51 protein-coding genes and 1 tRNA gene (2 of these 52 cut by a window edge) are annotated in these 57,671 nt (G+C 36.4%); 17 read left to right on the top strand and 35 right to left on the bottom strand.

Translation table 11 applies throughout. From position 1 onward, the window contains the following. Positions 1-2,184, top strand: the 3' portion of a protein-coding gene (locus ACN5L8_RS09645; protein WP_419172908.1) for a LamG-like jellyroll fold domain-containing protein. It extends 15,846 nt beyond the left edge of the window; 2,184 of the gene's 18,030 nt are visible here — the last part of the coding sequence; its start codon lies off the left edge, out of view; its stop codon occupies positions 2,182-2,184. Positions 2,185-2,296: 112 nt separating this feature from the next. On the opposite strand, the gene ACN5L8_RS09640 is transcribed toward ACN5L8_RS09645, so the two are convergent. The 8 genes from ACN5L8_RS09640 to ACN5L8_RS09605 form a co-directional block, all read right to left on the bottom strand. Beyond that, a tRNA-Leu gene (locus ACN5L8_RS09640) sits at positions 2,297-2,380 on the bottom strand. 81 nt (positions 2,381-2,461) lie between these two features. After that, positions 2,462-4,768, bottom strand: coding sequence for a hypothetical protein (locus ACN5L8_RS09635; protein ID WP_419172907.1), 2,307 nt, complete (start codon positions 4,766-4,768; stop codon positions 2,462-2,464). Further along, positions 4,765-5,583 (bottom strand): hypothetical protein, encoded by an 819-nt coding sequence (locus tag ACN5L8_RS09630; RefSeq protein ID WP_419172906.1) that lies wholly within the window; start codon positions 5,581-5,583, stop codon positions 4,765-4,767. The genes ACN5L8_RS09635 and ACN5L8_RS09630 overlap by 4 nt, the downstream gene beginning before the upstream one ends. Before the next feature lie 102 nt (positions 5,584-5,685). Continuing rightward, positions 5,686-6,558, bottom strand: a complete 873-nt coding sequence (locus tag ACN5L8_RS09625; protein WP_419172905.1) for an ABC transporter permease — start codon at positions 6,556-6,558, stop codon at positions 5,686-5,688. A gap of 8 nt (positions 6,559-6,566) precedes the next feature. Further along, entirely contained in the window at positions 6,567-7,508 is a 942-nt protein-coding gene (locus ACN5L8_RS09620; RefSeq protein WP_114705667.1) for an ABC transporter permease, read from the bottom strand. Positions 7,509-7,639: 131 nt separating this feature from the next. Continuing rightward, positions 7,640-9,403: an ABC transporter substrate-binding protein gene (locus ACN5L8_RS09615; protein WP_120405432.1), complete on the bottom strand. Its 1,764-nt coding sequence runs from the start codon at positions 9,401-9,403 to the stop codon at positions 7,640-7,642. A 108-nt stretch (positions 9,404-9,511) separates the two neighbouring features. Continuing rightward, complete coding sequence (locus ACN5L8_RS09610; protein WP_133296868.1) at positions 9,512-10,207, bottom strand: hypothetical protein; 696 nt, start codon at positions 10,205-10,207, stop codon at positions 9,512-9,514. Then, positions 10,126-11,988, bottom strand: a complete 1,863-nt coding sequence (locus ACN5L8_RS09605; RefSeq protein WP_114705670.1) for a tetratricopeptide repeat protein — start codon at positions 11,986-11,988, stop codon at positions 10,126-10,128. The genes ACN5L8_RS09610 and ACN5L8_RS09605 overlap by 82 nt, the downstream gene beginning before the upstream one ends. A 469-nt stretch (positions 11,989-12,457) precedes the next feature. On the opposite strand from ACN5L8_RS09605, the gene ACN5L8_RS09600 reads away from it, so the two are divergent. From ACN5L8_RS09600 to ACN5L8_RS09575, 6 genes are read left to right on the top strand one after another with little or no spacing between them, the layout of a single operon-like run. After that, positions 12,458-12,847: a polyhydroxyalkanoate synthesis regulator DNA-binding domain-containing protein gene (locus tag ACN5L8_RS09600; RefSeq protein ID WP_114705671.1), complete on the top strand. Its 390-nt coding sequence runs from the start codon at positions 12,458-12,460 to the stop codon at positions 12,845-12,847. Positions 12,848-12,892: 45 nt separating this feature from the next. Beyond that, on the top strand, positions 12,893-13,543 hold the full coding sequence (locus ACN5L8_RS09595; protein WP_120405434.1) for an outer membrane protein: 651 nt from the start codon (positions 12,893-12,895) through the stop codon (positions 13,541-13,543). Next, on the top strand, positions 13,543-14,355 hold the full coding sequence (locus ACN5L8_RS09590; protein WP_114705673.1) for an ArsA-related P-loop ATPase: 813 nt from the start codon (positions 13,543-13,545) through the stop codon (positions 14,353-14,355). The genes ACN5L8_RS09595 and ACN5L8_RS09590 overlap by 1 nt, the downstream gene beginning before the upstream one ends. Before the next feature lie 5 nt (positions 14,356-14,360). Continuing rightward, positions 14,361-15,344: an ArsA family ATPase gene (locus ACN5L8_RS09585; RefSeq protein ID WP_162929692.1), complete on the top strand. Its 984-nt coding sequence runs from the start codon at positions 14,361-14,363 to the stop codon at positions 15,342-15,344. Positions 15,345-15,358: 14 nt separating this feature from the next. Beyond that, on the top strand, positions 15,359-16,741 hold the full coding sequence (locus ACN5L8_RS09580; RefSeq protein WP_114705675.1) for a pyridoxal-phosphate dependent enzyme: 1,383 nt from the start codon (positions 15,359-15,361) through the stop codon (positions 16,739-16,741). Positions 16,742-16,751: 10 nt separating this feature from the next. Continuing rightward, entirely contained in the window at positions 16,752-17,918 is a 1,167-nt protein-coding gene (locus ACN5L8_RS09575; protein ID WP_419172904.1) for a trans-sulfuration enzyme family protein, read from the top strand. On the opposite strand, the gene ACN5L8_RS09570 is transcribed toward ACN5L8_RS09575, so the two are convergent. Both ACN5L8_RS09570 and ACN5L8_RS09565 read right to left on the bottom strand, forming a co-directional pair. Next, positions 17,915-18,592 (bottom strand): hypothetical protein, encoded by a 678-nt coding sequence (locus tag ACN5L8_RS09570; protein ID WP_120405439.1) that lies wholly within the window; start codon positions 18,590-18,592, stop codon positions 17,915-17,917. The two genes, ACN5L8_RS09575 and ACN5L8_RS09570, sit on opposite strands and share 4 nt — an antisense overlap. Further along, positions 18,573-19,643: a hypothetical protein gene (locus ACN5L8_RS09565; protein ID WP_120405440.1), complete on the bottom strand. Its 1,071-nt coding sequence runs from the start codon at positions 19,641-19,643 to the stop codon at positions 18,573-18,575. The genes ACN5L8_RS09570 and ACN5L8_RS09565 overlap by 20 nt, the downstream gene beginning before the upstream one ends. 187 nt (positions 19,644-19,830) lie before the next feature. On the opposite strand from ACN5L8_RS09565, the gene ACN5L8_RS09560 reads away from it, so the two are divergent. After that, positions 19,831-20,637, top strand: a complete 807-nt coding sequence (locus ACN5L8_RS09560; protein WP_114705679.1) for an HD-GYP domain-containing protein — start codon at positions 19,831-19,833, stop codon at positions 20,635-20,637. A 3-nt stretch (positions 20,638-20,640) separates the two neighbouring features. Here the strand turns inward: ACN5L8_RS09560 and ACN5L8_RS09555 are convergent, their stop codons facing one another. The 4 genes from ACN5L8_RS09555 to ACN5L8_RS09540 form a co-directional block, all read right to left on the bottom strand. Beyond that, positions 20,641-22,146: a hypothetical protein gene (locus tag ACN5L8_RS09555; RefSeq protein WP_419172903.1), complete on the bottom strand. Its 1,506-nt coding sequence runs from the start codon at positions 22,144-22,146 to the stop codon at positions 20,641-20,643. A gap of 99 nt (positions 22,147-22,245) precedes the next feature. Continuing rightward, positions 22,246-23,133 carry a hypothetical protein gene (locus ACN5L8_RS09550; protein ID WP_419168093.1) on the bottom strand — a complete coding sequence of 296 codons (888 nt, stop codon included), beginning with the start codon at positions 23,131-23,133 and terminating at the stop codon, positions 22,246-22,248. Beyond that, positions 23,130-23,957 carry a DUF455 family protein gene (locus ACN5L8_RS09545; protein ID WP_334677968.1) on the bottom strand — a complete coding sequence of 276 codons (828 nt, stop codon included), beginning with the start codon at positions 23,955-23,957 and terminating at the stop codon, positions 23,130-23,132. Before ACN5L8_RS09545 ends, ACN5L8_RS09550 begins: the two co-directional genes overlap by 4 nt. Before the next feature lie 3 nt (positions 23,958-23,960). Beyond that, positions 23,961-26,618, bottom strand: coding sequence for a helicase-related protein (locus tag ACN5L8_RS09540; protein ID WP_419172902.1), 2,658 nt, complete (start codon positions 26,616-26,618; stop codon positions 23,961-23,963). Between the two features lie 113 nt (positions 26,619-26,731). On the opposite strand from ACN5L8_RS09540, the gene ACN5L8_RS09535 reads away from it, so the two are divergent. From ACN5L8_RS09535 to ACN5L8_RS09525, 3 genes are read left to right on the top strand one after another with little or no spacing between them, the layout of a single operon-like run. Beyond that, a complete protein-coding gene (locus ACN5L8_RS09535) occupies positions 26,732-27,715 on the top strand; it encodes an NAD(P)H-dependent flavin oxidoreductase (RefSeq protein ID WP_419172901.1) in 984 nt (327 codons plus the stop codon). Positions 27,716-27,717: 2 nt separating this feature from the next. Then, positions 27,718-28,965, top strand: a complete 1,248-nt coding sequence (locus ACN5L8_RS09530) for an MFS transporter (protein ID WP_419172900.1) — start codon at positions 27,718-27,720, stop codon at positions 28,963-28,965. A 22-nt stretch (positions 28,966-28,987) separates the two neighbouring features. Then, complete coding sequence (locus tag ACN5L8_RS09525) at positions 28,988-30,049, top strand: saccharopine dehydrogenase (protein WP_419172899.1); 1,062 nt, start codon at positions 28,988-28,990, stop codon at positions 30,047-30,049. A 234-nt stretch (positions 30,050-30,283) separates the two neighbouring features. Here ACN5L8_RS09525 and ACN5L8_RS09520 read toward each other — a convergent pair whose 3' ends face one another. From ACN5L8_RS09520 to ACN5L8_RS09505, 4 genes are read right to left on the bottom strand one after another with little or no spacing between them, the layout of a single operon-like run. Continuing rightward, positions 30,284-32,317, bottom strand: a complete 2,034-nt coding sequence (locus ACN5L8_RS09520; RefSeq protein WP_114705687.1) for a M3 family metallopeptidase — start codon at positions 32,315-32,317, stop codon at positions 30,284-30,286. Positions 32,318-32,348: 31 nt separating this feature from the next. Continuing rightward, positions 32,349-33,566 carry a hypothetical protein gene (locus ACN5L8_RS09515; protein WP_419172898.1) on the bottom strand — a complete coding sequence of 406 codons (1,218 nt, stop codon included), beginning with the start codon at positions 33,564-33,566 and terminating at the stop codon, positions 32,349-32,351. Next, a complete protein-coding gene (locus tag ACN5L8_RS09510; protein WP_419172897.1) occupies positions 33,566-34,144 on the bottom strand; it encodes a hypothetical protein in 579 nt (192 codons plus the stop codon). The genes ACN5L8_RS09515 and ACN5L8_RS09510 overlap by 1 nt, the downstream gene beginning before the upstream one ends. Continuing rightward, a complete protein-coding gene (locus tag ACN5L8_RS09505) occupies positions 34,107-34,670 on the bottom strand; it encodes a metal-dependent transcriptional regulator (RefSeq protein WP_114705690.1) in 564 nt (187 codons plus the stop codon). The genes ACN5L8_RS09510 and ACN5L8_RS09505 overlap by 38 nt, the downstream gene beginning before the upstream one ends. A 236-nt stretch (positions 34,671-34,906) precedes the next feature. On the opposite strand from ACN5L8_RS09505, the gene ACN5L8_RS09500 reads away from it, so the two are divergent. Together ACN5L8_RS09500 and ACN5L8_RS09495 are read left to right on the top strand one after the other, a co-directional pair. Continuing rightward, a complete protein-coding gene (locus ACN5L8_RS09500) occupies positions 34,907-36,670 on the top strand; it encodes a hypothetical protein (RefSeq protein ID WP_419168088.1) in 1,764 nt (587 codons plus the stop codon). 26 nt (positions 36,671-36,696) lie between these two features. Next, positions 36,697-37,089, top strand: a complete 393-nt coding sequence (locus ACN5L8_RS09495; protein WP_419168087.1) for a thiol-disulfide oxidoreductase DCC family protein — start codon at positions 36,697-36,699, stop codon at positions 37,087-37,089. Position 37,090: 1 nt separating this feature from the next. Here the strand turns inward: ACN5L8_RS09495 and ACN5L8_RS09490 are convergent, their stop codons facing one another. The 3 genes from ACN5L8_RS09490 to ahcY all read right to left on the bottom strand — a co-directional run bounded on the left by ACN5L8_RS09490 (position 37,091) and on the right by ahcY (position 39,575). After that, the gene (locus ACN5L8_RS09490) at positions 37,091-37,771 is read right to left on the bottom strand and encodes a hypothetical protein (RefSeq protein ID WP_162929693.1); all 681 of its coding nucleotides are present in this window, start codon (positions 37,769-37,771) and stop codon (positions 37,091-37,093) included. A 4-nt stretch (positions 37,772-37,775) separates the two neighbouring features. After that, complete coding sequence (rpiB, locus tag ACN5L8_RS09485; RefSeq protein ID WP_419168086.1) at positions 37,776-38,216, bottom strand: ribose 5-phosphate isomerase B; 441 nt, start codon at positions 38,214-38,216, stop codon at positions 37,776-37,778. Positions 38,217-38,279: 63 nt separating this feature from the next. Then, positions 38,280-39,575, bottom strand: coding sequence for an adenosylhomocysteinase (gene ahcY / locus ACN5L8_RS09480; RefSeq protein WP_114705695.1), 1,296 nt, complete (start codon positions 39,573-39,575; stop codon positions 38,280-38,282). Between the two features lie 198 nt (positions 39,576-39,773). Here ahcY and ACN5L8_RS09475 point away from each other — a divergent pair, with 198 nt between their 5' ends. Further along, positions 39,774-41,009, top strand: a complete 1,236-nt coding sequence (locus ACN5L8_RS09475) for a THUMP domain-containing class I SAM-dependent RNA methyltransferase (RefSeq protein WP_419172896.1) — start codon at positions 39,774-39,776, stop codon at positions 41,007-41,009. A 2-nt stretch (positions 41,010-41,011) separates the two neighbouring features. Here ACN5L8_RS09475 and ACN5L8_RS09470 read toward each other — a convergent pair whose 3' ends face one another. The 3 genes from ACN5L8_RS09470 to ACN5L8_RS09460 form a co-directional block, all read right to left on the bottom strand. Next, on the bottom strand, positions 41,012-41,827 hold the full coding sequence (locus ACN5L8_RS09470) for a hypothetical protein (RefSeq protein ID WP_114705697.1): 816 nt from the start codon (positions 41,825-41,827) through the stop codon (positions 41,012-41,014). Between the two features lie 31 nt (positions 41,828-41,858). Continuing rightward, positions 41,859-43,583 (bottom strand): acyl-CoA dehydrogenase, encoded by a 1,725-nt coding sequence (locus tag ACN5L8_RS09465; RefSeq protein ID WP_419172895.1) that lies wholly within the window; start codon positions 43,581-43,583, stop codon positions 41,859-41,861. A 163-nt stretch (positions 43,584-43,746) separates the two neighbouring features. Next, entirely contained in the window at positions 43,747-44,481 is a 735-nt protein-coding gene (locus ACN5L8_RS09460; protein ID WP_419168083.1) for a hypothetical protein, read from the bottom strand. 197 nt (positions 44,482-44,678) lie between these two features. On the opposite strand from ACN5L8_RS09460, the gene gpmI reads away from it, so the two are divergent. From gpmI to ACN5L8_RS09445, 3 genes are read left to right on the top strand one after another with little or no spacing between them, the layout of a single operon-like run. Continuing rightward, positions 44,679-46,202 (top strand): 2,3-bisphosphoglycerate-independent phosphoglycerate mutase, encoded by a 1,524-nt coding sequence (gene gpmI, locus ACN5L8_RS09455; protein ID WP_419168082.1) that lies wholly within the window; start codon positions 44,679-44,681, stop codon positions 46,200-46,202. 8 nt (positions 46,203-46,210) lie between these two features. Beyond that, entirely contained in the window at positions 46,211-47,218 is a 1,008-nt protein-coding gene (gene pfkA / locus ACN5L8_RS09450; RefSeq protein ID WP_419168081.1) for a 6-phosphofructokinase, read from the top strand. A gap of 4 nt (positions 47,219-47,222) precedes the next feature. Next, positions 47,223-48,794, top strand: a complete 1,572-nt coding sequence (locus ACN5L8_RS09445) for an ArnT family glycosyltransferase (RefSeq protein ID WP_419172894.1) — start codon at positions 47,223-47,225, stop codon at positions 48,792-48,794. Here the strand turns inward: ACN5L8_RS09445 and ACN5L8_RS09440 are convergent. The 11 genes from ACN5L8_RS09440 to ACN5L8_RS09390 form a co-directional block, all read right to left on the bottom strand. Next, a complete protein-coding gene (locus tag ACN5L8_RS09440; protein WP_419168079.1) occupies positions 48,776-49,528 on the bottom strand; it encodes an alpha/beta fold hydrolase in 753 nt (250 codons plus the stop codon). The two genes, ACN5L8_RS09445 and ACN5L8_RS09440, sit on opposite strands and share 19 nt — an antisense overlap. Further along, on the bottom strand, positions 49,525-50,493 hold the full coding sequence (locus ACN5L8_RS09435; protein WP_162929694.1) for a DUF2817 domain-containing protein: 969 nt from the start codon (positions 50,491-50,493) through the stop codon (positions 49,525-49,527). Before ACN5L8_RS09435 ends, ACN5L8_RS09440 begins: the two co-directional genes overlap by 4 nt. Positions 50,494-50,497: 4 nt before the next feature. After that, positions 50,498-51,175 carry a hypothetical protein gene (locus ACN5L8_RS09430; protein ID WP_419168078.1) on the bottom strand — a complete coding sequence of 226 codons (678 nt, stop codon included), beginning with the start codon at positions 51,173-51,175 and terminating at the stop codon, positions 50,498-50,500. A 70-nt stretch (positions 51,176-51,245) separates the two neighbouring features. After that, a complete protein-coding gene (locus ACN5L8_RS09425; protein WP_419168077.1) occupies positions 51,246-52,532 on the bottom strand; it encodes a Y-family DNA polymerase in 1,287 nt (428 codons plus the stop codon). Beyond that, positions 52,533-52,922, bottom strand: a complete 390-nt coding sequence (locus ACN5L8_RS09420; RefSeq protein ID WP_162929695.1) for a LexA family protein — start codon at positions 52,920-52,922, stop codon at positions 52,533-52,535. It lies immediately after the preceding gene. Between the two features lie 78 nt (positions 52,923-53,000). Continuing rightward, positions 53,001-53,516: a hypothetical protein gene (locus ACN5L8_RS09415; protein WP_120405459.1), complete on the bottom strand. Its 516-nt coding sequence runs from the start codon at positions 53,514-53,516 to the stop codon at positions 53,001-53,003. Between the two features lie 51 nt (positions 53,517-53,567). Next, complete coding sequence (locus tag ACN5L8_RS09410) at positions 53,568-54,050, bottom strand: hypothetical protein (protein ID WP_419168076.1); 483 nt, start codon at positions 54,048-54,050, stop codon at positions 53,568-53,570. Positions 54,051-54,095: 45 nt separating this feature from the next. Further along, on the bottom strand, positions 54,096-55,358 hold the full coding sequence (locus ACN5L8_RS09405) for a Glu/Leu/Phe/Val family dehydrogenase (RefSeq protein ID WP_419168075.1): 1,263 nt from the start codon (positions 55,356-55,358) through the stop codon (positions 54,096-54,098). A 110-nt stretch (positions 55,359-55,468) separates the two neighbouring features. Next, positions 55,469-56,203: a hypothetical protein gene (locus ACN5L8_RS09400; RefSeq protein WP_419168074.1), complete on the bottom strand. Its 735-nt coding sequence runs from the start codon at positions 56,201-56,203 to the stop codon at positions 55,469-55,471. A 207-nt stretch (positions 56,204-56,410) separates the two neighbouring features. Next, positions 56,411-57,292, bottom strand: coding sequence for a ParB/RepB/Spo0J family partition protein (locus tag ACN5L8_RS09395; RefSeq protein ID WP_114705711.1), 882 nt, complete (start codon positions 57,290-57,292; stop codon positions 56,411-56,413). 101 nt (positions 57,293-57,393) lie between these two features. Continuing rightward, a protein-coding gene (locus tag ACN5L8_RS09390) for a ParA family protein (RefSeq protein WP_158536760.1) crosses the window boundary here: on the bottom strand, positions 57,394-57,671 show its end. It continues 499 nt past the right edge of the window; only the last 278 of its 777 coding nucleotides appear in the window; its start codon lies beyond the right edge, outside the window — the gene reads right to left on this strand; it ends in the stop codon at positions 57,394-57,396.

Here is a 57,671-nt window from a genome sequence, read left to right as displayed (position 1 = left end):
TGCCAAGACTATACTCATGTTTGGGTAGGAACAAGCCTCGATAGTGAACCGCTTGATGGAACTCCAGGCTGGGTAGCATGTACCGATGTAGCAGGTGGGCTAACTTCACCAACTCTTACTTCGGATTCACTAAATACTGTTAAGATATGGTTTAAAACGGGATCTGTTGTTAGTTCATATACATCAAGTTTTGATATTACACATGTAACTGGTGATCTCACTCCTCCAGCAATTCCGGCAATTACACTTGAAACAACATCGCCAACAAATCTCTCTTATGCTCGATTTACGATTGGCTCATGTAATGATATCGCTGGTGTTCTAATAAATCTAACGGGTATTACTCCAAGTGCAATTAATCCAAATTGGAAGAATTGCTCTACGATAAACTCTGCACTTCACTCACCAATTCTTGAAAGTGGAGCAAATACAATAAGTGTATATTTTAAAGATGAAGCAGGAAATGTAACAACAGGCTCTGATTTTGCACTGACATACAATCCAGTAATGATTGCAAAGCCTGGTCTATATTTGAACTATAACAACGAAAACCTAAGTAATAATATTATTCTTGAAGAAATAAATGATGATGTATTTAGTCCTTCGGTTGTTCTATCTTTAGAAAGTAGTTATATCGAAGGAGAAACGATAGAGTTCAACGGTACAAGATACCTTGAGGATGTATCAAATACTTTTAATATCACGTCAAACTTTACAATCTCAAATTGGATAAACATCGCAAAACCGACATCTTTCAGTGTCATTAATGATAAATGGAATAGTACAATTGCAGAACAGTCATATCGTAAATTAATTGATAGTAATGGCCGTCTATGCCTAGAGTATCAAACAGTCAATAGTACCCAAGTTTGGAATAATGATTCATACAAGAAGATCTGTTCAACTGGTAAGATAGAATTTGGTAATTGGAACCATGTCGCTATCACGAGATCAGGTACGAATGTAAATTTCTACATTAACTCAGTAAACGTTGGAAATGAGACAATTGATAATGGCGATCTTGTGAACTCACCTATTCCACTTCGAATTGGTGCAAGTCAGCGTGAAACAAATGGCGTTGGTATTGTTGGAGGTATAGATGAGACAGCAATGTGGAATCAAGAGTTATCTGCTTTAGATATAGAGACTCTTTATGGACGTGGAATGTCTCAAATGCCAATTTTATATACTTCGCAACCTCAAGCAACACCACTCGAAGATATTTTCTGGGGATTTGAGTCTGCAAATTACTCAGCTCCAAACCTAAGTGCAGCAATTGGCTCTAAGGACTTAATCAATGTTCCATCTTCAACGCCAAGCTCAGCAACATATAATCCGTCTGCACAGATAGGAGAAGCATTCGACTATGCTAATGAAAACTATTTCGAAACTGTTGATCATGAAATTAATCTAGGTACTGACTTTACAATTTCAACTTGGATCAACCTCGTTGATGACTCAGACGATGAAGGAACAATTCTCAACAAGTGGAATGAAGCCGATGTAGATGAACAGGAATTTAGATTATATACAGATAATCAATATATTAAGTTCTCATATCATGCGACGACAACAGCTACTGACACCTTCCCAATGCTCGGCTTTGACACAATAACATCAAATGGGCAGATACCACTTACAACGTGGACAAATATTGTCATAACAAGACGTGGAGATGTTATCCGTATGTATATTAATGGTGAGCTAGAAAGTTACAAGGTTATTGGGCCAGAGGCAATGAAGAATATTACAACTGTACCACTAAGAATTGGTGGTGTTGAAGATGGTGGTATTAACTTCTTTACTGGTACAATCGATAACACGAGTATCTGGAAAAAGCCTTTAACTAAAGAAATGATAAAGTATGTTTATCAACAAGGACAAGCGAATCTTGAGAATCCAACCACAACTCAAGTAAGCCTTGCTAACCCTAGTAATACCATTGTTGACCCAATTGCATATATGACAATATCAGACTGTAATGGAAATACTAAATACCTAATCCAAGATTCATCTCTAGGTGCTCCAGCAGCTGGCGCATTAACAAATGATTGTACTAGTGAGCTTAGAGGAATCTTCTCTACAGATGTGCCAGCAACAAGTGACACTCTCCATATCTACTTAGGAGATGGTACTTCAACTGTTGAAGGTCCATATCCAGTTAATGTCATCTATGCCCCATAATCCAGAAGCGTTGCGCCCGAAATGAACGCAGGTTGAACCGTAGGTTCAAGTCCGATCAGCATTATGGTAGAAAAAAGGCAAAAAAAAAGCCTCCGGTACGGAAGCAAAAAGATGGTGCCCAGAAGAGGACTTGAACCTCCACGCCAAAGGCACTAGATCCTAAGTCTAGCGTGTCTACCAATTTCACCATCTGGGCACATATTCGGTTTTAAAAAACTTTCATTGGTAAGGCGTGAGAATATTTATAAAGGGTTTGTAATAATTTGGCAAGAAAAAATTATGCTGCTGATTTATTTTTCTTATCGAGCTTCATCTCTAACTCTTTGATTTTATTTGAAAGGATTTTATTTTCTTGAGAGAGCTTATGATTATCGCGTTTATAATTAGCAACTTCAGTATCTGCTTTAGATTTAAGCTGTTTTTGTTTATCTAGCATCTTCTCAAGATGACTAAGCTTCTTATCGTTAGTTCCTTTACTAGCAGCTGCTTTCTTAGCTTTTTCAAGGTTTTGAATTTGAGATTGGGCAAATTTAAGTCTTTGCTTATATTTTTTAACTTCATTCTGGGCCTCTTTTAGCTTCTCAGCAGGGTTTTCACCCTTGGCCCCAGCTTCATCTTCATTATATTTCTTTAATTCTTTTTCTAAGCTTTCAACTTTAACTAGCTCTTCTTTGTACTTAAGCTGAAGATTGGCCAACTGCTTCTTTTCACTCGCAGCAAGCTGATGTGCCTCATCAACCTTTCGACTCATAACTTCTATCGAGTCATTTTTAATCTCTAATTCTTTTGTCAGTTGATCCACTTTTGATTCTAAGTCTTGAATCCAACGATCTTCTCCATTGAGATCTTTTGCACTCTTAACTTCCATCTTTCCTGTATCTGCTTTTTGTTCATCTGCTTTTACAACAAAGACATCATCCTTCTCATCAAGGTCTTCTTCACCTTTAATAACAAGGACGTCCTCTTTAGAACTTTCCGCCACTTCATCGTGAGACTTAACAACAGTAAGATCTTCAGTTGACTCTTCCTTAGGTGTGTTATCTTTAACTACTTGGATATCAGATTTCTCTTCAGGTTTACTACCTGAAATTACTTGGACCTCTTCTTTGTGATGTTGCGTAGTTCCCGATATTACTTTTTTCTCTTCTTCTTTATTTCCATTCTCTAAAGCTTCAGCTTTTGTTTTATCCAGTTCATCCTTCATCTGATTGAACAGACTACTCATTCGGGCCACTTTAGACTTCATTTGAACTGTTTCAGAACTTCTTACAAATTCTTCAATATTTTGCCCTTTAACTCTAATAAGCTCTTCAGCGATATTTCCCTCAGCATTATCTTTTACTGTTGTGAAATCTTCATCGAGAACATCATATTTACCATTAACATACTCTTTTACGTTTTCAACATATTCGTCATATGAGTTAACAGCTGACTTATCTAAAACTTCGTCCGCAATTTCATTCTTAAGTTTTTCGCCGTCAAGAGGCCAGCTTTCAGGCTTTACCAGGTCTTTAAAAGTATTTCGATCAATACTATTAAAGAACTTTTCATTGAATTTTTTTGCATCATCAAAAGACTCTTTTACTGTAGAAGTAATGGCCTCTTTGAGATCGACATTAGTGTCACTAAGAACACTTTTCTTTATGAATTCTATTTCATCATCTTTTAAAATTTTTAAGATTGCTTTATCAGGGAATGCATCGAGATCATCGAGAAAATTCTCTTCACTAGCTTCTCGATTCTTCATGAATTCTACAATATCTTTTAAAGTCTTTACTGTAACTTTCTTAACGATAGGATCATGATAATTCTTATGATCAATAATGCTTTCTTCATCTGAAATATCAACTGTTGCAACTGAATCACGTTTTATTTCAATAGACTTAGTGAATACAAAACATGCTTGATAACTTTTTTGTTTTTCAACAGTAAAGCAAATTTGAAGCTGTCCCTTCTTATCATTTCTTTTTAAGCCAAAGAATGAACATTTGTCCGACATAAATGAACTAATTTTTTCAATTAAATTGTCATCAATATAAACTGAAAAGGCATTAATATAAAAAAGCGCTTCATTGTCACTTAATAGTAGATCAATCTCAACAGGACAAGCCTGCTTGACTAAGACCAATTCACTTAAAGTAGATTGAAGCATATTTGTATAATTTTCGACTTCAAAAGACTTTTCATGTAACTTTAAATTTATAAGGTCTGAATAATATCCAATACTAAAACGAGACGTGATTTTATATTGCTTTGCCGATTGAAAGCTTTTTAGCACTCTTTGTTTTGGAGTATGCATAACACCAAAGAATTGCTCAATTTCTAAAATGACATTTTCTTTTGCATTAATTATTGCCTCAGGACTTATAGAAGCTCGCTTTGTGTTTACATCATTACTTACAAATAAGACTTTTGCCTGTGCATCGACAGTTGTGCTGAAATCGTTTGTTATAACGTTAAGCTTATCTGCTAATTCATCAACAGTTCCAACTTTGATCAAATTTATATCTTCAGAAACTACTTCTTTAAGTTTATTGAAAACATCATCAGTTAAGAATGTGTGAATATCGATTTGAAAGCTCATCGCGAACTCTCCTGAGTCATAATTTCATCAATATAACGATATTCCTTAACAGTTTGCAGAATGGACTTGAATATACTTTCTAGATCACTTGCATTAAATTCTAAATCCAATTTAAATACTTTGTGATGTACTTGAGACCAAATTGAACTAATATCATCTGATAGGCCGTAATCTAACTCAAAGAACCTTGATGATAGTCCTTTTAAATATTCTTGATGAACTATATTTTTATCAGAACGACTGTATTCATCAACGATATGATCGTAACGAGAAACGTAAGAATAGTAGGTTAAGATAATTGTATTATAAACTTCTTTTAAAAAGTTGAAGTCACAATAGCCACTTACTAGGGCCATATAAATAACAATACTGGCCGAAACTTGTGCTTTCTTTAATGTCATTGCATTAGTTCTAATAAACTCATCTTCGATATCTTTTTCATCGATTACCAGATCATTAAAAACTTCATAGCAGATAAATAAGAAATCTAAAGTAGAGCTCTTTTGCTCACCTTTTAAAACGCGATAGAAGTCCACAAGAATGAGGTTTCGATAACGCATTTTTACATCTTCAAGGTTTGCGGATTTTAATTCATTGAAATGATCAATAACCTGAGAGACTCTTTCTTCATCAATTAAGACTTCTTGGATAAATTGGTCATTAGTTGATGATAATTTTTCAATTAATTCAAGATTAGCAAACTCTCCAGCGTGACCAATACAAAGCCTACGGCCACTAGGTCGACACCAGAATAACTCGCCTCTTAACAAAGGTGAGTCTTTTATATGAATTGAGGTTTGTTTGATTTCTCTCATTACATCCAAGTCACTAAAATAAAAGGCCCAAAGATGGGCCTCTTAACAATAATTATCGGATATATTCGCGAAAATCTTAGGTAATTTTAACCGAGTAAATAACTACGCTTTACCCTTTAGTTTTGGATCTAGAGAGTCTCTTAAAGCATCCCCTAGAAGGTTCAGAGCAAGTACCAGAACGAACATTGCAACTGTTGCAGCAGTTAATTGCCACCAAACTCCACGAGCTAGTTCAAGCTTAGAGTCATCGATCATTGTTCCCCAAGAAGGTTGACCTTGAACACCAAGACCTAAATAAGAAAGGATGACTTCTGACTTAATAGCTTGTTGAAATCTCAGAGAGAATTGAATGATTACGATGTGAAAGATATTTGGAAGGATATGCTTAAACATTCTTCTTATATTTCCAGCACCAAGGGCGGCAGCTGCTTGAATATATTCTCTTTGCTTGTGTCTCATAACTTCACCACGAACAAGTCGACAAAGTCCAACCCAAGAAGTGATACCTAGAGCTAAGAAAAGTGAAGAAGTTCCTTTCCCAAGTACCATCGTCACAGCAAAAAGAAGCATGATATATGGAATTGATGCCATTGATGTGTAAAACCAAACGATAAATTCATCGACTTTTCCACCAAAGTATCCGGCCGTAAGACCTAGTGTTACACCAATTATAGTTGAGATAGTAGCAGTAGAGAAACCAATACCAATGGCCATCTCTGCACCTTTTAAAGTTTTATAAACAACACTTCGACCAAAAATATCTGTACCAAATAGAGCGTCCAATGAAGGAGCTGAATATGAAGCACCGATTTCTTTTGACCATTCACCTGCAATAACTCCAAAGAAAGTTAATGCGGCAAGAAGTACGTATCCACCAATAACGATCATACTAAAAACTGCAGCTTTATCTCTTTTAAGCTCAGTCCAAGCATGTCCCCATAATGATTTTGATTCACTTGAATGATTTACTGACATGACAACTCCTACTTTAACCTTACTCTTGGATCAACAACTGTATAAAGAATATCTGTAATAACTGTGAAGATGATATAACCCATAGCAGATAAAATCGTCATCGCCTTAATAACTGGGAAGTCATTATCAAAAACAGCTTTTACAGTTAGACCACCAAGCCCTGGAATTGAGAAGAAACTCTCAAGAAGCAGGGTTCCTAAAATAAGGAAAGGAATTTGAATAATTACATATGTGATAATTGGAATTAGAGAGTTCTTTAAAACGTGCTTTAAAAGAACAGCTTTCTCGCTTAGACCTTTGGCACGTGCTGTACGTACATAGTCCTGGTAAATATCATCAAGAATTACTGTTCTAAAGTAACGAAGATCAGGACCTAAGTTAAGAACAACCATAATGATAACTGGTAAAATAATATATGGTACAAAGTACGGGAATCCGTGCTCATAACCTGAGATTTCAAACCACCCCATTTCATACGCAAAAAACTTTTGGAAGAAAAGAATATACGCAAGAGATGGAATACTCATTAATGATACACTGATAATAACAAGTGCGCGGTCAATGGCCTTCCCTCTAAAAAATGAAACAACAATAGCAAGAAGAATTGATAGTGTTGTTGAGATTAAGAAAGCAGGAAGAGTTAATGTTAATGAAGGAATCGCACCTTCCTTAATCATTTCAATAATCTGCTGCTTTGTTGCCCATGAACGACCAAAGTCGAAAGTAAAAGCAGACTTAACGATATCTAAGTACTGTTCTACTAATGGACGATCAAGTCCAAGTTCATGTCTTACTTCAGCAATTTGTTTTGCTGATGCGTGCTTACCTAATAAAAGTTGTGCAGGATCGTATCCAGATAAGTTAAAGATAGCGAAGATAATTAAACACACACCTAGAATAATAGGGATCGTGTAAAGTAGTCTTCTTATAATGTATGACCAAGTATTCACAAAAACAGCTCCTTAGCTCTAACAGCATTCATATTTAAACGATTAGCTTTTCGCTTATTTAAAAGAGAAAGACCCTTTCCCAATTAAATAAGCGCTGGAGATAACTCCAGCGCCATATGTACTATAAAAAATTATAGCTTATCTTGCATTTTCTTCTTTTGATCTAGATCCACGTCTAGGTATTGAGCCTGACCTGCTTCAAAGTCAGTTGTCATGTAGTTTCTTAGCCAACTGTGCTTGATTAGGTAAGACTGACGGTGAACACCGTAAATCCATGGAACTTCTTCTGCTGCCATTTTATTAAGCTCTTCATAGATAGCAGTTCTCTCTGGAGAATCTTGCATAATTGAAGCTTTTGCAAATAGCTTATTGAACTCTGGATTATCATATCCTGAACCATTTGCTCCTGGAGACTTATTTGGTCCATATAGAAGTTGTAGGAAGTTTTCAGCATCTGGATAATCTGCACCCCATGCAATTCCATAAAGCATAACCTGACGCTTAGTGATCTTCTTTTGAAGCTCTGGCCATGAGTTTTGTACAACTTTGATATTTACACCAATTTCTGCCATTTGCTTTTTAAATAGCTCACCAATCTGACGTGAAGTCGATGAAGATGGACAGTCATATGTAATTTCAGGAAGACCTTTACCATCTGGGTAACCTGCTTTTGCTAGAAGCTCTTTTGCCTTTGCAAGGTCACGGTTTCTATAAGGACTTACGTAGTCTGGCATATAACCAGCAATTCCCGGAGGAACAACTGACTGCGCAGGAAGAGCAGTACCATTATAGAAAAGCTTGTTAAATTCTTTTACATCATATGCAAGAGCAAGTGCTCTTCTTAGGTCACGATTTTGAAGTAACTTCAGATCGTGATTGAATGCTGTATAAGTAACATCTAGAGATGGTGAAATTGAAAGCTCAACACCCTTCTCTTCAAATTGCTTATCTAGACCTTTACCTGGAGTAACGGCCGCTTCAAAGTTATCCTTTGGGATACCAATATAATCAACTCTACCCTTAAGGAAGTTTAGCCAACGTGGCTGATCTTCTTTAACAACATTGATTTCAATACGATCAACGAAAGGAACTGGTTTACCAGCATACTTTAGCATGTGCTTAAATTCGTCACTTGCTTCAGATGGGAAAAGCTTCTTTCTAAACTTTGGATTTCTTGTGTAGCTAAACTTCTTAGCTGTTTGCTTGAATTCACCAAGCATGAAAGGTCCTGTACCAACTGGGTGGTTAAGGAATTCTTTCCCGTAGTGATCAACAACTTCTTTTGCAACTGCAAATGTAAATGGCATTGCAAGTGAGTATAGGAATTGTGGGAATTGCTTCGTAAGTTTAAATTGAAGAGTATACTTATCTAAAGCTCTTAGACCTTCTACTTCTTCAGAATAATCAACCTTATCTTTTTCAGCATTCTTATCACGCCAAGCATCTAGCCCTTTGATCTTACCAGATAGTAGCCACCATCCAAGACCCTGTAGCTTTGGATCAGCAAGTCTTTTGATTGAGTAAACAAAGTCTTCAGCAACTAGCTCACGACCTTTACCACCTTCAAAAGCTTTATCATCGTGGAATAAAACACCTTTTTTAATTTTGAAAGTATAAGTTAGTCCGTCTTCAGAAACTTCTGGTAAAGATTCTGCTAAGTTTGGAACTAGAGTGTATGGTCTTTTTAAGTAGTGATACTCTAATAGACCTTCATAAACACGACCAACTTCATTAGATGAATATTTGTCATTTGAATAAATCGGATCCATCCCTTTAATTTCAGATGTTACCGCTAAATTTAAGACCTTTTCGTTTAGGTCAACTTTTTTCGTACATGAGATTGTTACTGCAAGTAAACTCATGAGTAAAAATGAAACAAGATTCCTTGATTTCATAAACCTTCCTTTGTTCGTAAAATTATTGCACAGAATAATAACAGACTAATTTATACAAGAGATAAGATAAATTTACTAGGAATTATTAGGACTTGCACTACCGCACTGCTAGATACTACCGCACGAATCGACAATTAGATCCAATGCTAAAACGCGCTGCTTCTTTTGAGAATTCTTGAGCTTCCTTAGGCCATGAAGCTGAATAACCTTATACTCATTTGCCACAAGTCGACTGAACTCTGCCTTGAATTCAAAAGGCCCACTCATTTGCTTAGAGTAAACGAGTTTACCATCACTGAAGTGAGTTACTTTTCCGGGAAGACACTTATCGTCACAATAATTACTGTCGACATTTCTAATATCACTAAATAAAAGACGATTTTGCATCAGGAAGTTATCAAGAATATTTTTTGTGCGTAAATGATTTGCCGCAACAAGGTTTTTAGAAATTTTCTTATAAAGAGTTCCCTCAACTTTTTTTCCTGTCGCTAATGGAAGAATCAAAGTCTCTTGTCCTTTAAACGGAACATCGATAGCAAGACTAAATGTTTCTTTATTAAAAATTGCATTATAAGTGAAACGCTCTTGCTTCTTACCAAAGTTAAGACGACCCCTTCCCTTAAACTCTTTACACAGTCCGCTGCTTAACAATTTATGTGCAGTGACTTTATCTGTAGAAGCTTTTGTACTCGTTGAAGTTTTCTTAGGTGTTGCACATGAAATTAACGTGAAGCAGGCAAGCGCGCAGAGTCCAGCTTTTCGATATAATTGAGAATTTCTTCGCGTTCTTTTACTTTTGTACAATTTTTCAATGCCTCGACATAATAGTGACGGGCCCTTTCAGGCTTATTAAGTGAAGTATATATGAGCCCTAAATGCTTTGCAATGACAACATCATCACTAACAAGAGCAAAGGCTTTCTTTATTTCACGATATGCTTTTTTGTAATCACCAGTCTTATAATAGTACCAACCCAGTGAGTCTCTAATGTAGCCATCTTTAGGATTCAATTGAACCGCTCTTTTAATATAAGTGTAGGCCTTGTCCATATGAACGCCCTGTTCTAAGTAAGTGTAGCCTAAGAAATTTAAAGCATGAGAATTATTTGGATCTCTTTTAAGAATATCGAGCATAATCTTTTCTGCTTTAACAAATGACTTATTCTTTTCGTAGAGTGAAGCTAAGTAGTAAGCGTGTCCATCAGTATAGTTATCGTGCTCAACATGAGATTCCATTAGTGCAATTGCTTGTCCAAGATCTCTTTTCGTCTCATAATATCCAGCCAAAATAACTTCTAATTCAAATCTTAACTCTTTAGATGTTTTAGATCTCTCTTTTACAAAATCCACAAAGCGCTTTTCTTGCTTTGAGTCTTTTTGTGCATAAGCATTTAAAATATTTGCAATTTGAATATTTGACTCGTGGTAAAGAGAGCTATCTTCTTTAATTCGTGAGTAGTAAGTAACCGCTAGATCTCCATCTTCACTTTTTTGATATAAGCTTGCTAAGTAATAAAGCACTTTATCTGAGTCTGGAATGACGTCGAGAATTTCTTTAAAGACACTTTTTGCATCTTCGATTCGATTGGTTTCAGTATAAATAACACCAAGTCTAACTTTTAAATTTAAGTTTTCTGGATCAAGTGCAAGTAGCTTTTCTAAATATGGTACGACTTCATCGTATTCGCCATCAGCAAATAGTAAGTTTACATACTTCCCAAGTGCTGTGTAATTACTTGGATCGTATTTTAAAAACTTGCGATATAAAATTTTTGCTGCATCGTATTTCCCCTCTTGCTCCAAAACAACACCAAGCAGAATTGTACTTTGCTGATTGGTTGGATCAAGTTTTAGAGAGATATTAAAATACTTCTTTGCTAATTTATATTTCGACTTTTCAAAGTAGATCTTTCCTTTATGAAAAGCATATTCACTACGATTTGAGCGATCCTTTTGAGAACAATAACTAAGTGTCCCAATGGCCTTTTTTACTTTCTTATCATCAACGTATGCTTTCGATAAATATATACAAGCTTCACTTAAAAGTGGTCGTGTTTTATAGACAAGATTACGATACAATTTAATTGCTGTTTTGTTCTCACCTAGTGCACCATAGACACCGGCAAGTAAAAGACGTGCCTTTGCTTTTACATCTTCATCTGCATGTTCAATTAAGTAGTTTAACTCTTTCTTTCCTTCTTCTAGTTGACTTGATTTGATAAGTTCAACTGCATACTTACGACGAAGATAAATATCATTTGGCTTTAATTCTACGACATATTTTAGAATCAATGATGCAGATGCTGCATCACCAGCAAGGGAGGCGTCAGAAGCCTTAAGAAAGAGATCACTGGCCACATAATTAATTGATTCTTCGCCTCTTTCTTTAGCATCAGCTACTACTTCCGCTAGAGAATTCTCAACGAATTCACGTGCGCGCTTTGCTTCTTCAAAATTAGATATTTTAATCTCTGCGGCCTTGTTAATAAGCTGAGTTTCCGTCATCTTATCGGTATGTGTCGCACAGCTCACTAATGCTGCAAGCGGTAGAAGAAGTATTGATTTTTTAAAGAAAAATTTGAACATTAAACAATCCTTGGCCTTTATGCCTTGGTACCTCTTCGACCTAAATAGATATTTCTTAAAAAGAATTCTCAGTAAAATGACCCCCGGCAGAAATAACAGGCCACAAAAGCTTAGTTGCACTAAGTCACCGAAATTAGGGGAATTAAACGGATTCTCTTGTAATTTAGATAAAATTAAGATCGCAATTGCTTGACAGTTACTGTCATTGATTGTTACTTCTCTGATGCAATTTTCAAAACGCTGAGCAATAGACACGGTGGGAATCAATAAATATCGCTTAAGGCCAAAGCTTGAAGCAAAAAAAGATGAACCACTAAGTACTTAATTTTATTAATTTTTGTTGAGAAATGAAATTAATACAAAGAGCTTAACTATTACGAGGCAACGTGTTAATTATTAACTAGTTTTAACTCAGGAGATCTCATTAATCTTTTGAGCTATATTCGTTAAAACCAATAGGGGTAGTAGAATGAATGATGTAAGAATTATTAAAAGGTACCAAAACAGAAAACTTTATGACACTCATCAAAGTTGCTACGTGACTCTTGAAGAGATCGCTCAAATCATCAGAGAAGGTCACGAGATTCAAGTAATTGATAACAAAACAAAGAATGACATTACTTACATGACTCAAATCCAACTTCTTTTTGATCAAGAGAAAAAATCAACTAAGCCAGGTGACGTTGAACTTCTTAAGAGAGTTATCCGTGGTGAAGAAGGTACATTCACTGGTTATATTAGAGGACTAGAAGGAATTGAAGCTCCAGTAGTTGAAGAAGCTCCAGCTCAGTCTTTCAACTCTTTCAACAGTGCAGCAAACCTAAACTCTTCTGTTGAAACTACGACTACTTTAAACTAATATAGGGCAGTTATTACTGCATATATATTTAGTTTAGAGGGTGAAATGATTTTAAAAATTTCAAAATCTATATTAAGGCCTGCAGTTATTCTAGCAGGCCTTTTTATTTTTAGTGCTCAGGCACAAACTGTTAAGCAATTAACATCAAAGAATTCAGCCAAAAAGAATGAGGATGCGGTCGCTGCAGCTCAACTTTTAAGCGGTCAAGAATTGCACATCCATTCTCTTGGAATTGGAATTGGGCAAACTTTATTAATGAGTGATTTTAAAGACAACGGTGAAGATAAGATCACGGCCGAACTCTTTTATAATTACAAGGCTTCGTACTCTTTTGACTTTTATGCCAACCTTCACTTCTCAAAACATGAACTAGAAGAGAAAGGTACGTATTCAAAAATCTCGGGACTTGTTCTTGGTGCTAAAGGAAAACTTTTTCACTATGATGCCTTTCAACCATTTGTTGGTGGTGGACTTGGCTTCTTCCGTCCTCAATTAAAAACTGTAAACTATAAATCAAAAGGTAAGACAGTATTCGGTTATCAAGCCGTTGCTGGAGCTGACTTCGATCTAAATCGCAAGATTTCAGTTGGTGGAATGTTCATTTACAACAATCCTTTTGATGTCGAACAAGAAAGCACTGCAGACGTAGAAGGTTATTATTTTAAAATGCTTCTTACTGCATTCTATAAATTCTAATGAAGTTTAAAGACTTATATATAGTCACAGGTAAGGGAGGTGTCGGAAAAACCCTCACTTCCCTTGCCTTGACCAAGTCTCTAACTGAACTCGATCAAAATAAGAACGTCTATTTTTTTTCGTTTGAACAAAATGCTGATAAGGATCTTATCAATAAGTTAAATGTTAATACCGTTGAGTTAACGCATATTAGTTCAGTTCAAGAGTATATTGCGAGAAAACTAAACTCCAAAACAATTGCAAAGTGGATTGTATCAACATCTTTTTTTAATGCATTATTTGATATGGTTCCAAGTTTTGGGCAACTCATCTTCTTAGGGCATATTATTGATCTTGCTCGAGATGATCGCAATATCGTCGTCGTTGATGCACCGGCATCAGGTCATCTTCTTTCGACAATACATTCACCAAAAGTCTTTAAAGATATTTTTAAAATCGGTCCCATTGCAAATGATATCGATAAAATGCATAACTTTCTAACAAATGATGAACATACTCAATGTGTGGTTGTTAGCATTCCGACAGAGCTTGCCATTGAAGAAGGCCAAGAACTAGAGCGAGAACTAAAAGAGAAATATAATCTCTCGACAATTGAGATCCTAAATTGTGATCTCTCACTAAATGACTTTCCAGAGGATGATACGCCAGATTTTATCAGGGCAAAAATCCAAGACCAAGAAAGCCTAAAAGAGAAATTTAAGGTTAACCCTCACCTAAGTTTCCCTCAAATTGTCGTACCGACACAAAAAGAACAAGTCGAGGAATTAACAAGAATTATTACAAAGAAAGTTGATATTTTTAAATCAAAGTAGGAATCGTGGAAAGCTATAGAGAAGTCGAAATATTTTGTGGAACAGGTGGCGTTGGAAAAACAACGATTTCAACTTCACGTGCCTTCTTTCTGGCTTCTCAAAAAAAGAATGTTCTTTTAATAACGATTGATCCGGCCAAAAGACTGCGTCAATTACTTAGCTTAAAAGATGCATCAGAAGTGATTAAGTTCACTGATAAAGAAATCAGCTTTGATGTTTTATTACTTGATCCTAAAACATCATTTGAAAAGATTCTCGGGAAGAAAGTTGATAATAAAATACTAGAAAACTTAACAAGTAGTCGCGGTGGCCTAAATGAAATTCTTGCAGTCCTAGAGATTCAAAATCAACTTGAAACTAAAAAATATGACTCTATCGTCGTCGACACTGCGCCAGGAAAGAACTTCTTAGACTTTTTGAATTCATCAAATAAGATTAATAAATTCTTTAATAAAACATTTGCTGATGCATTCATGTACATTACTAATAAGAATAAGCCTGGACGCTTCTTCAACCGCATTATTACCGCTGGGATTGAGAAGTTTCTTAATTATTTAGAAAGTGTTACCGGCAAGGGCTTTATTAATGACTTTCTTGAGGCCATCACAATTCTCTATGAGAATCGAGATAAGTTTATTGAAGGTATTAAAGTTGAAAAAGTTCTCAATAGTGCCCAGCGATCGAGGTGGTATCTCGTTACTTCTGCTGAGCATATGAAAGAGGTTGAAACTCAACAGATTCTTGACTCAATTCAGGCCCAAATGACCACAGAACGTTACCTAATAATTAACAAATCATGGTATAACAACCTCGCATCTTGGGAACCCAAGACAGAAAAAATGAAAGAGTTTAAAGATATAATAATCAAACAAGAAGAAATAAAAACTTCGATCTCAAAGAAATCACAGATTGAAGCAATTACATTTCCAGACCTCTCAACGTTTGATCCTATCAAGCAGTTAGAAGAGTTAGAAGAACACTGGAAGTAAATGGAGATTTAATTATGATGAAAGGTGCTAAAGCAAACGTTGTCGAAGCAATTGGGAATACACCAATTGTAAAACTTAATCATATCGGTAAGGACCTTAATTGCGAAATTTACGTAAAATTAGAATATATGAACCCAGGTGGTTCAACTAAGGATCGTATCGGTGCATACATGCTTGATCGTGCAGTAGAAGAAGGTGATCTAAAGCCAGGCGGAACGATCATCGAAGGTACTTCTGGGAATACAGGGGTTGGTCTTGCGATGTGGGCAGCAGTTCACGGATACAAATGTATTTTCGTACTTGCTGATAAGCAATCAAAAGAAAAGATCGATAACCTTAGAGCATTTGGAGCAAAAGTTGTTGTTTGTCCAACAAACGTAGAGCCAGAAGATCCTCGTTCTTACTACTCTGTTTCAAAGAAACTTTCTGAAACAATTCCAAATTCATTTTACGTAAATCAATACGATAATCTACATAATAGAAATACACACTACACTTGGACGGCTCCAGAAATGTATGAGCAAACTCAAGGTGACTTTGATGTATTTATGGCCGCAGTTGGAACTGGTGGGACGATCAGTGGTTGTGGACGTTACTTCAAAGAAAAAATGGATAAAGTTGAAATTATCGGTGTTGACTGTGTTGGTTCAATCATCGCTGGTTACCACAAGACTGGAGAAATGGGACAAGCTCACTCATATGTTTTAGAAGGTGTTGGCGAGGACTTCATTCCAGAGAATTATGACTTTGACTTAATTGATGACTTTGAAGTTGTTAATGATAAAGAGTCTTTCCTAATGACGAGAAAACTTCTTAAAGAAGAAGGTATTTATGCTGGTGGATCAGCAGGTGCCGTTATTGAAGGTGCTCTAAAATATGCGAAGAAACAAACTACTAAGAAAAAGATTCTTATTCTTCTTCACGATTCAGGAAACCGTTACGCTTCAAAAATCTATAATGATGATTGGATGAGTGATGGTGGATACTTAGATTCATCATTCAATGTTCAAATTTCAGAGGTATTAAATACTCTTGGTAAGGATGGAAATATTATTACTGTTGAAGATACAACGACTATTGGACAGGCCATTACTCTAATGGAAGAGAAGAATATTTCTCAAGTTCCAGTTGTTAGTAAAAATGGTGACATTCTTGGTCTTTGTACAGAGAAGAGTCTAATTAAGCCAGTTATCATGGGTGAGTTCCAAAAAGATGATAATATTTCATTAGCTATCTCTAACAACTACAGAGTTGTGGATTGTAATGAACTTCTTGAAACAGTTGCTGATGCACTACTTAAGAAGGAAGTTGCCATTATCACTAAAGATGGAAAAGTTTCTGATCTATTATCAGAAATTGATGTTCTTCAGTATATGTCAGAAAAAGGTTCTAACTAAGGATCAAGGCTTGAAGAAAAGCACTCTTAAAAAAGCAGCAAAAGCCTCGGTATGTATCCATGCCGGGGCTCACCCCGACAAAGAAACAGGCGCAGTTATACCGCCAATTCATCAAACAACAACATATGCTCAAACAAGCCCAGGTATTCACCAAGGCTACGAGTATTCACGTTGTCATAATCCAACAAGGACGCGATTAGAAGAATCACTTACGGCACTAGAGAACGCAAAATATGCACTGGCAACGTCAAGCGGTGTTTCAATTGAAATGCTAATAATGCATGCTCTGCCAGCTGGATCAACGATTCTTTGTGGTGATGATGTATATGGTGGAACTTATCGTCTCTTTACGACCGTTTTTAATTCCATTCATAAGTTTATCTTTGTCGATACAACTGATCCTAAAAAAGTTGAAGAGGCACTAAAAGAACATAAGCCTAAATTAATGTGGGTAGAAACACCAACGAACCCACTTTTAAAAATTTCTGATATTAAGAAAGTTTCAGAACTTGCGAAAAAATATAAGACTTTAACTGTTGTTGATAACACATTTATGAGTCCTTATTTTCAAAACCCATTAGATCTTGGTGCTGACATTGTGATGCACTCAATGACTAAATATATCAATGGTCACTCTGATGTTGTTGGTGGAGCCTGTATGCTCAACAACAAAGCACTTTACGAGAAACTTTGGACACTTCAAAAATCTCTTGGACCAACACAATCACCATTTGACTCTTGGTTAGTACTTAGAGGTATCAAGACTCTTGCTATTAGAATGGAAGCTCATGCAAAGAATGCAATGAAAATAGCAAAGTATCTCGAGTCGCATCCAAAAGTAGATAAAGTTCTCTACCCAGGCCTTAAGAGTCACCCTCAACATAAAATTGCAAAAAAACAAATGAGTGGCTTTGGAGGGATGATTACATTTTTCCTAAAAGGTGACATTAGAAAGTCTAAGAAGTTTTTACAAAACGTCGACATGTTCTCTTTAGCTGAAAGCCTTGGTGGTGTTGAGAGCTTAATTGAACACCCGGCCATCATGACTCATGCTTCTGTTCCCAAGAATGTTCGTGAAAGTATCGGCCTAACAGATAACCTAATAAGGCTATCTGTAGGTATTGAAGATGCTAATGATTTAATTTCAGATTTAGAAAGAGCATTTAAGACAATCTAGAAAGTTCCAGGGCCTGCATTTTCATCAATTTCAAGGCCATCAGAGCTTGTGTCTGAAGACTCTTCAACTTCAGTCTCTGCTGCTTTGTCTTGCGTTGTCTCAACTTTTGTTTCTTCTTCTGCTTTGAACTCTGCTCTAGCTTTTTTTATATCTTCAGGTATTCTCGCAATTGGCTTACGAATCATTAATGAATCATAATTACCATTGCGATTAAAAATATTATTTTCTTTCAAGTATGCGTTTAGTACTAAGCTTGCACAAAAAACTCTTCCGTGTGGATCATTAAGATTATTCTTTGCACCTTCTGCAAAGATAAGCCCATCATCTTCGATAATTTTACGTATTGTCTTATACTCATCACAGAAGTCATTTGAAGTTTTATGACACTCTCCGGCCTTACGATAAACATCGATTGACGTCGTCGTTGATTTTATATGAACTGGATCTCGACAAATATCAATCACCCACGATCGATTGTGATACTTATATTCGTTATGGGCCACTTCGACTTCACATTCTTTTTTAGAAATAGTCAGGGTTTTATTTAAAAGTCCAAATGGTGATGACTTATGAGAGACAGAAACATCAAAGGAAGACTGAAAACATTCAGTCCCTGTAAATGCTATTACTGAATTAATTGTTAAAAATAGAATACTAAATTTTAGAAATTGCATTTTTATCTACCTCTATCATTAGAATTGTTTGATCATTTGGTAAGAAGTCATTCTCATTATAGCCCTTTTTTGTTTGAAATGTTAATTCACTAATGAATTCAACAGGAGCCGCCCAATTCTTTTTAACAAATGTTAAATACTCTTCTCCATCAATTTTATCTTCAATATTCTTAAAAAAGCCAGGAGATAGTAATAACAGGCCTTCACCTTTATTTAACTGAACTTCTTGCGTTGATGTATTATAGTTCGATGGGAACGCGCTACCATTTCTCGCTAATACAACACCAGCTTTATTTAATAATTCATGATCACCAATATTAAGCACCTCAGCACTTAAGTCTGAAAGCTTAATTCTAGCAATTAAAATGGAAGCATCTCCATATTCACTAAAGTCATCTTTCTTACTTTCTAAGTTTGAGATGACTTTAGTCATATCAATATTAGACTCTAGCTTCCAAGTTTCGATTAGTGATAAGAAGTTTCCGATAAGCATATATGATGATGCATGTAATGAAACAATCCATACTTCGCCACCAATTTTAAAGAAGTCAAAAAACTCGCCACCATTTGATGTACCAGCACAAAAGCGTGAAGTAATTCCTACTCCTCTTAGCTTTTCACTTCTAAAAGGCGCCATATTACGATGCATTTCTTTAATATTTTCGACTTGGCCAACAAGTCCTTCCATAACAGAATTCATCTTGAATAATAATTGCTTTTGAGTTTCTAACGCTCTTAGCCCTTCTATCGCATTTTTTATATTGAGATAGTTTTCTTCTACAGACTTGTCTGCAAAAAATATTCCAAGACACATCTCATTATCTAATAATGAACGATCAAGATCATCCCCTTCATTATAGATAATAATAAAATGGTCCTTGCTTTCGACATTCTTAAATGACTTTGTAAACACCACTTGACTTGCATCAAGTTCACGGTCAATTGAAGATTGTCCCTCTTGAGATTGTGGTAAATTTAATAATTCTAATAGATTATTTAGCTTATCGACGGCAATTTTATCGATATCTGAATCAATAATTCGAACGTGCATAACTCTTCCTAAGTATTCAAAATTATATAGGTATGGCACTAAATTTTGGCACCTTAAGAAAGTATTCTAGCACAATAAGCGACTAATATCATACTAATGCCCCGATTAAATTAAAGATTCCTTAAGAATAACCCGAAGAATTATTAGAATATGGGTATAACCTGACTATAACACTAGGTCTTGATAAATGAAGAAGAGCAAAATCGTAAATTTGGGTGAACGCAGAAAAAAAGCGAGTACTCGTAAGAGTGCTGACAAAAAAACGACATCACCTAAAGCCAACACAAAGAACAAGGTTTCAAACTCTGTACAGACAGATCCTACTGCCGTATTAGAAGCAGAAAACAAGGCCTTAAAACTAGAACAGAAAAAGATCTGTGAGATGGCCGCTCGAACAATCCTTCACGCACTAGACTGCAAAGATCATTATACATATGGACATAGTACTCGCGTTGCTTATTTCAGCCTCACTTTAGGAAGAGAAATTGGACTAAATGAAGAAGAATTATATGACCTAGAACTATCTGCTCTATTTCATGATATTGGTAAAATTGGAGTTCCTGACTCCGTTCTTAATAAACCATCAAGACTTACTGAAGATGAATTCCTTCAAATGAAGAGTCATCCTGAGAAATCTTATGAAATCCTACAAGGCTTTACTCATTTTGAAAAAGTTGCAAAGTTTGCAAAATACCATCATGAGAGATGGGATGGACGTGGTTATCCGGAAGGACTAAAAGGCGAAGAGATTCCTCTTTTCTCTAGAATTATTCTTATTGCTGATACATTTGATGCTATGACTTCAACAAGAGTTTACCGTAAGGGACTTGATTATGAAGTTGCTTATGAAGAACTCGATGAGTTCTCTGGATCACAATTTGACCCAGAGCTAGCACAAGCATTTATTCGCGCAATGAAAAAAGAAGAAGCTAAGCAAGAGAAAACTTTTACTCTTACTATCATAGATGGCCTCTTCAAAAAAGATGCTGCTTAATCTCTAATCACACTTTGGTGTTTCAGCAACAGTATTAATATTATACTCCTGTAAAGTTCTACAATCGTATTCCGTTGCTAAAATCTTCGATGTTGCACATTCCGTTGGCTTGCCTTCTTGTCTAAACCAAGCTTGGTTTGCCTTACAGCTCATATATGCTTCACGATCAACACATGCCCAGTGTTTTCCTTTACAATTATAAACAAGTCCACGACCAAAGTTTTCATAATTAGGTGGAGCACTATACTTAACCTTATCCTTTGTGGCCGTTTTGTTTTCTTCAAGCTTATCGACGATTTTTCCTAAAGCAGAATCAAGAGACTCTTTTTGATCTTCATCTTCATTGGAATCACTTGCTTCACCCATCATAGTAGAATCCATATCACTAGTCTCAGGCAAAGGCGCCACAATAAGTGGATCAGAAGATGGCTCCTGCGTTTTCTCACCTAACTCCTGATTCGTTGTAGTTGCTTGATCTTCAACTTGTGGTTCATTCATTGAATCAACATTACCATCAGAGCTTTCAGTATCAGACTTTGTTTCTTGAGTAACGTTTTGATTTGTCACTTCATCTGAAGGTTTCGCCTGAGGTTCATCACTTGGCCCAGCAGGTTGACTATCACCTTGTGGTTGCTCATCTTTAGCTTCTACAACTGGCTTAGTTTCCTCTTTAGTATTTTCAGGCTTCTTTTCGTCAGCTTTTTGAACTGTTTTTTCTTGTGCCTTATCTTGCGTTTTCTTTGGTTTAGCTTTTCGTGGCTTTCTTGCTTTTCTTTTTACTGGGGCCACCTCTGGAACTTCTTCTTCAGAAGAATCACTAAGTAAGAAGGTATCAACGGCCATAGCGACTACAGCGACAATTAAGATGATCTTAATGAGTTTGCTTTTCTTCTCTTTTTTCTCATCCTTTTCATCTTCATCATCATCGTCATCGTCGTCTTCATCTTCCTCGTCACCATCTTCATCGTCATCTTCGTCATCAGACTTTTTCTTCTTCATTAGCTTTGCTAAGAATGGCAACTGCTTTTCTAGAAAGCTCTTTTCTTTATCGTCATCTTCTTCATCTTCTTCGTCTTCTTCATCATCATCTTCTTCATCATCATCGTCTTCGTCTTCGTCTTCATCATCGTCAGATTTTTTCTTATTTAATAACTTTGCAAGAAAAGGTAATTGTTTCTCTAAGAAGCTCTCTTCTTCCTCTTCCTCATCTTCATCTTCATCCTCATCATCATCGTATTCTTCGTCATCTGATTCATCATTATCAATAGCGTCTTCAGCTTCGACTTCATCATCAAATTCTGAAATATCTTCATCGGTTGGAATCCCTTGTATCTCAGGTCCTCCTGGTATCTTTATATCAGTAGACGTGGCGTCGTCTAAATCGACTGATTCATCTTCTTCATCAAGTTCATCTTCAGACTCTTCAGAATACTCATCAAGTAACTCTTCATCATCTTCTGACTTCTTGAGCTTTCCTTTCATCTTGTCGAAAAAACCTTTCTTGGCCACGTAAATTCTCCTAATTCTAAACTAAAGAACTCTTTCATTTTACTGTATAAATGGAAATCGATGAAGGAATATTCTCTATTTAGCGCTTTTAACCAACCCTTAAGCTCGGTTAAAGTAGCAAATATTTTTAACGAAATCAGGAGATAGAATCAAAGAGTTTGAATTCAAGGCAGTTTTATCACCAAAATATAATGTCCCATCACCTAAGACTTTGGTTACGTTCATGATGACTTCTCCCATCGTGCGACGATAATTAATCTCAACAATAGGACAAATTTTAGATTCAGAATTTTCAAGATAGATCATATTATCAAATTGAATTTTATTATTTAAAAGAGCTTCTGGAATATGCTCTTTAATATCATTGATGTATTTCTCAAGATCAAAAGAAATAGGAAGCTCATTGATTTGAATTAGACGCCCTCCTTTAAACTCTCCCTTATCACTAACGAAATTTTCTACAATAAAGTAGTCATTATTTTTAAAGTCGTAAGTAACACCAAATGTTTTTACAACTTTTACATAGCGAGATTGAACACCTGGAAACCCTAGTCTTTCGAAGTCTTTTACAGAATTTAATACCTTGTTTCCTATTCCAGAAAATGTTTGATCTGGTCGGTAAAAAGTTGGAAATGATTCTTCTAAGTCCTCTTTAGATCTTATAATCTCATCAGCTAAAGGCCTATGCCATTTCGCTAAAGCACATTTTGAATTGGTCTCTTTAACCTGTTCAAAGTTTTCTAAGTTACCCCACCAGTTAATATAATTTGTAATATTGTCGTCAATATTAGGTATCGTAAAACCAAGATCATGAAGATGACTTAAGTACTTATTTGAGTATTTATTTTGGGAACATAGAGTTACATTAGATCCATTATTTACAAGAAAGAAAATATACTCTAACTCTTTTAAGAACTTTTCATTTTTGAAGTTTTTATTATTCCGACTTAAGGCCGCATCGAAATCGAGGTTTACCCTAAATCTCACTTCCATTCCTTGCGTTTTGTAACGATGAATCCATCTTGATAATTTTTAATTTTCTCAATGAAGTCTTCATCCATGCCTGTACGAACTCTTCCTTCATGATCGAAAATCATGCCCTTGGCCCTTGCTGGTGATAGTAAGTCAGGAAGTGAAGAGACATAGAACTCCCAAAGGTCTTTTTCGTTTCTCCAGCGATTTAGCCAATGAATTCCAAATCCCACATGAGAAATCTCATCTTCATATACTACATTTAAGATTGCAGATGACTTCTTATCTCCAACCCCTGCAAATATATCACGATAGAATTTTGCAAAGTCTAAGTTTGCAGCTTCAAATGTTAATGCCATAACGGCAAAGTATTCTTCAAAGCTTGTTAACTTTTGCATCTGACGCCAAAAGAAGTCATTTACAGGAAGATCGCCAAAGTCTATTCCAAAATCATTCATTCGTTTTCGATAGAGATTGAAGTGCTTGATTTCATCATCAATTGTAGAAAGTATTCCCGTTGCAATACGCTTGTATTGAGACTTATCTTCAATTGGAATATACATTAGAGCTGCCGCCATCATCTCAATCGCCAGTAACTCATGATTAGCAAAGAAGTGAAGTGCCATGGCCTTCTTTTCATCCAAGTGAAAACTTCCTTTCTTTGGGAATTTCACTTGCTCACTGGAAAATTTAATACGGGACTCACGCTCAGGCATGAGATCTTTGATACCATCGGCCGTTTTTTGATAAGATAAATCACTTACCACACTAGTTGCAGTAAGCTTATCCTCTAGATTTGGTGATTCTAATAATAGCCTTGCGTAATCGTATATATTCATGACTCATCGTTTGGTAACTTTTCTCTTACGACTAACATTCTTACGCTTACCTTGTCCAGAATTTGGTTTGCCTTTAAAGTTTTTACCACCTGGACGACGGCCTTTTCCACCTTGGCCAGGCTTTCCGCGGCGATTTCCGCCAGGTCTACGACGAGCGGCCTTCCTCTTCTCAAAACATTCCTCACAAATTGGAAATTTTGAATCATCAGGAAGCTTGCAACCACATGAAGAACACTTAGCAACAATTTTTTGTGATAAGAGTTCATTTAGCTGATCAATAGCAAGTTGCTTATTATTTAAAAGCTCAACTTCTGAATAAACGAAGTTCTTATTATTAAAGTGTCTTGATAGCCATTGATAAAGCTCGACACATTTAATGGAAGTTTCAAGATAATCAATATCCCCAGAGTCATGCTCAATTGGCTCGGCCGGAATCCCTTCCATATTTACATACTTATGAAGGATCCAATTATAATGTTGAACATGGTCACTTAAGCCTAAATTTACTGGAGCACATGCAAACCCGAAGATCTCTGCATCAGTAAGTGTTCCATTAGAGTCAGCATCCTCAACCATCTCGGCCAGCTCGATCATCTCTTTCATATCAACGCACTCAAAAGGCTTTTGGAATGTCATTGTGTTAAAGAGCCTTAAGAACTCAGAGAGCTTTAATTTTGGAAGATTATTATCTATTAAAGCACGGTTGACTTGGTTGAAAATATCTAAGTCAGGACCAACCATACATTTTTCACTCTGCTCCAGTACTGCACTCATGGCCTCTTTAATACTTTCGATTCCATCTTCAACTTTACGAAGACAAGTAACAGCACCTTTTGGAAAACGTTGGTAACGTCCTGCTCGACCACCAATCTGCTTAATCTCACTTACTGAGATATCGTGTTGTTGGCCATCATAGAATTTTGATAGAGTCGTAAAAACAACTCTCTTAATTGGAAGGTTCATCCCCATGGCAATTGCATCAGTGGATACAATGACATCAGTTTCACCTTGATCAAATTTTCTCGCTTGCTCACGACGAACCTCCGGCGAGAGTCGACCGTATACAATCGAAACTTTATATCCGAGACGCTCTAGGTCTCTCTTGTGTCTTAGTGCATTCTTTCTAGAAAATACAATAAGTGCATCATTCTTTTGCATATCTGCAAGAACGATTGGATGAGGTTCAACATAGAGCTCAGTCATTCTTGTATATTCATTTATGATAAGTTCATCACCACATAGATCGACAATATTTCTTACCATCTCAAGAGCTGAAGCATCACCACATAGGTGAACTTCATCTGCCATGATATTTACTAAGGCCCTTGTCCATGCCCAACCACGAGATGGATCTGCAATCATTTGGATTTCATCAATTACACAACAGTCAAAGACTTCTTGGAGCCTGGCCATTTCAATCGTTGATGAATAGTGAGTCGAACCTTCTCTTTCAATAACTTCTTCACCAGTTAAAAGAGTTGTAACTGCACCTTTAGAGTTTAAAGTATCGTAGAGTTCAGCTGCAAGAAGTCTTAGTGGTGCAAGATAGCAACCTTTAGGAACACTCGAGAGCTTCTCGATAGCATGATATGTTTTACCAGAGTTTGTAGGTCCCATGTGATAGACAATCTTTCTCTTCATTTGTCTAGCAGCTGAGTGAGTCCAAAACTCTCCTAGGTATTCTTGAAGGATAGTTGAAGATACATCCTTCTTTTTGAGAATAATAATTGATTTAACAAACTTCTTAAATTCACGAATTAGATAGCGCTCATTACGCCAATAATTTGTTGAAAGTGATGAGTAGAATTTATGATACTCATCTTCTGTGATCAGATCTGTACTTAATTCATTTTCTTCAAGATACTGATCAAAGAGCATATGCACATTACGTTTATGTAATTTTGCTAATTCTGATGGGTATGAAAATTCAGAACGGTAATATTGTTTGACCTGATTCTCTAGACGATTAAGAGATGATCTCTTAATTGTATTTCTTAATTTATAAAAACTCTTATCAAGTCTTTTTTGTAGATCAAAGACGATATCTGAAACAGTATTGAGTCCGCTATCAATTTCTTCTTTGATAGTTTCTTTCTTAGAGTCAATTAACTCAACACAACTTTCGTAAACAGAGTCTCTTAATAAAGCTCTGAAGTCATTTACACATTTAATACACTGACATTTTAACTCACCAATTTTATGTTTAGTTAAGTCAACATCTTCTGCTCGAATAAATTTTTGTGTTTCATTGTGCTTATCAACAATTTTCTGCGACCACATCTTGAATGTCTTCTCATGTAGAGAAAGAACATTTTGAGAAAGACCACCATCTTGTCCAAAAAAGACAGCTTCTTTTTCTGGGATAAGGCAATCATCAATAAAGATTAGATCGAGAATATTTTCTTGCTTTATCAACAAGTTGAAATTAGTGAACTCATTGTTAAAGAAGTAAACCAATGATGGATATTCATCAAAAACTTTCCATAACGGAGTCAAAAGACTTTCTAGAAAATCGAGGACGATATGAGCATCTTCGCTCGTTCTAACATAACTATCATCTTCGGCGAAATTATTGACTTTGATAATATTTTTACGTTCTATTTCAATGTTTTCTCTAATGTCAGAGAAGTCAGGTAGCTTATTTATTTCTTGCGAGCTCATGCTTTAAAGATACGTTGCGGGAAGAAATTGTGCAAGTAATCTTAGGTGTTAAATACAAAAAAATACATTATAATCAAAAGGTCATTTGAAAATTAAAATAAATAGGATTCGTTATGAAAACATGGCTCACAGAAACATTTAATATTAAATATCCAATTATCATGGCCCCGATGTTCCTCGTATCAAGTATAGATATGCTAGTTGAAGCTTCAAAGGCAGGTATTATGGGTTGTATCCCAGCGCTAAACTGGAGAACATCAGAGGAATTTGAAGAAGGTCTAAAAGAGCTAAAAGAAAGATGTGAAGGTCCATTTGGAATTAATATCATTGTAAATCAGTCAAACATCCACATGCACAAGCAAATTGATCTATGTGCAAAATATGCACCTGATTTTATCATCACTTCACTTGGAAACCCAAAGGAAGTAATTGAGAAATGTCATCCTCAAGGTACAAAAGTTATCTGTGATGTTGTTGACCTAAAATATGCAAAGAAAGTTCAAGATCAAGGAGCCGATGCAGTAATCGCTGTAAACTCTGGAGCAGGAGGTCACGCTGGACCAACTCCAGCAAGTATTCTTGTTCCATTACTTAAGAGAAATCTTGATATTCCAGTTATTTCAGCAGGTGGTATCGCAACAGGTTCTGGTTTATTTAGTATCATGGCCCTTGGCTGTGAAGGTGTTTCAATTGGTTCACCATTTATCGCGACAAAAGAGTCAATTGTTTCAGATGCATATAAAGAAGCTGTGGTAAATTACGGCGCCAAGGATATCGTCATGTCTAATAAGATCTCAGGGACTCCTTGTACGGTTATCAACACTCCTTATGTACAAAAAATAGGAACAGAACAAAATATCGTTGAAAAGGCCATGAGTAAGAATAAGAAGCTAAAAAAATATGCAAAGATGCTCACTGGTTATAAGGGAATGAAAGCAGTTGAGAAAGCTGCCTTTGGAGCAACATATAAAACTGTTTGGGTTGCTGGCCCTTCAATCGAATTCATTGAAAAAATTGAAACTGTTCAAGAAATTGTTAAACGTCTGATAACTGAATATGAAACAGCAGTTGAAGAGTTCTTAGCAAAAAGATCGTAATTATGTTTAAGCTTCCTAAGGTTTTACGTTATCAAAATTTTAGAAAGCTCTATATTGCAGGCTTAACGTCTGAGCTTGGGTCTTTTGTTTCAGAGACGGCCCTCATGCTCTTAGTCTTTGAACTATCAAGTAATAATAAGGCCTATCTCGGTGCTGCTCGAGCAGTATTTCTCTTATTCCTCACTATCGGTAATCTCATCGGTGGTGTTATTGGAGAGAAGTATAATCGCAAGAAGGTATTACTTTTTACCAATTATATTAGAATTCCGATTATCTTCACTATTCTCTTTGTGGAAAGTCCTGAAGTTGTCATTTTATGTGATGGGCTCATTGCTCTTTTCACAGGAATGTATAATCCAACACGCCAGGCAATGGTAAATGATATAGTTCCTCAAAAGGATATGAATAAGGCAAACGCATTATTTGGTTCGGCCTTTGCAGTACTTCATATGATTGGACCATTTCTAGGTGCCACAATGTTTACCGCCTTTGGTGGTATTAAAGAAGTCGTTGCCTTAGATTTTCTAACATATATCGTGGGTATCTTCTTTATTATGTCACTAACCTATAATCCTCCTAAGCATGAAGAAGATAGTGAGAAGTTCATCTCCGAAATAAAGAATGGAATTAAATACGCCAAGACTCAAAAGCCTTTATCGGCGATTCTATCCAACGTTGTCATCGAGGGGCTCGTTCTTGGGTTTATGTTTCCATTAATACTTCCTTATATGACTGAAGTTCTAGGTGCTACAAAACAAGACTACGGTATTGGATTAGCGCTATTTGGACTTGGCGGGCTTTTTGGTGGCTGGGCAAGCTCCACTATTCTTAAAGATCATTCTGTTGGTAAAATTATAATAACAGCGCTTTATATTGAACCAATACTAATGGCAGTTTGGCTACTGTCAGCTTCCTACTTTGCAACTTTGATTATCTTCTTTATATGGGGACTTGTTGTCTTTATACGAATAACAAATCAACTAAATTATGTCTCAAATAAAGTAGAAACTAAGTACCTAGCACGTAGTTTTGCCTTGCTCGACTTAGGCTTCGTCGTTCCAAATATACTTGGTGGGATCATTCTTACGTTTATTGGAAATAGTTTTAAAACAGAAGAAATACTCTATATCGTATGTATCGCATTTTGCATCTTGATTTTTCCAAGGATGCTATTTTCCGATATGAAAGCATTATTTAATATTAATAACGAAACTGTCGAAAGGGATACATCAATCCAAGACAGTATATAAAACGTTATTAGAAGGTATCAATATGACAACAATTTGGTTAAGAGATGAAGATAAAGAGTTTGAAAAAAGAACTCCTCTAACACCAGAAAATGCAAAGAAGCTTTTGGACGCAGGTTACAAAGTTATTGTAGAAAAATCTAATGACCGTATCTTTCCTATCCAAGAGTATGAGAAATTAGGTTGTGAAATCAAAGAAAGTCATGCCTGGATTGAAGAAGCTCCAGTCTCGGATGATGTCTTTATTTTAGGACTAAAAGAATTAAAAGAAACCGACACATTTCCACTTAAACATAATCACATTTACTTTGCCCATATCTATAAAGGACAAAATGGAGCCGAAAAGGTTTTCCATCGCTATAGTGAAGGTCAAGGAACACTCTTTGATCTTGAGTTCTTGTTAAATGAAGATAAACGCAGAGTAGCAGCATTTGGTTACTGGGCAGGATATGTTGGGGCGGCCTTGAGTGTAGAGAACTACTTCTCAGACTCTCCAGCTCCTCTGCGACATTACTCTTCAAAAGATGAATGGCTAAAAATTATAAATGAAAAGAGACAAGGAAAAAGAAACCCTTGTACCTTTATCATTGGCGCTTTAGGGCGTTGCGGAAGTGGTGCTAGAGAGCTACTTGATGATCTTGAACTTGAATCAGTTAATTGGGATGTGGATGAAACAAAGAAAGGTGGCCCTTTTGAAGAAATCATTAATGCCGACATCTTTATCAATACAGTTCTTATGACGACTAAGATTCCACCATTTCTTGATAAATCACTTATGGAGAGAAATCAGAAGCTCTCTTATATCTGTGATGTGAGTTGTGATCCAAATAGTGACTTAAACCCTATTCCTATTTATAACGTGCATACAACATGGGATAAACCTCTTCATAAAGTTGAAAGTTCTATCGATCATGAATGCAATATTATCGCCATTGATAATCTTCCTTCAGCACTACCAAAGGAAAGTTCGATTGATTATTCGAATCAGTTGATTCCTCACCTTTTAGAGCTTAAGAATGCGAAGGATTACTTTACGTGGTCGCATGCTAAAGAGATTTTTGAGACGAAAAAATCTGCTAATAAGTAAGCTCTATTGCTAACTTTAGCAAAGCTAAAGTGTCGCTTCTTCTTTGCGATGGCTTTCCCATTGCTCCTGAGACAACGAAGCCGGGCTTGAACCCGGCTTGTTGAAATAATTTTTTAGCTAAAGACTGGGGAGCTAGCGCCGCAAACAATAGACTGGCCTTTATGGTCACGATGACCGGTATGTCAGCGAGAGGCAGGAGCCGAAGCTGACGAGGGCGGCCAATTCTGCGGGGCGCTAAATTAGACCACCACGTCTAAGTAGTGCATCAACCTCAGGTTCACGGCCACGGAATCTCTTATAAAGATCCATTGGGTGTTCTGAGCCACCTTTTTCAAGGATATTCTCTCTAAAACGATCAGCAATTGTCGTATTAAAGATCCCTTCTTCTAGGAAAAGTTCAAATGCATCAGCATCAAGAACTTCTGCCCACTTATATGAGTAGTATCCAGCAGAATATCCACCAGCAAAGATATGTCCAAATGCTGTAGAAGTCATTGTTCCTGGAATCTTTGGAAGAAGTTGAACATCCTTAGTTGCTAGAGTTTCAAATTCTTCTACATTTGTAATATTTGAAGGATCACCTGAATGCCATGCCATATCAAGAAGCCCAAGGCTTAGTTGGCGAATCGTGTGACGTCCTTCACCAAAGTTTGAACTATCTTTTAGCTTTTGAACTAATTCTTCTGGGATTAGCTCTCCTGTTTCATAGTGCTTAGCAAATAGATCAAGACATTCTTTTTCAAATGCCCAGTTTTCCATTATTTGAGAAGGAAGTTCAACGAAGTCCCAGAATACATTTGGACCAGAAAGCATACGGTACTGACATTTTGTTAGAATACCATGAAGTGCGTGTCCAAATTCGTGGAATAGAGTCGTCACTTCATTAAAAGTTAGAAGTGAAGGCTTTGTTGTCGTTGGCTTTGTAAAGTTACAAACGTTAGCAATATGTGGACGGATATCCTCACCATTTTGAACATATTGTTCTCTAAATGCAGTCATCCATGCTCCACCACGCTTTGAAGAACGTGGGAAGTAGTCACCGTAGAATAATGAAATAAAGTTACCATCGCGATCTGTAATTTCATAAGTCATTACATCATCGTGATACTTTGGAACATTACTAACTTCTTTAAAGTTTAGTCCGTATAATTTTGTTGCAACTTCAAATACTCCATTAAGAACATTTTCTAATTTGAAGTATGGCTTAAGCATTTCATCATCAATGCTATACTTTTCTTTCTTTAACTTCTCATAGTAGTACATATAGTCCCATGATGCGAAGTCTTCGATACCATCTTTTTCTTTTGCATATGCTTTTACTTCATCCATATGCTCAAGTGCAGCTGGCATGGCTTTGTCTTTTAATTGGTTTAAAAGATCAAAAACATTCTTTGCACTCATTGCCATGCGCTCTTCTAAAATATAGTCCGCGTGGCTCTTATAACCAAGAATCCCAGCTCTTTCATGTCTAAGCATAGCGATTCTCTTAACGATTTCTTGGTTATCAAGTTCATCACCCTTAGCACACTTTGTCCCAGAAGCGATTGTCATCTGCTTTCTTAGCTCACGATTTTGGGCATAAGTAATGAATGGCCCAAAGCTTGGATAATCAAGAGTGAAAACCCACTTACCATCATGACCTTTTTCAGTAGCTGTCATTGCAGCAGCTTCAATAAGTCCTTCAGGAAGTCCAGCAAGGTCTTCTTGATTATCAATCACCATTTCAAAACGATTCGTTTCTTTTAAAAGATGATCAGAGAATTCAAGACCTAACTTAGAAAGTTCTTCATCAATCTTTCTTACTTTATTCTTATCGTCTTCATTTAAAAGAGCACCGTTTCTTACAAAGCCTTTGTAGATTTTGTTTAGAAGTGTTGTTTGCTCAGCATTTAAATCTTCATTCTCTTTGTTATCAAAAACAACTTTAACCTTTGCAAATAAGTCAGCATCGAGATTAACGTCGTTTCCATGTGCAGTTAAAAGTGGAGAGAACTCTTTTGCAATCTCATTCATCTCATCATTTGTATTTGCAGACTTTAGGTTAAAGAAGATCATTGAAATATCTTCAATTGCACTTCCAGAAGTTGCATATGGCTCAATAATATTGGCAAATGTTAGCTCTCCATCAAAGTTTTTGATGGCCTCGATTTCTTCTTTGTGCATCTTAATGGCCTCTTTAATGGCCGGCATATAGTGCTCATTTTTGATCTTATCAAATGGTCTTGCGCCATATGGATTCGTAAATTTCTCTAATAATGGATTAGACATATAGACTCCTAAATATAGTTTATGAATATTTTTACGCTGAACGAAATTTATAGGCCATAAATGAGGCCAGAGATATCCAGAGTAACACTGATATTAGTAGCATATTCTGAGTGAAAGCTAAACTTGTAAAGACTAATAATAATGCTGAAATCCCCATTTTTGACGCACGGTACACAATCATATCAACAATATATTTGGCCCCATACTTTTGTTTCTGCGTTAAAGGGAAATAGAGCATCTCTTTTGCTGCAGAGAATATAGAATAGTCGAGCCCTTTAAAACCAACAAAGAGGATTGCCGTTCCTAAAAGACCTAAGAATTGACCGCGATCCAGTATAATTAAGACAAGGAAAACTACTGGAACCAAAATATGTACCATTGGAATTTTTAAATACTTAAAGGCAATTGGAATAACTAAGAGTTGAACAACAAGAGAGAGGATATTAATGGAAGAATATATATTTCCAAGATATGCACCTTTTGCATCAGCACTATCAAAAACCTCTAGGCCGAGATTAAACTTAAAGTTAGCAAGATTAATAACGAATTGAGATAAAATAATTAATCCACAAATCGAAAAGACGTAAGCCTTCTTTCCTTCTAGAGAAGTTATTGGAGATTTATCTTTTGCTTCAAGAAACTGCTTTTGAGTAAAACTAAAAATTAAAATCACAAGTGCCAAAACAAATAGACCTGCACTTGCCGCATAAAAAACACCGACGTTCTTCATAAGAGTTGTGGTTAATAGACCACCAAAGACACCGCCAATAGAACCTAAAGCGCCAAGAGGGCCATAGACAAGTTTTGCTGTTTTAATATTGATTACAGAGTTTAAATAACCCAATGACAAATGAACAACGAGAATAATATAAACTTCTTTCCATACTGCAAAGACACCACTACCAAATGCTACTCCATTAAATGAGGCAATAAGGGCCCCGCCCATTAAGGCAATCGACGTTGCAACAATTGTATTAAAGATTGCACCAATTGAATAAAGAGTCTGTAAGATATTGATGATGCTAACACTAATTCCTAAGAACATTACAGAGCTTAACCAGATCCATGGAGTGCTTTTTGCACCATAGCTATCAATAAATAATGCCGTAGCACTTGAGCGAATCATAGGATAGGAGAAGAAAGCTAAAAATAGAGTTAGTGTTACGACAAAAATATTTTTTCGTTCAGAAACACTTAATGAAAGAAATCCGTGATGAATTTCTTTAACAGCAGTAATAAGACTTTTCATTATTCAATCACCATTAAAGAGAACTTCTTCCCCTCTAAAGACGAAAGAGTCGAAAGATCAAACCACTTACCTGTCTCTAATTTAATATTTAAAAGGTCCTTACGAGTGTTTTTACTAATGAGATCTAATGAATATGATCCTGCTTTTTTATGACAGATCATAGACAGCTGAGTACCACTTAGATCTAAATCAAATTCATCTCCATTCATTGAGATTAATTCTGAAATAGATTCAGAAACTTTATCTTCGATAGTTGTTTCTTCTTTTAATTTAAACTTACAAAATTCAGAATTAAAAATAGGTATCGTATTAACTTCAATATCAGAGCGAAAATGAGATTTTATAATTTTAGAAATAAAGATTTGACGAGTGGGTTTAACTTTTACATCTAAACAATGAGAGCTTGGAAGAATCTTTATGGACTCACCCTCAATTAGATATTCTTTAATTTTTAAACGAGTTGCGTGTATAGAAGGACCTTTCTTAAAACAAAACTCCATTGCATTAACTGATAATGCAATGAAAGCTATTGTAAATATTTTAAGAATCTTGGTCGTCCTCTTGTAAGTAAGTATCACCCTTCTGCCCTTCCATGAACTCTTCAGCAGACTTAAAGTCACAAAGACTTAAAGTTGTTTTAAAATTAAAACCTTTAGGTAGTTTACCATCTTTTGCTAAATCGTCACATGAGCAAGAAAGTGTCTTCATGAAATCGAAGAATTTCGTACTAGTTTCCTCGCTTAAAAGGTGCTCAATCATACATGAATCTTTTTCAGCAATATCTTCAGAAACACCTACAAAATCTTTTAGGAAATAGTAAAGAAGAGTTCTTGATGTAAGAGTGCGATGAACTTCATCATGACCCTTATCTGTCAGAAGAAGAAACTTTGTATCGTCTTCTTCTTTAACAAGTTCTCTTTTCTTAAGATTATTTAAAGCTGTTGATACAGAACCTTTTGTCAGTCCTAAATCTTTAGCGATATCAGTTACACGAGCATAACCTTTTTCTTCCTTCAATTTATGGATGGCCAACAGGTAGTGGACCATTGAATGTGACAGTTCTGCTTCACGTGGTTTTTTATCTTTCGTATCTAAATTGGCCATGATATTTCTCACAAATTAGGTTATAGCTATAATCTAGCAATTTCAGGTATTTTTGGCAAATACCACAGCGCAATGTGCCCAAATTTTGGTGCATTGAAATTCCCCTTTATTTAGAGCAACAATCCCCATAACTCACTGTAATTACATCAATATACTGACGGCACATATTACAGTCCTCCCTTGCAATGCCTCAGCGTGTTAAAATTAAAAGGAATCTAAATTATTGAGGGAAATCAATGTTAAGGATAAATAAACTCATCATTTTAGCTATTTGGGCCACTATGAATATAGATGCCTTGGCCCAGTCAGCAGGATATACAGCTCCGACTCAAGAAGATGTGAGAACGGGAAATCTTACAGATCAAGATAAGATGAAGATGGAAAACTTCACTCATGCTGGTTATCAGAAGCGCGAGGCGGAGGAAGCGTGGGCAGAAGAATGTGGTACCGATGCCTATTGTGACAATATTAAAAATGGTGGAGATGCCACTGAAGGTGAGAAATTCTTAGGGATGTCCCCACAACTATTTAAGGCCGTTGCTCAAGCCTACTCAATGATTATGCCGGCAATTTCACAAGCTGGTGGTGGCGGAACCTTTGGAAAAATTGATCGCACTACAAAGAAGGATGTTACAAGAACATGGTCTGAACGTGGTGTAACAAAGAAAGATGGTTCATTCCAAGTTACAGATGAAGATAAATTTAAGGAATGGAATAACTCAAATGAAAATCCTGTAGATAAAGATGCCGCTACAAAGCAAGCCAATACTGAAGAGTCCAAGGCCAAAGAGGAAGAAGGTGCTGATTATTGTCAGTATATCCCAATGGGAACAGAAATTATCGCGCGCGCAACTCAAAAGCGAAGCGATGAATTTGCACTAGCATCTCAGCCAGATATTGAAAATGCACAAAGTGCGGCACTTTTTAAACAAGCGCGATCACACCGTGACCGCCAAAAGTCAGTAGATATTCAAAGAAAAGGTTGGGGAGCAACAACAGTTTGCTACACGGCCTCTATTGCAATGATGGGCGGCTCATTTACAAGCCCTACTAACGTTTTAAAACTTGCAGCTTCTGCATTAATGACAAAATATTACATGTGGGAATATGATATGCATGGAGACGCTGCCGATAAACTAAATTCAGTCGCTAAAAAATTAAGTGGAAAAGGAAAATGTAATCCTGTTTCAGATAGAGACTGTTACTGTAGTCAGCCAGAAACACAAAATGATGTAACTTACTGTTACCCACAAATCGCTCAACGTAAGGCCCAAAATGGAAACTACCAAGTATCTTGTGTTGATAATAATGTGAAAGAAGATGTTGGTTGTAGTTGTCGCCAAACTAATACATGTCTTGATACGAGAATCTCAGCAAAGATCAATGATATGTACATTCCAGGGGGACTTGGATCAAGCCTTGATAACTTCTATAAAATGACAAATGGAGTTTCAAAACCTGAAGGAGCCTCTGACTCGTACCGCGCAACTGCAGGTAAGATCTTTGCAATGGCCAATGATAAAGTAAGAGATGCACTTGATAAGGTTGAACTTCCAAGTTCATATGAAAAGAAGAATGAAGAAGTTGCCAATGCCCTAAGAGACTTTGGACTAAATGGTACGGTTGCAAATGCAATGTCAGCTGCACCAGAGACGAAAGAAAGCAAGAAAGCAGAACAAACACTTAGAAAGCGTTATGGAAGCGGCCTTAAGTATAAAGGAAAGTATGCTAGTTATAAGAAAAAAGATAACGGACTTTATTTTAAAGGTGGAAATGGGCTTAACAAGAAAAAGAAATCAGATAAAAAGGTTGTAAACCCTTATGCTCACCTTCTAAAGAAAAAAAAGAAGAAAAACGCAAGAGCAACTGCTGATATTTTAGACTATTCAATAAAGGCACAAAAAAACGCTGGTATCACAAAAGATAAATCGAGAAATATCTTTGAGATTATTTCAAGACGATATCGATATTCAGCAACAAAGAAATTAGGAATTCAATAAAGAAATATTTAATTAAAGGAATTTTCATGGAAGAAAATTACAAGTTACCAATTCTCATTTTTGATGATGAATGCCCTCTTTGCATTCGCTTTAAAGACTCTCTAGCAAGGCTAGAAGGTGCTAAGAAGATCTCTTTTATCCCTGTAAATGATAAAAAAGTGTATGAACAATTCAAAGAACTTGGACTAAATGAAGAGGACTGCCAAAATGTTGTTCACTACATCACTTCAGATAAAAAGGTTCTAAAAGGTGAAGATGTAATTGCTCACCTAGTGAAACTCTATCCTCTTGTACACAAGTTTAGCTGGCTAATAGAAAGTGACATGGGAAAGAAAGCAACAGACTACTTTCACAAAACAACTAATGCCTATCGCAAAATGATAAAGAGAAAATGTCCTAATTGTATGAAGCACGCTTAATCTAGCGAACAAGACTTTTACGAGAAAACATTCCACGATTATACGGCTCTAAAGTTAGGGCCGTTAATACCCAAGTTAAACAAAACTCTGCAAATTGAACCTTATTATCACTTGGTATAAACAGAGTAATAATGAGAAGGATTAAGAAGATTATGATATGAGTTGCCTTTGGCACAGGAAGTGCAAAAGCGTCGATTACGTTCTTAAACTTATCAACCTTTAAATAAAAAACTGGAACAGCAAATAAATAGAAGAAAAGAACTCCTCTAAGAAAGAGGTTCCAAGACTCATGACTAACACCACGGGCAATTAACCAATTTTGAAAGTTCGTTTCTAATAAAACACTATTAGCATCTCTAAACATCTCAGGTGAGTGCCAACCAAATAAACGTTGTCCCCAACTAACCTCTTCTAATGCACAGATTACATAGAAGATCCCCAAAACAATGAGCATCGTAAGAAACTTTTTATCTCGGAAATTTGTAAGAACTTTACGGCGATAGAAGTAACCGAATGAGATTAGACAAAGGCCTGCAAAGGTAAACCACTCAAGTAGCCCATTATGTGTACTAAGCACATTATCGAAATAAGCTAAATCTGTTCTTGAAATATAGAGACTATAAATTCCAATTACAAAAATAACGAAAAACGAGATATATTCTGTCCATTTAATTTTAAACATATCTTTAATTTTCACCGAGGTCTGAAAACATGTCAATGCGGGTTTTATGCCTGCCACCTTCAAACTCAGTGGCCAGCCAAATCTTAGTCATGGCAATAATCTCTTCACTATTTGAAATACGCCCACCAAAGCAGATAACATTAGAGTTATTATGCTCGCGAGACAATCTTGCATCATCCTCAGTATGGCATAGAGCTGCTCGAATTCCCTTGAACTTATTAGCAACCATACTCACACCAATCCCCGATCCGCACAGAAGAACTCCACGCCCTTCTTTTTGAACGGCTTTAGCAAGTGCAATAGCATATTCAGGATAGTGACAAGATTCAGTAGAATAAGTACCAAGATCCTCAACATCATAGCCTTCACTTATTAAGAATTTCTTAACAGATTCTTTCTGCTCAAATGCACCGTGATCTGTTGCTAGGAATATTTTCTTACTCATGACTTTACCTCAAATAAGAAAGCCTCCTTTCGGAGGCTTTTATAAATTAATTACACGTATTGGCTAGTAACGATAATGTTCAGGTTTGTATGGACCTTCAACTGGTACGCTGATGTATTCAGCTTGTTGAGGAGAAAGTTCATCGATTTCAACATTGATTCTCTCAAGGTGAAGACGAGCAACTTTTTCATCAAGGTGCTTAGGTAACATATAAACATTGTTCTCATACTTACCAGCATTTTCCCAAAGTTCCATTTGAGCAATTACTTGGTTACAGAATGAGTTCGACATAACAAATGAAGGGTGCCCTGTTGCACAACCAAGGTTAACTAGACGACCTTGAGCAAGAAGGATAATTCTCTTACCATCTTTTGCTGTATATAGATCAACTTGTGGCTTGATATTATCTTCTTCATAATTGTTATGTAGGTGCTTAATATCGATTTCATTATCAAAGTGACCGATGTTACAAACAATTGCACCATCTCTCATCTTATCTAAGTGAGAAGCGTTAATTACGTGGTAGTTACCTGTAGTTGTAACGAAGATATCACCTTCAAGAGCTGCTTTATCCATCTTCATTACTTCGAAACCTTCCATTGCCGCTTGAAGAGCACAAATTGGATCGATTTCAGTAACGATAACTCTTGCTCCAAGACCTTTGAAAGACTGAGCAGAACCTTTACCAACATCACCGTAACCAACAACAACACAAGTCTTACCAGCGATCATTACATCTGTTGCACGCTTGATACCGTCTACTAGAGACTCTCTACATCCGTAAAGGTTATCAAATTTAGACTTTGTAACAGAGTCATTGATATTGATTGCTGGCATCTTAAGAGTTCCAGCTTTTACTCTTTCATATAGTCTATGAACACCAGTCGTTGTTTCTTCAGAAAGACCTTTGATTCCATCGATTAATTCAGGGAATTTGTCGTGAACCATATTTGTAAGGTCACCACCGTCATCAAGGATCATGTTAAGAGCTGATCCATCTGCCCATTTAAGAGTTTGCTCGATACACCAGTCAAATTCCTCTTCGTTCATGCCTTTCCAAGCAAAAACAGGAATTCCAGCAGCAGCGATGGCCGCAGCAGCTTGATCTTGAGTTGAATAAATATTACAAGATGACCATCTTACTTCAGCACCTAGTTCAACTAGAGTCTCAATAAGAACAGCTGTTTGAATTGTCATGTGAAGACAACCAGCGATTTTTGCACCTTTAAGTGGCTTTGAAGCACCAAACTCTTTACGTAGAGACATTAGTCCCGGCATTTCAGTTTCAGCAATTTTAATTTCTTTTCTTCCCCAATCTGCTAGGGAAATGTCAGCTACTTTGTAGTCTGTAAAGCTCATGAATTCCTCACTTGTATGATTAACTAAATTATAAAAATATTTATGATGGAAACTATATCAGTAAGTTCTTCAAGTTTGAAGTCTATACGGCTCAATAATCACCTTTTTATGGGTATTTTTAGACGAAGAATGAACGATATTTTACTAACTTAGGTTATTTTCTTTGACACACGCCAAAATAAAGCATAAATCCAGCCTATGAATAATCAAAGAAATAGCAATAAAGTCATTAATGACAAGAGTTTTTATTTTGCTTCTTGCCCTCGTGGTTGTGAGCAATACCTCGTCAATGAGCTTCGTGCCAATGGTATTGAAGGAAAGGCCGGCCGTGGTGGTGCAGCTTTCAAGGCCAGAAATAAGGCCACTGTAGAATATATTTTAAATGCCCGTATTGCTTCTCGTGTTTTTAAAGAAGTTGGGTATTTCTATATCCGTGATGAAAAGCAGATTTATAAAAGAGCTGGGGAACTTCCATGGGAAGATTACATCACTCCAGATCAGACTTTTAAAATCAATACTCTTTTAGATGGTGAAAGTAAGGAGCTGTTTAAAAGTTCAATCTTCCTATCACAGACCCTAAAAGACTCTCTCGTTGATTATATGAGAGATAAATTAGGCAAGCGTCCAAATGTTGAAACAACAACGCCTACAGTAACCTTCTTACAACGAGTTGAAAAAGTTAAAGAAGGTTGTAAGGTAATCGTTTACGCTGACATGGTTGGTGAGTCTCTTGATAAAAGAGGTTATCGTGAATCAGGTCACCGTGCACCTTTACGTGAAAACCTAGCGGCTTCACTTATTGCGGAAACAAAGTGGGATTGCCAAGGACCTTTCTATGATCCAATGGCAGGTTCTGGAACGATTCTTATTGAATCGATAATTTATTTTCTAAAGTTATCACCAGCATTTTTTAGACTTAAGAAGAACACGACTCCATATTCATTTACTAATCATCCATGGTTTCAAGATTCAAATCTTGTGGATTGGTACTTTGATAAAGTTCATGAAGTAATGACAGACTCACAAGAGAAGATTGATTCTATCCCAAGTGATAAATTCTTTTATAATGATGCAGATGTTGAGAACTTCAAGCTTGCAAGAGCTCACTTACTCGACTGCTTCGGCCGTGTAGACTTTGTTAATTTCAATTGTGAAGAGTTTTCTAAAGCATCTGTACCTGCAGGTTTTGAAAGAGGTATTGTTCTATTCAACCCTCCATATGGAGAGAGAATTCAAGCAATTGGTTTTGAAGATATCAACGATTTCTACTATGAGATTGGTGAGACATTAAAGAATAATTTTAAAGGATCAACTGCATATATTCTTACTGCCCATGGGCCACTAAGAAAGAATATTCGCCTAAAAACTTCTAAGAAGACAGAGTTTTTAAATGGCGACATAGAATGCCGCCTTTTAAAATATGAATTAATGTAATCTTAACTTTCTAAGAATTCCGTTAGATTCATAGCAAGCTTAGGTAAAGCGTATTTAAGAAGCGAGTTCTTATTTGCAACTTTATCCTTGTGCTTTGCCGACTTTGAAAAGAAGTATGTTCCGATATCTGAATCTTTAAGAAACATTGTATGTCCTTTTCCTGCAAACTTTCTTAATACAAAATCTGAATCAAGTAAGCAGATATCGCGGATCATAAAGTTTCGGGCCATATAGATTATAATCACTTGATCTGAAAGATCACAAAATGACTTCCTAACCTTAACACCTTTAGGTGAAGTTTGATCTCCCCAATGTACAACGACTTCAACTCGTTTATTATCAGTCGTATAAAAATCGAATCCTCTTTGAGAAGTTGACTTCTTTTGCATCAAACCAAAGATACACTTTGCATACCATTCACCTAACTGAACAGGTAGCTTCTTACCGTTAAAAATAATATGCTCATCTCTTAAAATGTCATAAACCTTATTAACGGTTTCAATTGCATCAAAGATTCTCTTATTATCTGGAAGATGGATAATCATGACCTGCTTGGCCTGAGTTCTCTTAAGCTTACGAGAGAATTGATTCTCATACCATTGAGTAAACTCTTTATCACCAACGAGATCAAGGGAGTCATAAATATATCCCTTGCTCAATAACTCTGACTCATTAAACTCTTCTACTTTTTTTTCCATGAAGCTTAAGGGTGCATATTCCCCTTTCTTCTTCATGACATAAATATTGTCTTTATAGTAGTTGCTACTACCATGAGTTGATTCATTAAAGAGATCAACTCCTTTAATCATACTTTCCATTACTCACACCCGTGTTTTTAATACTTCAAAATTAAACATTGATTGAAGTTAGATCTTCTTCAAAATTTAAAACACTATGAGCAAGACCAATATTGCGTGTTAGCTGATACTGGCAGAATACTTTAAAGTCATCAATTTTTGATTGATAATACTTTTTCTCTTCTTCACTAGAAGCGTTTTTCAATTCATTTTGAGCAATACAAGCATGCTCAAGTAAAAGCCAAGAAACAACAAGGTTTCCACAATAAGTTAGGAAGTCAGTTGCATATGCCATAACACCATTTTGGTTCTTTTCGGCCATAAGCTTTCCAAACTTCTTAACAACTTCTTCACTCATCTCCATTGATTTTCCAATCATTGAAATTTCATGAGGAAATGACTTTGCTTCTTCTTTATTCATTGTTGCTTGAATCTTTTTTCCTACATTAAAGAATGTCTCACCTTTATCCATAAGGATCTTTCTCATAACAAAGTCAATTGCTTGAATTCCGTTAGTTCCCTCATAGATTGTTGCAATCTTTGTATCACGCATGAATTGCTCAATACCGTATTCAGTACAATAACCGTAACCACCGTGAACTTGAACACCTTCACTTGCGATATTGACACCTTCATCTGTACAGTACCCTTTACAGATTGGAGTAAAAAGAGCAATTTCTTTTTCTGCAATCTCATCTCCTTTCTCTGCCTTATCAAATAGATTGGCAGTATAAAGAGTAAGAGCTCTTAGCCCTCTTGCCGTCGATCTCATCTTAAGTAGCATTCTCTTAACATCTGGCATATTAATAATTTCAGTACCAAATTGTGAACGCTCTCTTGCATATTGCTCAGATAGTTCATAACAAAGGTTTGACTGCGCTTCACCTTGAAGTCCACAAAGTAGTCTTGCTTCATTCATCATGATGAACATATTTTTCATACCATCAAATTCTTCACCAATAAGCTCACCAACACATTCTCCGTCTTGGCCAAAAGTAAGCTCACAAGTCGCCTGAGCATGAATTCCCATTTTATGTTCGATCTTCGTGCATTTAACATTATTTGATTCTCCTGAATCAACGTTAAATCTTGGAACGATAAATAGAGAAAGTCCCTTTGTTCCCTCAGGTGCTCCAGGAGTTCTTGCAAGAACGAGGTGAATATTATTCTCGTAAAGATCACTCTCACCAGAAGAGATAAAAATCTTTACGCCATTGATTGCATATTTTCCATTATCAAGTGGCTTTGCCGTTGTCTTTGCATTCCCAACATCAGATCCTGCTCCTGGCTCAGTCAGACACATTGTCCCACCCCATTCACCAGTCATCATCTTCGGTACAAAAAGGTCTTTTTGTTCCTGAGATCCAACTTTTAGAATTACATTCATCGCACCTTGAGATAGTCCGTAATACATTGACCAAGCAACGTTTGAACCAATTGCCATTGAAGTACATGCTACTTTTAAAGCATGTGGAGCTGGCATCCCACCAACTTCTTCAGGATAGCCAAGTGCATACCAACCATTTTCATAGAAGTTCTTATTAACTTTGTGAAACATTTCTGGAACGATAACATTACCATCCACATGCTTTACCCCAATCTCATCACTTTCCTGACGAGTTGGATAGATTTCGTTTTCTACAAATTTATCAAATTGGATGAGGATATCCTTTAATTCGGCCTCACCATAGCCGAGTTCACCGGCCTGTTCTTGAATTTTGCACGTTTTAAATAGATTAAAATTTACATCCATTAAGTCTGTACGATACTTTGCCATATAATAGTCCTTTTTTAATACTAAAACACTATTATTATAAATGATGTTCAGGTTTCATGCACGTAAAGACAAATTTAGCCGGCGTAAATTAGGTTTAATTTAATAAAAAAGCGCGGATATTGCCGCGCTTTTTTGTCAGGTATGTATTTGGGGGATTTAAATCTTAGTAAGGAGTAGCATTAACAGTTGTTGCTTCTCTTGAAACAGGTTGTCTAATAAGGGCCTGATTCATATCAATTAAATTAGCAGCGCCGTTAATCTTAATTACCCAGCGACGAGAACTGATTCTCTTAACATACTCACAATCGGATTGTGAGCCATATCCTAAAGAATAGAACTGAGTGCAGTTCATATTATCTGAATATCTATAATAGCGTCCGTAAGGATCAACTTTATATAAATTTCCATTTGCATTGGCAGACATTACATATGATGCAAGATTATTTGCAAGAGATGATAATGAACTTCCAAAGTGGGCATCTTCTGAGTATGTGTATTGAGTACCATAGTAATTTACATTACGATTAATAACTCCATTTGCACCTAACTCTCTAAAACCAATGTCTTGGTTATTATAACTTGATGAAGATGACGAATATGTACAAATTGTTCCATACCATTTTTCTTCACAATCTTGAGAACCATAGCTTGAGTTAGACTTTTGGAAAGCATAAAGGCCTTGAGGCGAGCTTTGACCAAAGTTATTATTGGCGATTGCATTTGCTAGTTGCTGTGCTGTTACAAGACTAGATGCAAGGCCATTAGTTGTACCATTGTTTACATTTACATTGTAATTGAAGCCACTACCATTTAGGCCTCCTCCGCCGTCAGATCCACATCCGACTAGTGAAGCAAGAACAATGACTGATAGAGTCGAGTTCTTTAAGTTAAGTTTCATAATATTCTCCGTGTTTGTGTGTGTGTTTTAAACAATTTGCCTATATATATACAAGTTGCGTGCCAAGTTTTAAGATGAGATTACAAGTAATTAGAAAGTACCATGTGTATAAAAAGTGAACACATTGGGGTATTTTGTATAAACTTTAAGTAGTTATAAAATGTGTTTTGTACAAACACTTTGCTAGGATCGTGATTATGTCGATAAAAAATATAAGTAAAAAGGCCCTCTTAGTTATCCTTGATGGTTTCGGAATTAGTGAAAACACTGAAAAGAATGCTATTAGAGACGCAAAAACACCAACGATTGATAAGTTGTTTAAGACTTATCCATATACAAATATTCAAGCAGGAGGAGTACTTGTTGGACTCCCTAAAGGTGTTGTTGGTAATTCTGAAGTTGGGCATATGAACCTAGGAGCAGGTCGTGCTATTAGGCAAGACTTGGTTCGTATAAATGAGTCGATAAAGAAGGGCAACCTTTGTAGTCAATATCAACTTCAAAAGCTTATTGATACAGCAAAGAAGAATAATAATCGCATCCACCTTTTAGGACTTCTTTCTGATGGTGGGATTCACTCACATATAGAACACACTAAAGAGATCATTAAATGTCTTAAAGAAAGTGGTATTGAAGTCTTCGTCCATGCTTTTATGGATGGAAGGGATACTCCTCCGGCCTGTGGTGATATGTACTTAAAAGATATCGTTGGATATGAAGGCAGCCACTTTGCTTCAATGCAAGGGCGTTCAATTGGAATGGACCGTGATCGCAGATGGGAAAAGATTAAAAAGTCTTACGATATGTATTTAGGTAACGGGGACATTACAGTTCTTTCTCCTATAGAATATCTTAATAGCGAATATGAATCTGGAAGAACTGACGAATTTATTGCACCAGCATTATTTAATAAAGACTATGCTATTAAAGAAGGTGATTGTGTCTTCTTTACAAACTTTAGACCAGACCGTGCAATCCAGCTAACCTTAGCATTCAATTATCCAGAGTTCAGTGAATTTGAGAGGCCTTTCTTTCCTGCAATGTTTCTTTGCATGACTCCTTATATTCCTGATGAAATGGATTTACCGGTTCTCTTTGATAAAGAGAAACTTAAAGGAACAATGACAGAGTACTTAAGTGACCAAGGCCTAAAACAATTAAAAATAGCCGAAACAGAGAAGTATGCTCACGTAACTTTCTTTTTTAATGGTGGTGAAAAAGAGCCTTTTGCAGGAGAAGACCATCTTCTTATTCCATCACCAAAAGAAGTTTCAACATATGATGAAAAGCCACAAATGAGTGCTCCAGAAGTTACTGAAAAACTCTTAGCAAAAGTATCAAAATATGACTTTTCTGTTGTTAACTTTGCAAACTCAGATATGGTCGGCCATACAGGAAATTATGAAGCTGCTGTACAAGCGATAGAGACTCTTGATGAGTGTCTCGCAAAACTTTATAAGAAGTGTGAAGAGGAAGGGATAACAATGATTATCACAGCTGATCATGGAAATAGTGATCAAATGGTTCATAAAGATGGAACTCCTCACACAGCTCACACTGGAGCTCTTGTTCCATTTTGTGTCGTTAACGAAAAATTAAAAGATAAAGCTTTTACAATTGCACCGGGTGAACATTCATTAATGGATGTATCTCCTACTTGTCTCTATATTATGGGACTTCATCAAGCACCAAGCTTTACTGGACATCATATCTTTGAATAGGAAATTTTATGAGTGAAGAAACAAAATCAAATAATAATATAAATAGAATTGCAGTACTATGTAGTGGCGGTGACAGCCCAGGAATGAATTGCGCAATTCGCGCTGTTGTTAGAACTTGTCTAGCTAATGATATAGAAATATTTGGAATACGTCGGGGCTATGCAGGTCTTCTCGAAGGTTCACAACATCAAATGGATACAGCAAGTGTTGGAAATATTCTCCAAAAAGGTGGAACGATTCTACAAACCTCACGCTGTCCAGAGTTTATTAAACCAGAGATTAGAGCTGAAGCTGCACATATACTAAAAAGGAAGAATATTGATGCGCTAATTGTTATTGGTGGTAATGGATCATTCAATGGTGCATGGGAGTTACATAAGGAGCATGGAATTCCTGTCGTTGGAATCCCTGGAACGATTGATAATGATATCGAAGGAACTGACTATTCAATTGGATTTGATACAGCAGTGCAAACTGCAATCGAAGCTGTCGATAAGATCCGCGATACGGCCCACTCTCACGATAGAACGTTTATCGTTGAAGTTATGGGAAGAAAGTCTCCGGCCATCGCTCTTCATGTGGGACTTTGTACTGGTGCTGAAAATATTATCTTTCCAGTTCAAGAAGAAAAAGAAGTTGATATCGACACAATTGCTAATGATATTAAAAGAGGTCTTAAAAGAGGCAAAGGCTCTTCAATTATTATTGCCTCAGAAGGTGAAACAGAAGGCCTTTCACATTATGTTCACAATGAACTCCTTGATAAGCACAAGCTCGATTCAAGAGTATGTATCCTAGGCCATATTCAACGAGGTGGGAACCCTACTGCCAGAGATCGTTTCATTGCAACCCAAATGGGACATCTTGCTGTGAAGTCACTTCTTGCTGGTGAGAAGGCCAGTGTAACGGCAGAAAAAAATGGACAAGTTGTACTAGAAAAACTTGAAAACTGTCTTGGTAAGAAGTTTGAAGTTGAAGAAAAGTATGTTGAAATTGTAAAAACTCTATCAAAGTAATTATATGCAAAAAGTATCAAACAAGAATTTATTTATTATCTTTACTATTTTATTTTCAATTTTTTACCTATGGGATATTGGAAACCTCAGTGCTCCTCGCCAGGGAACTGAATCATTATATGTCCAAATTTCACAAGAGATGTATGACACCAATAATATAATGACACCTCACTATAGAGGAGAAAGACATTGGTCAAAACCGCCATTTCATTTTTGGATGCCATTTCCACTTTATGCACTAATGGGTGAATCATCACTGACGGGGGCCCGCGCTTCTCAAGCAATCTTAACGATTATTCTAGCAGTCTTTACTGCCGGCTGGTTAAAGAGAAGATTTCGAATTGAGCCGCTCTTAACCCTCGCCTTCTTCTTAGGAGGCTATGGTGCAATTAAGTTTGGCCGTACTTTCATGATGGAGACATCACTTTCACTGCTTCCATTTATTAGTTCGCTTTTTCTTTTTGATTATATAAAAGACAAATCTAAAAAGAGTTTTATCTTAGCAATATTATTTGGTGGAGCTGGTGCTTTAATAAAAGGCCCCGTAACTATTGTCATGAGCTTTCTTGCGATGAGCTGTTATCAACTATTTCTATACAAGAAAGATAAAAAGTTCATTATCAAAGAATGCTTTTTCTACTTCTTGGCCATAACGATTCTTAGTTGCTCTTGGTATTTTGCAAGTTACCTAAGCTACAAGGAAGAATTCTTTAACTACTTCTTTGTAAGGGAGAACCTTGGAAAATTCGGAAAAGTTCCAATGCCAATGTATAAGGTATTTCAAGGGCTATTTCTTTATACTCTACCATGGGTATTAATTCTTCCTCTGACTTGGAATAAATTAAAGAAAAGCTTTAAAGGCCTTAATAAAGAAACATATTATTTCTTCTTTCACTTTGTGTGCTTCTTTGTCGTATGGCTTATTCCTTCACAGAGATCTCATCACTATGCAATTCCAGCAGTGCCATTTTTTATGACATTTCTGTTATTACAAGTTGATCTAGATACTCTTCGAGAAAAATCAAAGTATGTTCTAGCTCTTGTAACACCATTGAATCTTTTATTTTTAGTGATCAGCTGTATTCTTGTATACTTTTCAAATGGTGTAATGATTGCTGTTAATCTTATCTTTGTACTTCTAATCGTTATCTCAATGATTACTATTGCAAAGAAGAATGTCTTAATTGGATTCAATACAATTGGACTTTATTTAATCTTTCTATGGTCTATTGTTATCTCACAATTCTATATTCCAGCAGTACCTGAAGGAGCAAAAAGTCTCTTCAAAGACAAGAAGGTTGCCCTTGTTGATCGCAGATCTTATTTCTACGAACAATCTCTTGAGATGAATGTTGAACCGATTAAAAAGCATCAAGTACAAGATTTCCTAAATAAAGAAAACGCTGTTGTAATTGCTGCCATCTCAAGAATCACACCTGAGATAAGAGACTCTCACAGAGTTATTGCAAAGTGGAATAAATGGGTAAGACGAGCTAGATGGCGTCATATCAAAGCGGCACTGACACAACGTTCATACGAGCCTCTAAAGGAAGATGTCTACTTACTTATGAAGTAATGCTTTCTCATCATTTCAATGATCCAGTCTGGATCATCAATTGGTAAATCGTGTCCTGCTTGTTCATGTAATTCAAGTGGGACACCAAGTTTACGAGAAATCTCCTGACTACATTTATAATGAGCAAGCTTGTCTTCTTTACCGGCCAAGACTAATGTTTTTGCTTTGATACTTTGAGGAAGTTTGTAGTGAGAAGCTGCAAACACTTGTCTTAAAAAATTAATTCTTCTTAAAGGCTTATCTTCAAAGAACTCAGCGTAAGCATCAAGTAAATCTTCTGGTAGCTCTTTCATTTTTACAGTTAGAGATAAGGCCTTCTTCTCACGATCTCTTGTGTCTTTATTAAAGATTAACTTTGAAAATGTTCCAATTGCTTCAAAAGATAAGCGGTGGAAGATACTTGCAGTGTCTCTAGTTGATGTATTAAGAAGGACAAGATTTCTAAAATCATCTTCATAGCGATCACACCAATCCAATGCCATCATTGCACCCATTGAAATACCAATAACACCCCACTCTCCAGGGTGCTCTTCTCTTAGTTTGAGCCAATCACTTCTTAAATCTTCAACATACGTTGAGATTTTAAGCGGTGAATTCTCTTCATTCTTACTTCCTACTCCAAGGTAATCTAGAGCAAAAACATTTTGTGTTTCATCCATCTCGTGAAGATAGTCAGGAAACTTATACCAATGGCGACTCTCTCTAGCGAGTCCTCTAAGTAATAACCAGTTCACAGTGAATTCTCCTTAACCCATGCTTTTGAACTTCCGACAGCGCGAAATAAGAATTTAATTAACATGATATGTCTTCTCATAGTTCGATCATAACGATGAGATTTTATCGGATTAAAAAGTCCTTCTCTTCTAAAGATTTGCAAAGGATTTTTCTTAACCCAAATCCAACTTCCCATCTCCAATGTTAAGGGGATATAAACTCCATCAGGATTTTCTTGTATATATTCATCGTATAGGTAATCCCATACGTCACCTTCAATAGTGTAACTTTCTGATGTTGGCTCAATCTGATAGATATGGTGTGGATGTGTCTCATTTAGAAGTTGTTCTAAATTTTCCATTTCCGTTATATTTTTAAATGGCGTCAATGTCTTAGAGTAGGGATACCATAAACGATCTTTGAGTCCGAAGCCAGAGTGAAAATCAACAGAGATGGCCCTCTTTGCTTGGAAGATATTCTTACGACAATAATTAACGAGGGCCTGTAGCTCCTCTTCCATTGCAGCATTTTCTTGCCCTTGATACCAAGGAAGCCTAGGCGTCAGCCTTTGCCCAGAAAGGAGAAATTTCTTTTTTTCTAATGCTTTTACAGGAGCATTTCTCATAAGATCAACATCATTAGCATTGGATCTTCTATGATGATACATCCCCCATGGGTTAATGAGCGGGATTGAAATAATTCGATATTTTTCTAAACTTCTTCTTAACTCTTCATCCCAAGATAGTTGCTTAAACAAAGATGTTAAGTAAGTTACCACAACTTGAGTCCCAACTTTTTCAAGTCCATGAACTCCTCCAAATAAAGCTAATACCGGAGCGCTTGGATCATCGCTTCCAATCTCAAAACTATGGATTGGAAAGCTATCACCATTGTGGTTAATTCTCGTGATTTCTTGGTATCTAACAAGTGGGTCTTCGATTTTTGTTAATTCACCTATGGCATGTAACTCATCGAAGTCTTTCACGATGCTACCTTTGAAAAGTCTTTATATTATATGGGGATAAGAAGATAACAAAGAACATTGCACAACTTACTAGCTCAATAACTTCACCCTTCTTACCATGATCAATCGTTGAAAAAAGAATATACATCGCAAGAAAGAAGAATGTATGAATTAGCTTTGGTACGGGTACTGCAAAGTCATCAATGATATATTGTACAAAACCAATTGTGCGATAAAGGACTGGTAAAATTAGAACGTAAACACCAGATATAATTCCAGCAATTAAACCAAAGATAACTTTATTGATTTTGAAATCACCAAATTTTAGATTGTGTAATGTAATATCATTTTGCGTATTGTATTGCTGAAAGAACTCTGGAGAACCTAAATCAAATATTCTCTGCCCCCAAGCAATCTCTTCTCCAAAACCGAAGAAGAATAAAGCGGCAAAGGCCAAGAGTGAAAACTTAAATAACTTAGACTTACTATCCTTTAATTTAAAGAATCGCCATAGGCATAGAATTGAAACAAGTAATAAATAAATAGCTTGCTGCATCTCTAAGAAACCATCTTCTACTGTATAAACTCCAGCAAACCAATTCGGGTTTGAAGCAGCAAAATACATCCCAAAGAAAACCATATGGGCAATTGATGTCATGATTATAATTTCTAATTTTCCAACTTGATCTTTAAATACGCTCATTTGGCCATTATAGTCAGCTCCTAGACTTATGGCAACATAGAGAAGATGACGCACCAAATAATTTCTTTGGTTAAGAGCACTTTGGTAACTGGGCCCAACCTGTCACATAACGCCTCGATAATTTTTCTCTTCTCATCTTCCATGAATCATTATCAACCCCGCAGGCCATTGAACGAATCATACCGCTCCCCTCACGACGGTTAATTTCATCAACAATTTTCATAAGCTTTGCGCTACGTTGATCATCTAACTCCTCAAAGAGACTTTGTTGAATTGCCTCATCATCTGAAAAGTCTCCAAGCTTAACTCCGGCCTTTTTAAAACAAACCCCCATTTTAAAAAGATCATCGAGTGCAGACCAGGCATATTTAATAATCTTTCTTGTATCAGATGTTGGCCCAAGAAGCTTAACTTTATCCTTACCGTAATAAGGTACTTCATTTAATTTATGTGGATCACTATGACAATAAACTTCAATTGTTGCACACAAGCTACGCTGTGCCCGCATCTTCTCACTTGCATTAGTTACATAATTTGCAACTGATTCTCGTAGGCTTTTAAGATCAACAACACTGCCACTAAAGGTACGAGAGCAGAGGATCTCTTTCTTCTTTGGCCGACATTCCTCTAATTCGTAACAGGTTATTCCCCTTAACTCATCTTGAGTCATACGACCAAGTTTAGTTAAAGTTCGCTGTATAACTTTTATATTCTTAAAGGCCTTAAAATCATAAGCCGTTTTTATTCCCAAGGTCCTAAGCTTTACACTATTCTTTCTTCCTATCCCCCAAACATCTTCAATAGAAACTCTTTTAAGGGCCACATCTTGTAATCTTTCATCAAGAAGACAGACAACGCCATTGGCCTTTTCTGATTTCTTGCCGATATGATTTGCAATCTTTGCAAGTGTTTTAGAAGGTGCAATCCCAATACTGACAGGAATTCCAGTCCACTGTAAAACCGTCTCTCTAATGCGATGGCCATAGGCCACAAGGTCTTCATCCATACCCGTTAGATCAAGAAAGGCCTCATCAACAGAGTATATTTCTAAAGAAGGTGCAAAACGGGCCAAGACATTCATCACCCGATCACTGATATTTGTATACAGAGAAAAATTAGAAGAAAAAACATGAACATTGTGTGATTCACAAAGCCTCCTTACCTTGAAATAAGGGTCTCCCATTTTTACACCAAGGGCCTTTAGCTCTGGTGTACGAGAGACAAAACATCCGTCATTATTTGACAAAACCCCTACTGGTTTATTTCTAATTTCTGGCCGAAATAACCTTTCACAAGAACAGAAGAATGAATTGCAATCCACAAGAGCATAAACCTTCTGCTTATTATGACTTCCCATTTAAAGTTCCTTCATATCGCGTGCCACTGCTACAATTGGCCCCCACACCAAGAAGTCCATCTCATCAGTGATGGTGATATCTCGATGCAAGGGATTGTGTGAGCGCAAGATGACTCTCCCATCTTGCTTAATGAAACGCTTACATAGAAACTCTCCATCTAAGTAGACAATAGCAACTCTTCCACTTTTAACCTCCAAAGAGCGATCGATGACCAAAACGTCACCAGGAATAATCAATGGCTCCATCGAGTCTCCTTGAGCTTCAAAGAAGAAAGTCGCTGAACGATTTTGGACAAATCGCTCATCTAAAGACTGATAATTTTCAATGTGGTCCTCACTGATTCCAAAGAGGCCACAATTTGCTACTGGAAGTTTCTTGTGCGTGTTCATAAGATTTATTATAACTTACGCATAACTTACGCACAAGATAAAAGAAAACCTTTCCAAAGTCTATTAAAATTCAATAACTTATGATGCATCTGGGAACTTAATGATCTCATCAAGGGGAATAAAGTACGTAAGTCCTCTTAAGTCATCATTGTAACTGGCGATCACCTTAAGTTTTAAGTCATCCAATCGATGAAGAAAATCTGATGATGTTTCATCAAAGCGAAAAGGCTCAATCTTTCCACGTGTTGAAATCCTTCCTGCACAAAGACAATCACTTAAGTTTTGAATAGGAAGAACACCGGCCATGGACCAATAGAGAATAAGAAGTGGTAACTCAAGCCAGCGATAAAGTTCCTCTTTAGAACTAAGAGAGCCAAGAACCGTATTATCATCAATACAAAGAACATAGCGTTTAGGAGCAATTTTCAAATTATACTTCTTTGATAGAAAGATAAATTTTTCTTTAATGGCCTTTCCCTTTGAACCAAGCCCCACTATTTCAAGGCCAGGTATCCCCTTAGATGAATAGCCATACATCTCTGTTAAATGGGCCTTACTTCCCAATGGCAGTAACCCAAGCATTTGTTTGTGCATACTCTCCTCCGATTAGGATGAATATATGCAAGGAATGAAATTTAACGGAAGTTATAAATTAGTAGAATTAGGAATCTTTGACTTAGATTGAAAGAAACATTTTAAACGAGGTGGGTAAATTTCTAGAATCATAGAAGCGGAAAGATCAAGAGAGTGAGCAAACTCAGACTTTAACTCATTACAAGATTCATTAGTATTCTTACAAAACTTCGAATACTTCCCCTTACATGCAAGCTCAAGGATGACAGTATCAGAGAAGTGACACGCAATTTTACCATCAACGAGATCAAAGCGCGCCTTAGTATAATTTAAATTACCTGTGTATTTCTTTTCACAAAAATTAGAGATTTCAAATGACTTGCCCATGCAGTCAATTTTAGAAGAAGATTCTTTACTAGCGAGTAAGGCATCCTTTACGCCAAAGAATTCACATACTTGCGTGTATGAGAAGAGCTTGCGGTCTGCCCCCGTAACAAGTTCACTTGTCACATTGGCAAAAGCGAAGAATGGAATAAGCAGTAAGATATATCGCATAAAAAAGGGCACCTTATAAGTGCCCTCTATCTTACAAGAAAAATATTAACCTGGGAAGAGCCCTCTAAATCTCATTGCTCTCTCTAATCTCTTAAGAGCAGCAACGAAAGCGGCCTTTTTCATATCGATATCATATTTCTGATGAGCTTCGTAAACGTTCTCAAAAGCATCTTTTAGAATATCGTGAAGTTTTCTATTGATCTCTGATAGATCCCAGAAGAAATTCTGAAGTCCCTGAACCCATTCAAAGTAAGAAACGATAACACCACCAGCGTTACAAAGAATATCTGGAACTAAGAAACAACCATTCTTAGTTACGATATCAATTGCAGCTTTATTAAGTGGACCGTTAGCACCTTCAGCAATAATCTTTGCCTTAACTTTATGTGCATTCTTTTCAGTGATTACACCATCAATTGCAGCTGGGATTAAGATATCAACATCAAGAGCGAAAAGTTCTTCGTTAGAAATTTTCTCTACTCCATCCATGTCTGCTAGTAGGCCACCTTTCTTTGTCCATTCAAGTGCAGCATTAATGTTTAAACCATTTGGATTATAGATTGCGCCAGAAACATCTGAAACCGCAACAATCTTTGCACCTTGTGCTTCAAGATCATGGGCCGCAGGAACGGCAACTTTACCAAAACCGTGAATAGCAACAGTTGTGCTTGTATCGATTTTCATTCCTAATTTCTTAGCAGCAAAGTTTACACAAAAGGCAACACCTTTACCTGTAGCTTCACTACGACCAAGAGATCCACCAACTGTAATTGGCTTTCCTGTTACAACACCTGGAACAGTGTAACCTTTTAATTGTGAGTAAGTATCAAGCATCCACGCCATAGTTTGTCCGTCTGTTCCAATATCTGGAGCAGGGATATCTACTTGTGGACCAATAAATGTATTAATTTCTGTTGTGTATCTTCTTGTTAAACCTTGAAGTTCTTGACGAGAAAGTTTTGTTGGATCAACACAGATTCCACCTTTTGCTCCACCTAGAGGTAGACCAACAAGGGCACATTTGAAAGTCATAAGCATTGCAAGACCAGCAGTTTCGGCCAGGTCAACGCCTGGGTGAAAACGTACCCCACCTTTTCCAGGTCCAAGAGTCATATTGTGTTGAACTCTGAATCCTTGAAAAGTTTTAACAGTACCATCATCAAGACGAATTGGAACTGCAACTTGAAGTGCTCTTTTTGGGTGTTTAAGTCTGTCGGCAACGTTTGGATCGAGTCCCATAATTGCGGCAGATTCTTCTAATTGCGCGATGGCATCCTGATATAGTGGATTATCTAGAAGATTGCTCATTTTTTTTAACTCCGTTATACGTAAAATAATTCCTAATTTACTCCAATTATAACGGATGAGCTAGTAAATGCATGGGACAATTACTGACTTTTTTTGCCAAATTCGGTTAATTAGAAATTGAATGGAGTTGAGTAATTTAAACGTAACTCGTGCGACGCATTACTTCCTCCAACAATATCTTTTGCCGAAGCTCTAGCAGAGAGTCGGTCTGTTAAACCTTGTTCTACATAAAGCTCAATATTTGTTCCAGCAGTATAGTAATCAACTGAGGCAATCGTGCGAGTTTCATTGAAATTCTTTCTTACTTGCATCATTAGACCATCAGATAGAGATAGAAATGTATTAGCATCGACAAATGGATTTTCGATTTTAATAATAGCAAGACCCTTAAGAACCTTTGCTCTAAATTTAACTTTAAAGTTATCTGAAATTTGTGCTTCAGACTCTGGTGTTAACGTTTCTTTCATCTGACCAACTTGGGCCATTGTTGAACCTTTCTTTGCCCTTTTAATTGAGCCAGAAATTCTCTTATCAATATACTTTAAAAAATTCTTATTAAAGTAGCGCTTTCTCTCATCAATAGTTGAGAGCTTATGAAATGTTGTGGAAGTTAGATCCCAATTTCTAACATATTCATCTCTTGCCTGCATTTGATGATAATGGTTCGACATCCTCTTTAGAACACCTGCATGATCATAGACAAAAACATAGTCGAGAAATGTTTTATAATCTTCTGGTTTTGGAGCAAAGTCCACATCAGCGTAAAAACTTTGTGGGGTACGCTTTTGAAGTTTGACTTCAACTCGAGGGTTAAAAGACTTAAAAAGAGTTAAATCTTTTTTCACTTCGCCTTTAGCAAGTGTATTACATGTGAACAGAAGCAGTGATAACTGTATAAATCTTGAACACTGTGTAGAAATTTTACTCTTGTTTTTCGCTGTGTTTAGCATGTTAAGTCCCTCAAATTACATTAATAAACTATTCAGTTACTAATATAAATTGCAAGGGTCATGCCAAGGATGAATAGCTTCACCCTTGGCCATGCTTATTTCTTACATATCGACGATATTTTGTGTTTCTTTGAGGAGCTCATTAAGTAAGGACTGAGTTTTCTTATCCAGCTTCTTACCTTTAGCTTGTGACTTTAATGTCTTAATAAATGCATTTGCCGTAAGTCCTTTTGGAACAGTTGGCTTTTTCTTCTTTCTGCCTGGCTTAATAACACCACCATCTTTGATGGCCTTCTTAAGTTCAGCTCTTTTTGTTAACTCACCTTTATAAAGCATTTTAGTTAGCTTTGTTTTAAGTGGGCTTTTCTCAAGAGCATCAAGTTCTAGAAGTACATACTTTTCAATATTATGAGCTTTGGCCGCTTCTTTAATTTTCTTACCCATTTTGGCAATCATTAAAGACCTGTGAACTTCAGACTTTGAAATACCAAGAGCCGCTTGAATTTTTCTCTCACTCGCCTTCGTTGCTTTTTGGTAATTTAAAATACCATCGGCCTTATCAATATAGTGAAGTGCTTCACGTGATGAGTTCTCAGAGAATTGAATTGCCATAAGCTCTTGTTCATTCTTCTTATCGAGAATAAAACAAGGACACTTCTCTTTTTCAATAAGAGACATGGCACGGTAACGTCTCTCACCACAAACTAATGTTAGTCGACCAAGCTTATCCTTATGAAGAACAAGTGGTTGAATTAGACCATTTTGCTTGATGTTTTCAGCAAGCTCTTTTAGAGAACTATCATTAAACTTAGTTCTTACCTGCTCTTTTACAACAATCTCTTTTAAGTAAACTTCATCTAGCTTCGCTCCTTGTAGAAGACGATCACCAGAAAGTCTCTCCATTACGGAGCTATCGAGATTATCTGTTAATTTTAAAGTTTTTCTTTCTTTCTTAGAAACTCTTGGAGCAAATTTTTTTGCCATAAATTCCTCTTCCCTATGTTGAGACTATTTTCTTTTAAAGAGGGCCAGTCACACACACATGGCCCCTTTAAAAGCGAAACACATCCGTGTGTCTCAAAATTTTATAGATTTAATGATTCCCAAAGCTTTTGGTAATCTTGATGTCCGCGCGACTTCTTACCCATTTTACAAATAGGTCTCTTTAATGAAATCGACTCTTGCATCTGAACAAGATTACGAATTGGTGGTGTAATGTTAAAAGACTGAGCAAGTTCTTCTAGTCTTTGCTTTTCAATCTTTCTTCTCGCATTAACCATTGATGGAATGATTGAGAATTCTAACGAAGAGTTCTCAGTCTCTTTGATAATTTCAAAAGTATCCATTAACTCTTCTAGACCAT

Source organism: Halobacteriovorax sp. (genome assembly GCF_048381875.1).
In the GTDB taxonomy this organism is placed as follows: domain Bacteria; phylum Bdellovibrionota; class Bacteriovoracia; order Bacteriovoracales; family Bacteriovoracaceae; genus Halobacteriovorax_A; species Halobacteriovorax_A vibrionivorans.
The sequence above is the reverse complement of the archived record's forward strand: the minus strand, read 5'-3'. Positions and strand labels throughout refer to the sequence as shown.

Bases quoted from the DNA above. Each gene is read 5' to 3' on its own strand.
- ACN5L8_RS09635 (WP_419172907.1), bottom strand. From the start codon at position 4,768: ATGAGCTTTCAAATCGATATTCACACATTCTTAACTGATGATGTTTTC.
- ACN5L8_RS09630 (WP_419172906.1), bottom strand. From the start codon at position 5,583: ATGAGAGAAATCAAACAAACCTCAATTCATATAAAAGACTCACCTTTG.
- ACN5L8_RS09625 (WP_419172905.1), bottom strand. From the start codon at position 6,558: ATGTCAGTAAATCATTCAAGTGAATCAAAATCATTATGGGGACATGCT.
- ACN5L8_RS09615 (WP_120405432.1), bottom strand. From the start codon at position 9,403: ATGAAATCAAGGAATCTTGTTTCATTTTTACTCATGAGTTTACTTGCA.
- ACN5L8_RS09605 (WP_114705670.1), bottom strand. From the start codon at position 11,988: ATGTTCAAATTTTTCTTTAAAAAATCAATACTTCTTCTACCGCTTGCA.
- ACN5L8_RS09600 (WP_114705671.1), top strand. From the start codon at position 12,458: ATGAATGATGTAAGAATTATTAAAAGGTACCAAAACAGAAAACTTTAT.
- ACN5L8_RS09595 (WP_120405434.1), top strand. From the start codon at position 12,893: ATGATTTTAAAAATTTCAAAATCTATATTAAGGCCTGCAGTTATTCTA.
- ACN5L8_RS09590 (WP_114705673.1), top strand. From the start codon at position 13,543: ATGAAGTTTAAAGACTTATATATAGTCACAGGTAAGGGAGGTGTCGGA.
- ACN5L8_RS09580 (WP_114705675.1), top strand. From the start codon at position 15,359: ATGATGAAAGGTGCTAAAGCAAACGTTGTCGAAGCAATTGGGAATACA.
- ACN5L8_RS09570 (WP_120405439.1), bottom strand. From the start codon at position 18,592: ATGCAATTTCTAAAATTTAGTATTCTATTTTTAACAATTAATTCAGTA.
- ACN5L8_RS09565 (WP_120405440.1), bottom strand. From the start codon at position 19,643: ATGCACGTTCGAATTATTGATTCAGATATCGATAAAATTGCCGTCGAT.
- ACN5L8_RS09560 (WP_114705679.1), top strand. From the start codon at position 19,831: ATGAAGAAGAGCAAAATCGTAAATTTGGGTGAACGCAGAAAAAAAGCG.
- ACN5L8_RS09545 (WP_334677968.1), bottom strand. From the start codon at position 23,957: ATGAATATATACGATTACGCAAGGCTATTATTAGAATCACCAAATCTA.
- ACN5L8_RS09540 (WP_419172902.1), bottom strand. From the start codon at position 26,618: ATGAGCTCGCAAGAAATAAATAAGCTACCTGACTTCTCTGACATTAGA.
- ACN5L8_RS09535 (WP_419172901.1), top strand. From the start codon at position 26,732: ATGAAAACATGGCTCACAGAAACATTTAATATTAAATATCCAATTATC.
- ACN5L8_RS09530 (WP_419172900.1), top strand. From the start codon at position 27,718: ATGTTTAAGCTTCCTAAGGTTTTACGTTATCAAAATTTTAGAAAGCTC.
- ACN5L8_RS09525 (WP_419172899.1), top strand. From the start codon at position 28,988: ATGACAACAATTTGGTTAAGAGATGAAGATAAAGAGTTTGAAAAAAGA.
- ACN5L8_RS09520 (WP_114705687.1), bottom strand. From the start codon at position 32,317: ATGTCTAATCCATTATTAGAGAAATTTACGAATCCATATGGCGCAAGA.
- ACN5L8_RS09515 (WP_419172898.1), bottom strand. From the start codon at position 33,566: ATGAAAAGTCTTATTACTGCTGTTAAAGAAATTCATCACGGATTTCTT.
- ACN5L8_RS09505 (WP_114705690.1), bottom strand. From the start codon at position 34,670: ATGGCCAATTTAGATACGAAAGATAAAAAACCACGTGAAGCAGAACTG.
- ACN5L8_RS09500 (WP_419168088.1), top strand. From the start codon at position 34,907: ATGTTAAGGATAAATAAACTCATCATTTTAGCTATTTGGGCCACTATG.
- ACN5L8_RS09495 (WP_419168087.1), top strand. From the start codon at position 36,697: ATGGAAGAAAATTACAAGTTACCAATTCTCATTTTTGATGATGAATGC.
- ACN5L8_RS09490 (WP_162929693.1), bottom strand. From the start codon at position 37,771: ATGTTTAAAATTAAATGGACAGAATATATCTCGTTTTTCGTTATTTTT.
- rpiB (WP_419168086.1), bottom strand. From the start codon at position 38,216: ATGAGTAAGAAAATATTCCTAGCAACAGATCACGGTGCATTTGAGCAG.
- ahcY (WP_114705695.1), bottom strand. From the start codon at position 39,575: ATGAGCTTTACAGACTACAAAGTAGCTGACATTTCCCTAGCAGATTGG.
- ACN5L8_RS09475 (WP_419172896.1), top strand. From the start codon at position 39,774: ATGAATAATCAAAGAAATAGCAATAAAGTCATTAATGACAAGAGTTTT.
- ACN5L8_RS09470 (WP_114705697.1), bottom strand. From the start codon at position 41,827: ATGGAAAGTATGATTAAAGGAGTTGATCTCTTTAATGAATCAACTCAT.
- ACN5L8_RS09465 (WP_419172895.1), bottom strand. From the start codon at position 43,583: ATGGCAAAGTATCGTACAGACTTAATGGATGTAAATTTTAATCTATTT.
- ACN5L8_RS09460 (WP_419168083.1), bottom strand. From the start codon at position 44,481: ATGAAACTTAACTTAAAGAACTCGACTCTATCAGTCATTGTTCTTGCT.
- gpmI (WP_419168082.1), top strand. From the start codon at position 44,679: ATGTCGATAAAAAATATAAGTAAAAAGGCCCTCTTAGTTATCCTTGAT.
- pfkA (WP_419168081.1), top strand. From the start codon at position 46,211: ATGAGTGAAGAAACAAAATCAAATAATAATATAAATAGAATTGCAGTA.
- ACN5L8_RS09445 (WP_419172894.1), top strand. From the start codon at position 47,223: ATGCAAAAAGTATCAAACAAGAATTTATTTATTATCTTTACTATTTTA.
- ACN5L8_RS09430 (WP_419168078.1), bottom strand. From the start codon at position 51,175: ATGAGCGTATTTAAAGATCAAGTTGGAAAATTAGAAATTATAATCATG.
- ACN5L8_RS09425 (WP_419168077.1), bottom strand. From the start codon at position 52,532: ATGGGAAGTCATAATAAGCAGAAGGTTTATGCTCTTGTGGATTGCAAT.
- ACN5L8_RS09420 (WP_162929695.1), bottom strand. From the start codon at position 52,922: ATGAACACGCACAAGAAACTTCCAGTAGCAAATTGTGGCCTCTTTGGA.
- ACN5L8_RS09415 (WP_120405459.1), bottom strand. From the start codon at position 53,516: ATGCACAAACAAATGCTTGGGTTACTGCCATTGGGAAGTAAGGCCCAT.
- ACN5L8_RS09410 (WP_419168076.1), bottom strand. From the start codon at position 54,050: ATGCGATATATCTTACTGCTTATTCCATTCTTCGCTTTTGCCAATGTG.
- ACN5L8_RS09405 (WP_419168075.1), bottom strand. From the start codon at position 55,358: ATGAGCAATCTTCTAGATAATCCACTATATCAGGATGCCATCGCGCAA.
- ACN5L8_RS09395 (WP_114705711.1), bottom strand. From the start codon at position 57,292: ATGGCAAAAAAATTTGCTCCAAGAGTTTCTAAGAAAGAAAGAAAAACT.